This is a genomic window from Actinomadura sp. NPDC048955 (assembly GCF_040649435.1).
Classification (GTDB): domain Bacteria; phylum Actinomycetota; class Actinomycetes; order Streptosporangiales; family Streptosporangiaceae; genus Spirillospora; species Spirillospora luteofluorescens.
The window spans coordinates 1-44,285 of sequence record NZ_JBEZJI010000072.1 but is presented as its reverse complement, the minus strand read 5'-3'; the positions used below and the strand labels follow the sequence as shown (position 1 = coordinate 44,285).

General features: G+C 75.0%; 39 protein-coding genes and 1 pseudogene. 18 read left to right on the top strand and 22 right to left on the bottom strand.

Going from position 1 to position 44,285, the window contains the following annotated elements; genetic code table 11:
- Nucleotides 1-254: 254 nt before the first annotated feature.
- The gene (locus tag AB0C84_RS39885; protein WP_361076456.1) at nucleotides 255-1,118 is read left to right on the top strand and encodes a serine protease; all 864 of its coding nucleotides are present in this window, start codon (nucleotides 255-257) and stop codon (nucleotides 1,116-1,118) included.
- Nucleotides 1,119-1,145: 27 nt separating this feature from the next.
- Here AB0C84_RS39885 and AB0C84_RS39880 read toward each other — a convergent pair whose 3' ends face one another.
- The gene (locus AB0C84_RS39880) at nucleotides 1,146-1,934 is read right to left on the bottom strand and encodes a SigB/SigF/SigG family RNA polymerase sigma factor (RefSeq protein ID WP_361076453.1); all 789 of its coding nucleotides are present in this window, start codon (nucleotides 1,932-1,934) and stop codon (nucleotides 1,146-1,148) included.
- A gap of 219 nt (nucleotides 1,935-2,153) precedes the next feature.
- Between AB0C84_RS39880 and AB0C84_RS39875 the strand changes: the two genes are divergently transcribed.
- A complete protein-coding gene (locus AB0C84_RS39875) occupies nucleotides 2,154-2,669 on the top strand; it encodes a CrcB family protein (RefSeq protein ID WP_361076450.1) in 516 nt (171 codons plus the stop codon).
- Nucleotides 2,666-3,028, top strand: a complete 363-nt coding sequence (gene crcB / locus AB0C84_RS39870; protein ID WP_258942295.1) for a fluoride efflux transporter CrcB — start codon at nucleotides 2,666-2,668, stop codon at nucleotides 3,026-3,028. The genes AB0C84_RS39875 and crcB overlap by 4 nt, the downstream gene beginning before the upstream one ends.
- A gap of 206 nt (nucleotides 3,029-3,234) precedes the next feature.
- On the opposite strand, the gene AB0C84_RS39865 is transcribed toward crcB, so the two are convergent.
- The 3 genes from AB0C84_RS39865 to AB0C84_RS39855 all read right to left on the bottom strand — a co-directional run bounded on the left by AB0C84_RS39865 (nucleotide 3,235) and on the right by AB0C84_RS39855 (nucleotide 6,645).
- A complete protein-coding gene (locus tag AB0C84_RS39865) occupies nucleotides 3,235-3,912 on the bottom strand; it encodes an SDR family oxidoreductase (RefSeq protein ID WP_258942296.1) in 678 nt (225 codons plus the stop codon).
- Between the two features lie 53 nt (nucleotides 3,913-3,965).
- Nucleotides 3,966-4,973 carry a glycosyltransferase family 9 protein gene (locus AB0C84_RS39860; RefSeq protein ID WP_361076447.1) on the bottom strand — a complete coding sequence of 336 codons (1,008 nt, stop codon included), beginning with the start codon at nucleotides 4,971-4,973 and terminating at the stop codon, nucleotides 3,966-3,968.
- Between the two features lie 232 nt (nucleotides 4,974-5,205).
- The gene (locus AB0C84_RS39855; RefSeq protein ID WP_361076444.1) at nucleotides 5,206-6,645 is read right to left on the bottom strand and encodes an MFS transporter; all 1,440 of its coding nucleotides are present in this window, start codon (nucleotides 6,643-6,645) and stop codon (nucleotides 5,206-5,208) included.
- A gap of 108 nt (nucleotides 6,646-6,753) precedes the next feature.
- Between AB0C84_RS39855 and AB0C84_RS39850 the strand changes: the two genes are divergently transcribed.
- The gene (locus AB0C84_RS39850; protein ID WP_179848807.1) at nucleotides 6,754-7,620 is read left to right on the top strand and encodes a helix-turn-helix transcriptional regulator; all 867 of its coding nucleotides are present in this window, start codon (nucleotides 6,754-6,756) and stop codon (nucleotides 7,618-7,620) included.
- A gap of 28 nt (nucleotides 7,621-7,648) precedes the next feature.
- On the opposite strand, the gene AB0C84_RS39845 is transcribed toward AB0C84_RS39850, so the two are convergent.
- The 3 genes from AB0C84_RS39845 to mgrA are packed head-to-tail and all read right to left on the bottom strand — an operon-like array spanning nucleotide 7,649 to nucleotide 9,580.
- Nucleotides 7,649-8,038 (bottom strand): DUF6343 family protein, encoded by a 390-nt coding sequence (locus AB0C84_RS39845; protein ID WP_361076440.1) that lies wholly within the window; start codon nucleotides 8,036-8,038, stop codon nucleotides 7,649-7,651.
- Nucleotides 8,039-8,041: 3 nt separating this feature from the next.
- Entirely contained in the window at nucleotides 8,042-8,494 is a 453-nt protein-coding gene (locus AB0C84_RS39840; RefSeq protein WP_179848808.1) for a YbhB/YbcL family Raf kinase inhibitor-like protein, read from the bottom strand.
- 60 nt (nucleotides 8,495-8,554) lie between these two features.
- Nucleotides 8,555-9,580 (bottom strand): L-glyceraldehyde 3-phosphate reductase, encoded by a 1,026-nt coding sequence (gene mgrA / locus AB0C84_RS39835; protein WP_338743178.1) that lies wholly within the window; start codon nucleotides 9,578-9,580, stop codon nucleotides 8,555-8,557.
- Nucleotides 9,581-9,738: 158 nt separating this feature from the next.
- Here mgrA and AB0C84_RS39830 point away from each other — a divergent pair, with 158 nt between their 5' ends.
- From AB0C84_RS39830 to AB0C84_RS39820, 3 genes are all read left to right on the top strand, one after another.
- Nucleotides 9,739-12,954 carry a hypothetical protein gene (locus AB0C84_RS39830; RefSeq protein ID WP_361076436.1) on the top strand — a complete coding sequence of 1,072 codons (3,216 nt, stop codon included), beginning with the start codon at nucleotides 9,739-9,741 and terminating at the stop codon, nucleotides 12,952-12,954.
- Between the two features lie 120 nt (nucleotides 12,955-13,074).
- Nucleotides 13,075-15,132 (top strand): phenylacetic acid degradation bifunctional protein PaaZ, encoded by a 2,058-nt coding sequence (paaZ, locus tag AB0C84_RS39825; protein ID WP_361076433.1) that lies wholly within the window; start codon nucleotides 13,075-13,077, stop codon nucleotides 15,130-15,132.
- A gap of 96 nt (nucleotides 15,133-15,228) precedes the next feature.
- Complete coding sequence (locus tag AB0C84_RS39820) at nucleotides 15,229-16,155, top strand: LysR family transcriptional regulator (RefSeq protein WP_361076430.1); 927 nt, start codon at nucleotides 15,229-15,231, stop codon at nucleotides 16,153-16,155.
- Here the strand turns inward: AB0C84_RS39820 and AB0C84_RS39815 are convergent.
- From AB0C84_RS39815 to AB0C84_RS39805, 3 genes are read right to left on the bottom strand one after another with little or no spacing between them, the layout of a single operon-like run.
- Entirely contained in the window at nucleotides 16,133-17,275 is a 1,143-nt protein-coding gene (locus tag AB0C84_RS39815) for a Glu/Leu/Phe/Val dehydrogenase (RefSeq protein ID WP_361076427.1), read from the bottom strand. The genes AB0C84_RS39820 and AB0C84_RS39815 overlap by 23 nt on opposite strands.
- Entirely contained in the window at nucleotides 17,268-18,437 is a 1,170-nt protein-coding gene (locus tag AB0C84_RS39810; RefSeq protein ID WP_361076424.1) for an FAD-binding oxidoreductase, read from the bottom strand. The genes AB0C84_RS39815 and AB0C84_RS39810 overlap by 8 nt, the downstream gene beginning before the upstream one ends.
- Before the next feature lie 8 nt (nucleotides 18,438-18,445).
- The gene (locus tag AB0C84_RS39805) at nucleotides 18,446-19,984 is read right to left on the bottom strand and encodes an aldehyde dehydrogenase family protein (protein WP_361076421.1); all 1,539 of its coding nucleotides are present in this window, start codon (nucleotides 19,982-19,984) and stop codon (nucleotides 18,446-18,448) included.
- A gap of 214 nt (nucleotides 19,985-20,198) precedes the next feature.
- Between AB0C84_RS39805 and AB0C84_RS39800 the strand changes: the two genes are divergently transcribed.
- Nucleotides 20,199-22,325, top strand: a complete 2,127-nt coding sequence (locus AB0C84_RS39800; protein WP_361076418.1) for a thiamine pyrophosphate-dependent enzyme — start codon at nucleotides 20,199-20,201, stop codon at nucleotides 22,323-22,325.
- Here the strand turns inward: AB0C84_RS39800 and AB0C84_RS39795 are convergent.
- The 4 genes from AB0C84_RS39795 to AB0C84_RS39780 are packed head-to-tail and all read right to left on the bottom strand — an operon-like array spanning nucleotide 22,309 to nucleotide 26,916.
- The gene (locus AB0C84_RS39795; protein WP_361076415.1) at nucleotides 22,309-23,043 is read right to left on the bottom strand and encodes an ABC transporter ATP-binding protein; all 735 of its coding nucleotides are present in this window, start codon (nucleotides 23,041-23,043) and stop codon (nucleotides 22,309-22,311) included. The genes AB0C84_RS39800 and AB0C84_RS39795 overlap by 17 nt on opposite strands.
- Nucleotides 23,040-24,803 (bottom strand): branched-chain amino acid ABC transporter ATP-binding protein/permease, encoded by a 1,764-nt coding sequence (locus tag AB0C84_RS39790; RefSeq protein ID WP_361076412.1) that lies wholly within the window; start codon nucleotides 24,801-24,803, stop codon nucleotides 23,040-23,042. The genes AB0C84_RS39795 and AB0C84_RS39790 overlap by 4 nt, the downstream gene beginning before the upstream one ends.
- Nucleotides 24,800-25,699 carry a branched-chain amino acid ABC transporter permease gene (locus AB0C84_RS39785; RefSeq protein ID WP_361076409.1) on the bottom strand — a complete coding sequence of 300 codons (900 nt, stop codon included), beginning with the start codon at nucleotides 25,697-25,699 and terminating at the stop codon, nucleotides 24,800-24,802. The genes AB0C84_RS39790 and AB0C84_RS39785 overlap by 4 nt, the downstream gene beginning before the upstream one ends.
- Before the next feature lie 11 nt (nucleotides 25,700-25,710).
- On the bottom strand, nucleotides 25,711-26,916 hold the full coding sequence (locus AB0C84_RS39780) for a branched-chain amino acid ABC transporter substrate-binding protein (RefSeq protein ID WP_361076406.1): 1,206 nt from the start codon (nucleotides 26,914-26,916) through the stop codon (nucleotides 25,711-25,713).
- Between the two features lie 94 nt (nucleotides 26,917-27,010).
- Here AB0C84_RS39780 and AB0C84_RS39775 point away from each other — a divergent pair.
- The 9 genes and pseudogenes from AB0C84_RS39775 (at nucleotide 27,011) to AB0C84_RS39735 (ending at nucleotide 36,656) form a co-directional block, all read left to right on the top strand.
- Nucleotides 27,011-28,071, top strand: a pseudogene (locus AB0C84_RS39775) (ornithine cyclodeaminase family protein).
- 75 nt (nucleotides 28,072-28,146) lie between these two features.
- Nucleotides 28,147-28,758: a helix-turn-helix domain-containing protein gene (locus AB0C84_RS39770; RefSeq protein WP_179848821.1), complete on the top strand. Its 612-nt coding sequence runs from the start codon at nucleotides 28,147-28,149 to the stop codon at nucleotides 28,756-28,758.
- Between the two features lie 89 nt (nucleotides 28,759-28,847).
- Nucleotides 28,848-30,008: an FAD-binding oxidoreductase gene (locus tag AB0C84_RS39765; protein WP_361076403.1), complete on the top strand. Its 1,161-nt coding sequence runs from the start codon at nucleotides 28,848-28,850 to the stop codon at nucleotides 30,006-30,008.
- Nucleotides 30,005-30,313, top strand: coding sequence for a (2Fe-2S)-binding protein (locus tag AB0C84_RS39760; RefSeq protein ID WP_179848823.1), 309 nt, complete (start codon nucleotides 30,005-30,007; stop codon nucleotides 30,311-30,313). The genes AB0C84_RS39765 and AB0C84_RS39760 overlap by 4 nt, the downstream gene beginning before the upstream one ends.
- On the top strand, nucleotides 30,310-31,734 hold the full coding sequence (locus tag AB0C84_RS39755) for an FAD-dependent oxidoreductase (RefSeq protein WP_361076400.1): 1,425 nt from the start codon (nucleotides 30,310-30,312) through the stop codon (nucleotides 31,732-31,734). The genes AB0C84_RS39760 and AB0C84_RS39755 overlap by 4 nt, the downstream gene beginning before the upstream one ends.
- Nucleotides 31,731-32,660 carry a dihydrodipicolinate synthase family protein gene (locus AB0C84_RS39750; RefSeq protein ID WP_338743191.1) on the top strand — a complete coding sequence of 310 codons (930 nt, stop codon included), beginning with the start codon at nucleotides 31,731-31,733 and terminating at the stop codon, nucleotides 32,658-32,660. The genes AB0C84_RS39755 and AB0C84_RS39750 overlap by 4 nt, the downstream gene beginning before the upstream one ends.
- Nucleotides 32,660-33,661, top strand: coding sequence for a proline racemase family protein (locus AB0C84_RS39745; protein ID WP_361076396.1), 1,002 nt, complete (start codon nucleotides 32,660-32,662; stop codon nucleotides 33,659-33,661). The genes AB0C84_RS39750 and AB0C84_RS39745 overlap by 1 nt, the downstream gene beginning before the upstream one ends.
- Nucleotides 33,662-33,759: 98 nt before the next feature.
- Nucleotides 33,760-35,259: an amino acid permease gene (locus tag AB0C84_RS39740; RefSeq protein ID WP_361076393.1), complete on the top strand. Its 1,500-nt coding sequence runs from the start codon at nucleotides 33,760-33,762 to the stop codon at nucleotides 35,257-35,259.
- Nucleotides 35,256-36,656: an aldehyde dehydrogenase (NADP(+)) gene (locus tag AB0C84_RS39735; RefSeq protein WP_361076390.1), complete on the top strand. Its 1,401-nt coding sequence runs from the start codon at nucleotides 35,256-35,258 to the stop codon at nucleotides 36,654-36,656. The genes AB0C84_RS39740 and AB0C84_RS39735 overlap by 4 nt, the downstream gene beginning before the upstream one ends.
- A 51-nt stretch (nucleotides 36,657-36,707) precedes the next feature.
- Here the strand turns inward: AB0C84_RS39735 and AB0C84_RS39730 are convergent, their stop codons facing one another.
- The 4 genes from AB0C84_RS39730 to AB0C84_RS39715 form a co-directional block, all read right to left on the bottom strand.
- Complete coding sequence (locus AB0C84_RS39730; RefSeq protein ID WP_361076387.1) at nucleotides 36,708-38,087, bottom strand: NADP-dependent succinic semialdehyde dehydrogenase; 1,380 nt, start codon at nucleotides 38,085-38,087, stop codon at nucleotides 36,708-36,710.
- A gap of 83 nt (nucleotides 38,088-38,170) precedes the next feature.
- On the bottom strand, nucleotides 38,171-39,190 hold the full coding sequence (locus tag AB0C84_RS39725) for a lactonase family protein (protein ID WP_361076384.1): 1,020 nt from the start codon (nucleotides 39,188-39,190) through the stop codon (nucleotides 38,171-38,173).
- Between the two features lie 54 nt (nucleotides 39,191-39,244).
- A complete protein-coding gene (locus AB0C84_RS39720) occupies nucleotides 39,245-40,273 on the bottom strand; it encodes a hypothetical protein (RefSeq protein WP_361076381.1) in 1,029 nt (342 codons plus the stop codon).
- Between the two features lie 55 nt (nucleotides 40,274-40,328).
- Nucleotides 40,329-40,559 carry a hypothetical protein gene (locus AB0C84_RS39715; protein WP_361076378.1) on the bottom strand — a complete coding sequence of 77 codons (231 nt, stop codon included), beginning with the start codon at nucleotides 40,557-40,559 and terminating at the stop codon, nucleotides 40,329-40,331.
- Between the two features lie 18 nt (nucleotides 40,560-40,577).
- Between AB0C84_RS39715 and pgi the strand changes: the two genes are divergently transcribed.
- A complete protein-coding gene (gene pgi, locus AB0C84_RS39710) occupies nucleotides 40,578-42,206 on the top strand; it encodes a glucose-6-phosphate isomerase (RefSeq protein ID WP_361076376.1) in 1,629 nt (542 codons plus the stop codon).
- A gap of 93 nt (nucleotides 42,207-42,299) precedes the next feature.
- On the opposite strand, the gene AB0C84_RS39705 is transcribed toward pgi, so the two are convergent.
- The 4 genes from AB0C84_RS39705 to AB0C84_RS39690 all read right to left on the bottom strand — a co-directional run.
- The gene (locus AB0C84_RS39705) at nucleotides 42,300-42,557 is read right to left on the bottom strand and encodes an EF-hand domain-containing protein (RefSeq protein ID WP_258942326.1); all 258 of its coding nucleotides are present in this window, start codon (nucleotides 42,555-42,557) and stop codon (nucleotides 42,300-42,302) included.
- A 98-nt stretch (nucleotides 42,558-42,655) separates the two neighbouring features.
- Nucleotides 42,656-43,399, bottom strand: a complete 744-nt coding sequence (locus AB0C84_RS39700; protein ID WP_361076372.1) for a sugar isomerase domain-containing protein — start codon at nucleotides 43,397-43,399, stop codon at nucleotides 42,656-42,658.
- The gene (locus AB0C84_RS39695) at nucleotides 43,392-43,874 is read right to left on the bottom strand and encodes a PTS sugar transporter subunit IIA (protein WP_361076370.1); all 483 of its coding nucleotides are present in this window, start codon (nucleotides 43,872-43,874) and stop codon (nucleotides 43,392-43,394) included. Before AB0C84_RS39695 ends, AB0C84_RS39700 begins: the two co-directional genes overlap by 8 nt.
- Nucleotides 43,871-44,285, bottom strand: a 415-nt coding sequence (locus AB0C84_RS39690) for a PTS sugar transporter subunit IIB (RefSeq protein WP_361076367.1), incomplete at its 5' end; no start/stop codon positions are given. The genes AB0C84_RS39690 and AB0C84_RS39695, both read right to left, overlap by 4 nt.

Genomic DNA, 44,285 nt, shown 5'->3' with positions numbered 1-44,285 from the left:
GAACTCCGCCAGAACTGGAACGAAGACAAACGCTGGCACCCCACCTGGAACGACGACCAGCGCCAACAGGGCTACGCAGGCTGGAAGAAAGCCGTCGAGCGCACGTACGGCTGGGTGGAGGTCGACTGAGAAAGGTGCCTCGCGGGGAAGGGCGGCGGTGCTTCTCCGCGGGAATCAAATGATCTAGCATCCGCCGAGACAGCGTCGTCCCGGCCGGGGCGGTTCCCGCCGCCGGCCCGCCCGAGAGGATCCGCATGCCCAGCCGCATCGCCGCAGCCGCCCTCACCGCCGCCGGGACGCTCGCCCTCGCGGGCGCCGCGGCGTTCACCGCCGGTACCGCGCAGGCCGCGCCCGCGCGGCCCGAGGCGCCGCCCGCCCAGCGGGCCGCGGTCGACTTCACCGGCACCGTCGCGCTGAGCAACTGCTCGGGCTCCCTCGTGCGCGGGCCCCGGTCGCGCGACACCGACGCCGCGCTGGTGCTGACCAACGGCCACTGCCTGGAATCCGGCATGCCGGAGGCCGGCGAGGTGATCGTGGACCAGAGGTCGTCCCGGACGTTCACGCTCCTCGACCGGACGGGCGGCCGGAACCTCGGCACCCTCCAGGCCACCAGGGTCGAGTACGCCACGATGAGCGACACCGATGTGACGGTGTACCGGCTCAACACGTCGTACGCGGCGATCCAGAAGCGCTACGGGATCCCCGCGCTGCGCCTGTCGACGGCCAGGCCGCACGACGGGACGCCGATCCGGGTCGTGTCCGGCTACTGGCGCAAGATCTACGGCTGCGACATCGACGCGACCGTCTACCGGCTGCGCGAGGCGGACTGGACGTGGAAGGACTCCATCCGCTACAAGCCGGAATGCCAGACCATCCACGGGACGTCCGGGTCGCCGGTCATCGACGCCCGGACGCGCCAGGTCGTCGGCATCAACAACACCGGCAACGACGACGGGGAGCGCTGTACGCTCAACAACCCCTGCGAGATCGACCGAGCCGGGAAGGTCACCGTCCGGCGGGGCATCCACTACGGGCAGCAGACGTACCTGCTCGCCCGTTGCCTGGGCCCGGGCAGCGACGTCGTACTGAGCAAGGCCTGCGCGCTGCCCAGGCCCTGACGGGCCGGGCGGGCGGTCACCGTTCGGTCACCGCTCGGTCAGCAGTCCGGAGCGCAGCCGGTCGAGGGTCGCCCGGATCAGCCGGGAGACATGCATCTGGGACAGGCCGATCTGCTCGGCGATCTGCGTCTGCGTTCTGTTGCCGAAGAACCGCAGCAGCAGGATCGTGCGCTCGCGTTCGGGCAGGTCGTCGATCAGGGGCCTGAGGGCGTGGCCGTCGATGAAGGCCTCCAGCGCCGGGTCCTCCGAGCCGAGGTACTCGCCGACGGTGCCGGCCTCGCCGTCCGGGGTCCCGTCGGCCGGCGCCTCCAGCGACAGCGGGCGGTAGGCGTCGCAGGCGATGATGACCTCGACCGTCTCGTCCTCGGTGATGCCCATGAGCACGGCGGTCTCCGCGGTGGTGGGGGAGCGGCCGTGCTCGCGGGTGTAGTCCTGGACCGTGCTGTGCAGGATCGGCCGCAGCTCCTGGATGCGGCGCGACACCCGGACGCCCCACGTCTTGTCGCGGAAGTGCCGCTTCACCTCGCCGGTGACCACCGGGTAGGCGTAGGTGACGAACCGGTCCCCGACCGCGGGATCGAACCGGTTGATGGCTTTGACGAGGCCCAGGTAGGCGACCTGCTGCAGGTCGTCCTGCGGTTCCCCCCGGTTGGCGTAGCGGCGCGCCACGCTGCGGACCAGGGGCCTGTGCAGATCGACGATGCGCTCGCGCAACCGTTCCCGCCGCGGGTCGGTCACCTGGAGCCGGTTCATTTCCTTGAGAAGCGTCTCGGTCTGTCCGTCGTCGAACCGGCCGGTGGACTCCGCCCACGGCATACGCGCTCCCTTCCAGCGAGGCTGGTGGGGGTAGGAGGATCTTCGGTGCCGTCCCACTACCCGGAGAATTTCCGCTCACACGGTGCCGGTAGGCTCGAAGCGCCCCGGAAACGGGAAACGGCGGTGGGGCCCGCCGTGCCTGGACGGCGAACCGCGGAAGCTTCCGCCAACGGTCCCTACCGGTGAGTGCGTCGTGGCTACTGGTAGGAGTGAGCGCCCGTGACCGGCCGTCCCGTAGATCCCGATATCGACCTGCATGTTCCGAGGCAGCGGTCCGAGCTGCGCGAAGGGCCGTGGGGGGTCCTGGCGGCGATCGCGGCCGGCGGGGCACTGGGGGCGCTGGCGCGGCACGGGCTCGGCAGCGTGTTCCCGCACCGGCCGGGGGAGTTCACTTGGGCCGTCTTCTGGGTGAACGTCTCGGGGTGCCTCCTGATCGGAGTGCTGATGGTCCTCGTCACCGAGACGTGGACGGCGCACCGGCTCGTGCGGCCGTTCCTCGGGGTGGGGGTGCTCGGCGGCTTCACCACGTTCTCGACCTATGTCGTTGACGCCCAGGAGCTGGTAAACCACGGGGCGCCGCTCGTCGGGCTGGCCTACCTCGCCGGGACGCTCGCGTCGGCGCTCGCGGCCGTCTACACGGGCGTCCGGGTGACCCGGCTGCTGGCCCGCCCGCGCCGCGGGGAGGCGGCCCCGCGGATCCGGTGCGGCGAGCGGAGCGAGGCGAGCGGCGAGTGACCATCGTGCTGATCGTGCTGGGCGCCGCGCTCGGCGCTCCGCTGCGCTACCTCACCGACCGTGCCGTCCAGGCCCGGCATGACTCGGTGTTCCCGTGGGGGACGTTCACCGTCAACGTCTCAGGGTCGTTCATCCTGGGGCTGCTGGCGGCGCTTCCCGCGCACGAGGGCGTGATGGCCTTCGCCGGGACGGGCTTCTGCGGTGCTCTGAGCACGTACTCCACGTTCGGCTACGAGACCCTGCGCCTTGCCGAGGACGGGACCCGCTTCTACGCCGTGGCCAACGCGGCGGCGAGCATCGTCGCGGGGCTCGGCGCGGCCTACTGCGGGATGGCGATCGCCCAGGCCGTCACCGGCTGAGAAACCTGGCGCGGCCCATGCTCGCAGCTCGGGGCACTTGGCTCCGAGCTCGCGAGTGGGCCGCGAGGAGACTCTGCCCAAGAGGGCTTCTCGGTAAACCGGCGGGTGTTTGGACTGTCACCGTGTGGGCACGGCCTCCTTCCGCCCCGGGCAGGCCGCCCGGGCGGAGGCGATCCCGGCCCGCCCGCCGCGCCGGCGGGAGGCCGTCACGGCCACGACGGCTCCTCGGAGGGGCACACGACCAGCTCGCGCACCTCGCAGCCGGACGGCTGGGCCAGGGCGAACGCGATGGTGGCGGCCACGTCCTCGGGACGGCTCAGCCTGGTCTCCGGGCCGGGCTTGTACTTGTCGGCGCGGTCGTCGAAGAACGCGGTGTCCATCCCGCCGGGCACGACCAGGGTGACCGCGACCTTCCCTGCGGTCTCCGCGGCGAGCGCCCGCGTGAAGCCGACGACGCCGGACGTGGACGCGCAGTAGGCGGTCGCGTCGCCCGCGGCGCGCAACCCCAGGGTGGAGGCGACGGTGACGATCCGCCCGTGCGGCTCGTTCTCCAGGTAGGGCAGCGCGGCGCGCGCGACGGCGGCGGTGCCGAGCAGGTTCACCTGGACGACCCGCTCCCAGTCCTCGGCGGGGACCTCGCACAGCGCCCCCCGGGCGTCGATCCCGGCGGCGGTGACCACGGCGTTGAGCCCGCCCGCGGCGCGCGCCAGGCAGTGCACGGCGCGCTCGGCGCACCGGCGGTCGGCGAGGTCGGCCTGCATGTGCTCGAAGTCCTGCTTCGGAGGGTGCCGGTCGAGGATGAGAGGCCGCCCGCCGTCGTCGGCGACCTTGCGCGCGACGGCCGCGCCGAGTCCGGAAGCGCCGCCGGTGATGAGGACGTTCATGACGCGTCTCCTTTCGTGGTCGACAGCAGGCGCGGGGTGGAGCGCCTCGGCTCTCATCGGGGGCCCGCCTCGTCGGAGGCCACGATCTCCACCGCGGCGGCGACCTCGTCGGGGCCGACCGACGACAGGCAGGGGTGGCCGTCCACCGGGCATTCGCGGGCGCGGCTGTCCTTGCACGGCGCCTGCTGGTCGCCGAGCAGCGCGAGCGGGACCCCGAAGGGCGCCCACCGGGCGGCCGGGACGGTCGGGGCGAACAGCGACACGACCGGCGTCCCGACGGCCGCCGCGAGATGCGCGGGGCCGGTGTTGGCGGCGACGACGGCGCAGGCGCTCCGCAGCACCGACGCCAGCTCGGGCAGGCTGGTGCGCCCGCCGAGGTCCAGGCCGTCCTCCCCGGCGACCCGGGCCGTCAGCTCCTTCTCGTCCGCGTGGCCGGTGACGACCACCCGGCGCCCCGCCGCGGCGAGCAGCCGCACCGCCTCGGCGCAGTGCCCGGGCGGCCAGGCGCGCGCGGGCACCGACGTCCCCGGATGCACCACCACGTAGCCGGGCCCGCCGGTGAGGTGGTCGATGTCGGGCAGCGGGCCGCGGACGGCCAGGCGGGTGTCGGCCGGAGCCGCGAACCCGGCGTCCTCCACCAGGGCGAGCATGCGCAGCGGTTCGGGCAGGCCGGGATCGGGCCGGTGCCGCAGGTCCAGCAGCGACCCCGGGTCGTCCTCGCTGATGCCGCCGATCCAGGGCGTCCCGGCGAGGCGCAGCAGCAGCGCGAGCGGGAGCGGCGACTGGTGCGGCGAGGTCAGGATCAGCGCCCGGTCGAACCCTCGCAGCTCCCGGACGAGGCGGTCGACGTCGGCCTGCTCGACGGGCACGTGGTCCGGGTCGACCCAGGGGGCGCGCCACTCGACGACCCGGTCGACGCCGGGCAGCATGGCGGCCGCGGCGCGCCCGCGCGGCCCGCACAGCAGCACGACCTCGCCGGCGCGCTCGGCGACCGCCCGCACGGCGGGCCCGGCGAGCAGGACGTCGCCCATGTCGTCCTGTCGTGCCACGAGCACCCGCATGAGCCCCCCGTTCCGGTGCTTCGTTCGGCGAGGCGGGGGAGTGCCTTCGTCCCGGGCGCCCGGCTCCGGACGGCCGGGACGGAAGAAATCCCCTATACGTAATTCCGGACATAGCCGGGAACCGCGCCGTTAAACGCCGGTGCCAGAAGAGCCGCAGGTAAGACGAGTGACGGGTGATGCGGCATCCGCCCGCCCCGAGGGGAAGACGGGCCCACCGTCCGGTTCGTGCGGTTCATCGGCGAGCGGGGGCCCGGTCACGGGTGAGGGAGAGCGCGCACAGGGCGCCGAACAGCACCGTGCCGGCGAGCGCCCACCCGGTGCCGTACTCGGCGTGCCGGGTCGACCCGCCGGACTCGGCCAGCGTGAGGAACAGCGTGCCGACGGTGGCGATGCCGATCACCTGCGCGAGCTGCATCAGCGTGAGCAGCAGCCCGCTGGCGTCGGCCGCGTCGCCCGGCGGGACGTGCCGCAGCGCGGTCGTCATGACGATCGGCATCACCCCGAGCCCGAACCCGATGACCACGGTGAGCGCCTCGTAGGCGAGGCCGCCTCCGGCGAGGGGCCCGACGAAGAGGTAGCCCGCCCCCGCCAGGGCGAACCCGGCCGGGACGGCGCGCCGGTGCCAGCGGGCCGGCAGCCGCTGCCAGTTCAGCCCGACCAGCCCGAACGCGGTGACGCACGGCACGAACGCCAGCCCCGACTCCAGCGGGGACATCCGCAGGTCGCCCTGCAGGTGCAGGGTCGTGGTGAACAGGAACGTCCCCCAGCTCGCCGGCGCGATCACGATCGCCACGCAGGCCGGGGCCAGCAGCGGGGCGCGCAGCACCCGCGCCGAGATCAGCGGCCGTCCGCCGGCCGCCGCCGCGCGCCGCTCCACGGCGGCGAACGCGGCCGCGAACGCGGCGCTGGCGGCCAGCGCGGCCCAGCCCCACAGCGGCCAGCCCAGCTCGTGCCCCATGATCAGCGGGACGACGAGCAGCAGCACCGCGGGGGCCAGCGTGAGCAGCCCCGGCAGGTCCAGCTCGGTTCGCAGCGGCCGCGTCCGCGGCGCGGCCTCGTCGCGGGGCAGCACGCGCGGCCCGGCGAGCAGCAGCGCCGCGCCGATCGGCACGTTGACGAGGAAGACCGTCCGCCAGCCGGCGCCGAACAGGTCCGTGCCGACCAGCAGGCCCCCGGCCGCCTGCCCCACGACGGTGCCGCCCGCGATGACGGCCGAGTAGAAGCCGAGCGCCCGCGCCCTGGCCGCCCCGGCGAAGTCCCGCTGGATCATCGACATCACCTGCGGCGTCAGCATCGCCGCGCCCGCCCCCTGCAGGAAGCGGAACAGCACCAGCGTCCCGGTGGAGGGCGCCAGCCCGCACGCCAGGGACGCCGCGGTGAACGACGCGAGGCCGAGGTGGTACAGGCGGCGGTGGCCCGCGACGCCGCCGAGGCGCGCGCCCGTGATCAGCAGCACCGCGTAGGAGATGACGTAGCCCGCCACGATGAGCTGGAGCCCCGCGCCCGAGGCGTGCAGGTCCGCGCGCATCGTCGGGAGGGCCACGTTGACGATGTTCACGTCGAGGATGGCCATGAACTGGCCGAGCAGGATGACCGCGAGCACGGCCCCGCTGGATCCGTTCCGCGACCCCCGTTCGGGAATGGTCCCGCGCAGATCGGTTGTCTGAGTCATGAGGGAGATCGTGGGGGCGGCCCGGTACCGGTAACGAGAGCCTGCCGATACTGGTACTGACAGCACCTGGAAGACGGCGCCGGGCTGGGCCAGTCTGGGGGAGTGACGATGACGAGTGCGCCCGCGGCGCCGCGCCGCCGCACGGAGCTGGCGGCGTTCCTGCGCAGCCGGCGCGAGCGGATCGGCCCCGAGGACGTGGGGATGCCGCCCGGCCTGCGGCGCCGCACGCCGGGCCTGCGCCGCGAGGAGGTCGCCCAGCTCGCCGGGGTCGGCGTCACCTGGTACACGTGGCTGGAGCAGGGCCGCCCGATCAACGCCAGCACCCAGGTGCTGGACGCGGTGGCGCGCACCCTGCGGCTGGACGGCGCCGAGCGCGAGCACCTCTACCGGCTGGCCGACGTCCCCGACGCGGCGGTCGAGGAGGAGGCCGAAAGCCTGCCCGAGGACGTCCAGGGCATCCTGGACGCGCTCGTGCCGCTGCCCGCCGCCGTGGTCACGGCCCGCTCCGACATCCTGGCCTGGAACGCCGCCTACGCGGCGATCTTCCCGCACCTCGTGAACGCGCGGCCGTGCGAGCGCAACACGCTGTGGAAGATGTTCACGCTGCCGCCGTGCTGCAACCCGGTCGTGAACCTGGAGGAGACGGCGCCCGACCACGTCGCCGTCTTCCGGCACCGGTACAGCAGGCATCTGGACGAACCGGGCTGGAAGGACCTCGTCCGGCGCCTGCAGGCGGCCAGTCCCTTGTTCGCCCAGCTGTGGGCGTCCCACGACGTGGCGCTGCCGGGGCCGAGCGCCAAGGTCTTCCGGCACGCCGCCGTCGGCGAGATCCGCACCCGCACCACGAGCATGGACATCACCGCGTCCCCGAACGCGCGGCTCGTCGCCTACACGCCGGCCGACGAGGAGAGCCGGGACCGGATCGGCCGGCTGCTCGCCGACCCCGGGGCCGCGGCCACCGACCACCGGCACTGAGCGGCGCCCGTCATGAGCGGCACGGGGCTCAGTGCCGGGCGCGCCGCGCGATCACCACGAGGTCGACGGCGGCGATGACGGCGACCGCCGCGCAGATGCCCGCCGCGGTCCAGGGGCCGCCGCCCGACGCGTTCAGGGTGAACACGATCGCGGCGGCCACCGCGCCGACCAGCGCGACCGCGGACAGGACCGCCCGTAGCAGCAGGGGGCTGCGCGCGGTCAGCGGCTCGTCCCCGCGCGGCTGCTCGTGCGGGTAGGGCCCGTGCGACCCGGGGCCGTGCCAGCCGGGGTCCTCCCGGCCGATGTCGTGCCGGTCGGGCTCGTGCCGGCCGGGTTCGCGCCGGCCGGGTTCGCGCCGGCCGGGTTCGCGCCGGTCAGGCTCGTTCCGGTCGGGCTCGTCCGGTCCGGTGCCGCCCACGGCTCACCTGGCGTAGGTGCCGACGAGCGTCGCCGACGCGACGATCTTGTCCTCGACGGCGGTGCGCAGGTCCTCGGCGGTGAAGCCGTCGCGCAGCCCCGACGGTTCCGCCAGCCCGTACAGCCGGAAGAAGTACCGGTGCGGGTCGTCGCCCACCGGGGGCTTCGGCCCGCCGTAGCCCGCGGAGCCGTAGTCGTTGCGCCCGAGGACGGCGCCGGTCGGCCGCTCCCCGGCGTCCAGCCCGGTGGTCACCGGGTCGATGCCGGCGAGCAGCCAGTGCGCGAACGTGCCGGACGGGGCGTCGGGGTCCTCGCACGCCAGGGCCAGCTCCACCACCCGCTCGGGGACGGGCGACCACTCCAGCGGCGGCGAGAGGTCCCCGCTGTCGTGGGAGTAGTCCGACGGCATGAGCGTGTGGTCGCCGAACGCGGCGCTCCTCAGCGTCATCTCTTCCATGGGGTGCTCGTGCCCCGTGACGCCCGGTCGATGCACGCGCCGTCCCGGTCCCCGCGCTGGTCAGCCCGCGCTGGAGGCCGCCCAGATGTTGATCCCCGCCTCGACGGCGTCCCGGTCGATCGCGGCGAGCTCGTCGGGGGTGAAGTCGAGCCGGTCGAGGGCGGCGAGGTTCTCCTCCAGCTGCGCGACGCTGCTCGCGCCGATCAGCGCCGAGGTGACCCGGCCGTCCCGCAGCGACCAGGCCAGCGCCATCTGGGCGAGCGACTGCCCGCGCGATCCGGCGATCTCGTGGAGCGTGCGGACGTGCCGCAGGTTCTCCTCGGTGAGCAGGTCCGTGGACAGCGACGTGCCCCTGCTCGCCCGGGACCCCTCCGGGACGCCGTCGAGGTACTTGCCGGTCAGCATGCCCTGCGCCAGCGGCGAGAACGCGATGCAGCCGGCGCCCTCCCGGTCGAGCGTGTCGAGCAGCCCGCCCTCGATCCAGCGGTTGAGCATCGAGTAGGACGGCTGGTGGATCAGCAGCGGGGTCCCCATCTCGCGCAGGATCGCCGCCGCCTCGGCGGTGCGCTCGGGGGAGTAGGACGAGATCCCCGCGTACAGCGCCTTCCCGGACCGGACGGCCCGGTCCAGCGCCCCCATCGTCTCCTCCAGCGGCGTCTCCGGGTCGAAGCGGTGGCTGTAGAAGATGTCCACGTAGTCGACGCCCATCCGGCGCAGCGACTGGTCCAGGCTCGCGAGCAGGTACTTGCGCGATCCCCACTCGCCGTACGGGCCCGGCCACATGTCGTAGCCCGCCTTGGTCGAGATGATGATCTCGTCACGGTACGGGGCAAGGTCCTCGCGCAGGATCCGGCCGAAGTTGATCTCCGCGGACCCGTACGGGGGGCCGTAGTTGTTGGCGAGGTCGAAGTGGGTCACGCCGAGGTCGAACGCGCGCCGCAGGATGGCCCGCTGGACGTCCAGCGGCCGGTCGTCGCCGAAGTTGTGCCACAGCCCCAGCGAGATCGCCGGCAGCCGCAGCCCGCTCCGCCCGCACCGCCGGTAGGGGATCCGCTCGTATCGCTCACTGTCTGCCACAAAGGTCATGGCCAGGAGTATTTCAGGACAAGTGACTTGCCGAGCGCGCCGCCGGTCCGCCATCATCGGCACATGATCTTCAGGAAGGGCGGTCGCCGCCCGGGCCGTTGAGCCCCGCCGAGCCGGTCTGGGAACCGGCCCTCGAAGCCCTGCCGTACCCGCGCCGCATGCGGGAGCTCGCCCTGCGGGCCCGCCGCGCCGCCGGGACCCCCGAACTCCGCGAGACCCTCGCCGACCTTTCGGCTCGCGGGCCCTGCGAACGCCGGACCGCCCTGCACATCGCCTTGGCGGCGCGCGATCTCCCGTACCTGGAACGCGTCCTCGCGGGCCCCGACATGGCGCTGCGCCGCGCCGCCCTGCGGGCCGTCCGCACGCTGCCCGTCTCCGACGACGCCGCGGCGGCGGTGCTGGACGACGCGCCCGCCGACCTGCGCCGCGCGCTCTACCGGACGCTCCACCACTCCCGTCGCGCGGTGCTCGCCGACCGGCTCCTGCCGGACGTTCGCGCCCGCTGGGGCGACCGCGAAGCCGCGGCCCTCCTGCCGGCCTGCACGAGCGAGACGGTCGCGCGGCTCCTGCCCGACCTGGAGCACGCGGTCACCGCGTGGCGCACTCTGGCCGGACGGCATCCCGGGGCCCTCCTCGCCCGCGGCCGCGACCAGGCGGCGGAATGGTCCTGGTGGAGGCGGTGCAGGGCCGGTCTCCCGGCGCTGGCCCGCCACGATCCGGCGGGGCTCCTGGAACTGCTGGAGGCCAACGGCTCCCGCCTGGCGCTGACGCAGCTGCCGAGCACCATCGTCCCGGCGCTGTTCAGAGTGGACGCGGTCAGGGCCGCCCGGGTGGTGCGGCGGGCGGGACGCCGGAACCGGTTCCCGGCCGCGTACTACGAGCACATGGGCCGCCTGCCCGTTCCGGAGCTCCGGGAGTTCGTCCCGGCCGACCCTTACTCGCTGCGCGAACTCCTCGTCAACGTCCCGCCGGGCCGCCGGGCCGAGGTCTACGACCTCGCGCGAGGCGACGGGCACCCGGGTCTGGCGGCGCTGCCGCTGCTCCCCCTCCTGCCGCCGGACCGGGCCGCGGGCGAGGCGCGCCGGATGCTCGAATGGCACGGATCGGTGTGGCACTCGGCGAGATCCCGGCTCGACGACCCCGGGATACCGCTGAGGCTCACCGCCCACCTCCCGTACGAGGAGGCGGCCGGGCCGCTGAGAGAGGCGGCGCTCGGCGGGGACCCCCGGCTGCGCGGGCTCGCCCGCACCCTCCTGGTCGAGGCGACCGCCCGCACCGGCGACGCCGCGCGCCTGCGCGATCTGGTGGCCGAACTGGCGCGACGCACGCGCAACGAACGGGATCCGCTGCGGGCGGAGCTCGTGGCCGCCCTGGCCTCCGTCCAGGTCCACCTCCTCGACGACGCGTTCGCCGAGCCCCTGGAGGAGATCGCCGCCGCCGCCGTCGGCGCGCGGGACTCCTCCCCGGCCACCCGGCGGGGGCTGCGCGATCTGGCGGACCGCGTCCTCGCCCACTCGGCGAAGCCCGCGCTCCTGCGGTGGGCGCTCGGCGCCTACGCCCTCCTCGTGGCCCGGCGGGGGACGGAGGCGCTCGACGGCCACCGCCTCGACCGCGTGCTTCCCCGCGGCCGTGAGCGCGAGCTGTTCGCCGTCCTGCGCCCCGAGCCGGATGACCACGAGGTGGTCGTCGCGCTTGCCAGGGCCCTCGGACGGCGGGCGTTCGCGCTGGCGGACCTCCAGGACCGGCTGCGGACGGCGGTCCGCGAGGCGCCCGAGCCGCTCGCCCGAGCGGCCGCGGCGCTGTGGCTGGCCGACCCGGCGCGGCGCGAGCGGCGCGCCGCGGAGCTGGCGGCCGCCGACGCCTCCGCGATCGCCCTGCCCGAGGTCTGGCGCGTCGTCGCCAGCCGCCGCACCGATCTGCTCCTGCCCGCGCTGGAGCGCGCGCGGCCGGGCCGGTTCGGGGACCCGGGCGGGATCCCGGCGATCCAGCCGCAGCACCCCGGCCGCTGGACACCGGGCCAGGTCGGGCGCGTGCGGGAACTCCTGGCCTCCGCGCCGGGACCGGTCGGCGCCAGGATCACCGCCGTCGCCTCGCTCGGACGGCTCCCCGGCGGCCTCGACGACCTCGCCGCCCGGGCCGACGGGGACGAGCCCGGCCTCGCCGAGGCCGCTCTGGAGGCGATGGCGGCCTCGGACCGCCCGGCCGAGACCCTCGCGGTGCTCCTGCGCCACGCCAGGGGACGGCGATCGGCGGTCGCGGTGGCGGCGCTGGCACGGGTGGCCGCCTCGGTCCCGCCGTCCGGCCTCGGTCCCGTCCTGGCGGAGGCCCTGACCGGCCCGGACGGCACGGTGGCCGTCCGCAAGCAGGCGGCCCGGCTCATCGAACGGGTGCGCGTCCCCGGCGCGGCGGAGGCCCTGCTGCGCGCGTGGGACGACCCCCGCCTCCACCGGGACGTCCGCGTCGCGGTCGCGGCGGCGCTCCGCCGGATGCCGGAGGACCCCCGCGCGCTCGCCGCGCTGGACGCCGCCGCCGGGCCGTACTCCTCGGAGCCGCTGCTGCGCACGCTCCTCCAGGCCAAGCCCGCGGAGTACGCGCCCGCGCACCGCCCCGCCTACGCCGCGCTGGTCCGCAGGCTCGGTGCGGCGGCGGACGGCCCCGGCGTCCGGTTCCGTGCGTCCAAGGCGTTCGCGGCCTGGGTGCGCTGGTACACCGGCGACCACGAGGCCGTCCTCGCGGCCGTCGCCGATCCCGCCGACCCTGCCGGGGACGACGAGCTGCCCGTCCTCAACGCCCTGGTGCGGGCGGGCTCGGTGGCGGAGGAGGCGCTCGAAGTGCTGTCGGCCCTGCTGGCCGCGGAGCCGGGCGAGCGCGCGCGGTCGCGGATCGCGGCCGTGGCCCATGTGATCGGCGGCCTGCCCGCCGGGCACCCGAACGCGCCGCTCGCCCGCCGCGTGGTGGGAATGCTCGCCGAGCATCCCCTCCACCTGGCCGGCGCCGTGGACGTCGCGCTCCTGTCGGCCCGCCTGAACGTCGACGACGCCTCCGCCGAGCGGATCGCCGAAGAGCTCGCGGACCTGGCCGCCCTGCTCCGCGGCCGCCCCGTCCTGGCCTCCAGGGTCGCCGACCGGCGGCTGGACCACGCGCTGGGCGGCCCGGGGAGGCGGGGGATCGGCGCCCCGGACCGGCTCCTGCCCGCCGCCCGCGCCCTCACCGGACGCGACGACGTGGCCTCGCACCTGCTCGCCGTCGGTGTCGTCCGTAGGGGCGGCCTGGCCGCCGGATGGACCGGCGAATGGCGCGACCTCCTGGACGGGCTGCGCCGGTCCCCCCACGTGGAGGTCCGCCAGGACGCATGGGGCGTCGTCGCCGCATGACCTGCGTCACAGTTCGTGGCGGCGTGCGGCGGCGGTGCGGGAGTACACAAAGGACCGGGGTCCCGACTGTCATGTCTGCGAGGGTGAAGGGGGCTGTGAAGTGGCAAGAATGGTCTGAGTATGGACAAGGAGGTCCCAGTGGTCGTGCTGCGCAGTTACGTGTCGGGTTCCTGGCGTGCCCCGGAGGACGAGGGGGCGCCGTTGCACGACGCCGTCACCGGCGAGGAGGTCGCCAGGATCTCCTCGGCGGGGGTGGACATGGGCGCCGCCCTGGAGTACGGGCGTTCGGTCGGCGGCCCGGTGCTGAGGGAGCTGACGTTCCACCAGCGCGCGGCCCTGCTGAAGGCGCTCGCGTCCCACCTGCGGGAGCACCGCGAGGAGTTGTACGCCCTGTCGGCCCGGACGGGCGCGACGCTGAACGATTCGAAGTTCGACGTGGACGGCGGCATCGGCGTCCTGTTCGCCTACGCGAGCAAGGGCAAGCGGGAGCTGCCGAACGACACTGTGCTGGTCGAGGGCGACGTCGAGCCGCTCGGCAAGGGCGGGACGTTCGTCGGGCAGCACCTGTGCACGCCGTCGCGCGGCGTCGCGGTGCAGATCAACGCGTTCAACTTCCCGGTGTGGGGTCCGCTGGAGAAGCTCGCGCCCGCGTTCCTCGCGGGGATGCCGAGCCTGATCAAGCCGGCGAGCCAGACCGCCTACCTGACCGCCCGGCTGGTCGAACTGGTCGTCGAGGCCGGGATCCTGCCCGAGGGCTCGGTGCAGATGGTCTGCGGCGAGCCGCGCGACCTGCTCGACCACCTCACCGAGCAGGACATCGTCGGGTTCACCGGGTCGGCGTCCACGGCCCGGCTGCTGCGCACCCACCCCGTCATCGTGGGGAACGCGGTGCGGTTCAACGCCGAGGCCGACTCGCTGAACTGCTCCGTCCTCGGGCCGGACGCGACGCCCGGCACGAAGGAGTTCGACCTGTACGTCCGGCAGCTCGCCACGGAGATGACCGTGAAGGCGGGCCAGAAGTGCACGGCGATCCGCCGGGCGCTCGTCCCCGCCGGGCTGATGGACGACGTCGCCGAGGCCGTCCGGGAGCGGCTCGCGAAGGTCACGGTCGGGAACCCGTCCGACCCGTCGGTGCGGATGGGCGCCCTCGCCACGCTCGACCAGCGCGAGGAGGTGCGGCGCTCGCTGAAGGCCCTCACGGACGCCGGCCGCGTCGTGTTCGGCGACCCCGAGCGGGTCGAGGTCGTGGGCGCCGACGCCGAGCGCGGCGCGTTCATCTCCCCGGTGCTGCTGCGCGCCGACGACGCAGGCCGCGCCGAGCCGCACGAGGTCGAGGCGTTCGGCCCGGTCAGCACCCTGATGCCGTACGAGGGCGCCGAGCAGGCGGTCGAGCTGGCCGCGCGCGGGCGCGGCAGCCTCGCCGGGTCGGTCGTGACCGGCGACGCGGAGTTCGCCCGGACCGTGGTGCTCGGCGCCGCGCCGTGGCACGGCCGGCTGCTCGTGCTGAACGCCGAGGACGCCAAGGAGTCGACCGGGCACGGCTCGCCGCTGCCCGCGCTCGTCCACGGCGGCCCCGGGCGCGCCGGCGGCGGGGAGGAGATGGGCGGGATCCGCGGGGTGGTGCACCACATGCGGCGCACCGCCGTCCAGGCCGGGCCCGCGATGCTCACCTCCATCACCGGGCGCTGGGTCCCCGGCACCGACCGGACCGTCACCGACGTGCACCCGTTCCGCAAGCACCTGGAGGAGCTGAGCGTCGGCGACACCGCCGTCGGCGGCCCGCGCGTCGTCACCCTCGCCGACGTGGAGCACTTCGCCGAGTTCACCGGCGACACCTTCTACGCCCACACGGACGAGGACGCCGCCAGGGCGAACCCGTTCTTCGGCGGGCGCGTCGCGCACGGCTACCTCGTCGTGTCGTTCGCGGCCGGGCTGTTCGTGGAGCCGTCGCCGGGGCCCGTCCTGGCGAACTACGGCCTGGAGAACCTCCGGTTCCTCACGCCCGTCAAGCCGGGCGACGAGCTGACCGTCACCCTCACGGCCAAGCAGATCACGCCGCGCGAGGGCGCCGACTACGGCGAGGTCCGCTGGGACACCGACGTCACGAACCAGGAGGGCGCCTCGGTCGCCAAGTACGACGTCCTGACGCTGGTGGCCAAGCGCCCGCGGCACGACTGATCTTCGGGCCTGGGGAGCCGGCCCGCCGGATGATACGCATGGAGGGAGGCGTCTGCGGGGGAGACGGTCACGTTCACCGCCGAACGGGGTGCGCCCATGATCAGTCCCCTGCACATCCAGACGGTGCGCGAGGTCGTCCGCACCGGCTCGTTCGCGGACGCCGCCCGCAACCTCGGGTACACCGCGTCCGCCGTCTCCCAGCAGATCGCCGCGCTGGAGCGCGCCTGCGGCCTGGTGCTGTTCGAGCGTCGGGCGCGCAGCGTGCGCCCCACGAGCGCCGCGTTCCTGATGGTCAGCAAGGGCAACGACGTGCTGTCGGCCCTCGACACCCTGGAGCGGGAACTGCGCACGGTCGCCAGCGGCGAGCGCGGCGCCCTGCAACTCGGCAGCTTCCCGACCGCCAGCGCCCGCATCCTGCCGCGGGTGCTGGCGGAGCTGTCGCGGGTGCGGCCCGGCATCGACATCACGCTGGCGGAGGGGGAGCCGGACGAGCTGCTGCCCGAACTGCTCGACGGCGACCTCGACCTCCAGCTCGCCTACCGGTACGACCTGTTCCCGCGCACCTGGCCCGACCAGATCGTGGAGACGCCGGTGATGGACGAGAACCTGGTGCTGTGCGTCCCCCGGGACCACCCGCTCCCCGCGGGGCGCACCGTGAGGCTGCGGGACCTGCGGTCGGAGACGTGGATCGCGAGCCGCCCCGAGAGCGCGGGCGCGCAGGCGCTGCTGCGGCTGTGCGGCACCGCCGGGTTCGTCCCCGACATCGCGTTCCGCAGCAACGACTACGCCGTGGTGTGCGGGCTGGTCGGATGCGGGCTCGGCATCGCGCTCGTCCCGGCGCTCGGCTGCGTGCCGGCGCCGGGGCTGAGGACGCTGCGGCTCAGCCGCCGCAGCCCGCGGCGGCACGTCACCGTGCTGCGCCGCGCCACCAACACCAACCCGCTCGTCAAGGACGCCATGCGCGGCCTCATCGAGGTCGCCCGGGGCGTCCAGAGCGAGGTCAGCGGCGCCACCGGCCCTTGAGCTCCATCGCGGCGCGGACGCGTTCCTGCGCGAGCGCGACGGCGGCCTCGTGCGTCGTCGTGCCCTGCGCCCGGGCGGCGTCGAGGACCCGGGCGGTGTTGTCGCGCATCTTCGCCGAGACCGCCGCGAACACCGCGCCGGTGTCGGGGCGGAACGCCGAGTAGCGGGCGTCCATCGCGAACCCCGCCGCGACGACTCCGCCCGCGTTGGCGACGAAGTCCGGCACGACCGTCACGCCGCGCTCGGCGAGGACGCGCTGCGCCGCCCGGCCGGTGGGCAGGTTCGCGCCCTCCACCACGATCGCCGCCCGGACGTTCGCGGCCGCCTCCTCGTCGATGACGTCCTGCAGCGCGGCCGGGACCAGGACGTCGGCCGGGACCGACAGCTCGGCGCCGGGCGCCAGGAGCCGCCCGCCGTACTCCCGCACGGCCGCGTCGCCCGCCTCCGCGCGCAGGGCGAGGAGCCGCGCGACGTCCAGGCCGTCCGGGTCGTGCAGCGCGCCGTGCACGGTCGAGACCGCGACGACGGCCGCGCCCAGCTCGTGCAGGCGCCGCGCGGCCGCGTGCCCGACCGCGCCGAACCCCTGCACCGCGACACGCGCGCCCCGCAGGGACGTCCCGGCGTGCTGGGCGGCGGCGTCGGCGGCCTCCGCGACCCCGAAGCCGGTCACGCCCAGCTCGTCGTAGGGCATGCCGCCGAGGACGTGCGGGGTGCCGACGGCCGCGCCCCGGTCGTCCAGCTCGTCCTGGACGATCGCCGCGTCCCGCTCCGACAGGCCCATGTCGAGGCCCGCCACGTACCGCTGGGGGATCTCCTGCGACAGCGCCCGCACGAACGCGCGCAGGACCGCCTCCCGGTCCGGTGACGCCGGGTCCGCCGCGATCCCGGCCTTGGCGCCGCCGAAGAACAGGTCGACGCCCGCCCACTTGTAGGTCATGACCCGGGCGAGCCGCGCCACCTCCGCGACCGTCACCGACGGGCTCATCCGCATGCCGCCCTTGCCCATGCCGCGGGCGGTGTTGTCGATGACGAGCACGCCCCGCATCCCGGTCCGGGCGTCGGAGACGCACACGACCCGCTCGGGGCCCCACTCGTCCATCAGCTCGAGCACGTCAGACACGGTTGATCTCCGGGCGGAGGGCGTCGCCGGCGAACCGCGCGGCGTGCAGGGGGGCGACGTCGGTGAAGGGGGCGCGGCCGAGGTACAGGTCGCGGACGACCTCGCCGACCGCCGGGCCCTGCAGGAAGCCGTGCCCGGAGAAGCCGGTCGCGTAGAGGAACCGCGGCACCGACGCGTCCTCACCGATGAGCGCGTTGTGGTCGGGCGTCACCTCGTAGAGGCCCGCCCAGCCGCCCGTCAGCCCCACGTTGAGCAGGCTCGGCGCGCGGGCGCCGATCGCCTCGGTGAGCCGGGGGAGCCACGCGTCGGACCGGTTCAGCAGGAACCCGGGCCGCTCGTCGGGATCGGACATGCCGAGCATCAGGCCCTCGCCCTCGGCGTGGAAGTAGAACGACGTCGTGAAGTCGATCGTCATCGGCACCGGGCGCGGCAGGTCCGGGAGCGGCTCGGTGAAGACGATCTGCCGGCGCAGCGGCTCGACCGGCAGGTCGACGCCCGCCATCCGCCCGACCGCCGCCGACCAGGCCCCGGCCGCGCAGACGACGGCGGGCGTGCGGATGCGCCCCCGCGAGGTCCGGACGGCCCTGATCCCGCCGCCGCCGGTCTCGATGCCGACGACCTCGCAGCCGGTGAGGATCCGCGCACCGTGCCGGCGGGCGCCCGTCGCGTACCCGAGGACGACCGACTCGGGCGTGCAGTGCCCGTCGTCGGGGGAGAACGCGGCGGCCAGCAGCCCGTCGGGGACGATCAGCGGCGACAGCCGGCGGGCCTCCGCGACCGAGACCATCCGGCTCGGGACGCCCAGGTCGTTCTGCAGGGCGACGCCCGCCTCGAACGCCGCGACGTCCTCGGGCCGCGACAGCAGGAACAGGTACCCGACCCGGCGCAGGTCGATCTCCTGGCCGGGACGGCGGCCGAACCGGGTGAACGCCTCCAGGCTGCGGGCGCCGAGCCGGATGTTGACCTCGTCGGAGAACTGGGCGCGCACGCCGCCCGCCGCCTTGCACGTCGAGCCCGATCCGAGCGCGTCCCGCTCGACGAGCACCACGCGCGGCACGCCCGCCTCCGCGAGGTGGAACGCGATGCTCGTGCCCATCACGCCGCCGCCGATGACGACGACGTCGGCCTCGGTCTCCGCTCCGCTCCCCGTGTCGCTCCCCACGCCGGCCCCTACAGCCGGAAGCCGAGGTCGGGGGCGATCTCCAGGACGTCCATCTGCGCCTTCTGCAGCCGTCCCGAGGTGTCCCAGTTCATGGACTGCCAGCGGGTGAACTGGTCCAGCACCCACATGCCCGACTGGCGGCTGCCGTTGCCCGAACGCCCGTTCCCGCCGAACGGCAGGTGCGCCTCCGCCCCCGAGGTGGAGTTGTTGACGCTCACCATCCCGGCGGAGATCCGCCGCCGGAACGCGAAGACCTTCGCCGGGTCGGCGGTGTAGATCGACGCGGACAGGCCGTAGCCGGGGGCGTTGGCGAGGGCGATGGCCTCGTCCAGGGTTCGGTAGCGGACCACGCCGATGATCGGCCCGAACGTCTCGTTCATGAACAGCTCGTCGCCGGGCCCCACCCCGTCGACGATCACCGGATGGTAGAACAGCCCCGCCTCGGGGTCTCCGGCGAAGCCCTCCCGCGGCGCGGCCGCCGTGATCCGCCCGGTGGCGGACGACCCGTGCACGGTGTGGCCCGGCCCGATCCAGCCGAGGACCTTCTCGAAGCCGTCCGCGAACCGCTCGCTGATCAGCGGCCCGAACAGCACGTCGCCCGCCGGGTCGCCGACGGCCGCGGCCCGCGTCGCCTCGTCCAGCAGCCGCACGAACTCGGCGTGCACCGACTCGTGGACGATCGCGGTCCCGAGGGAGGTGCAGCGCTGCCCGGCCGTCCCGAACCCCGAGAACAGGGCGCCCTCGACGGCGAGCGGGAGGTCGGCGTCCTCGGCGACGACCATCGGGTTCTTGCCGCCGAGTTCCAGGCACGGCGTCTGGAGGTGGCGGCCGCACAGCTCCCCGATCCGCGACCCGACCTCCGTGGAGCCGGTGAAGCCGACCTTGTCGACCAGTCCCTCGTCCAGCGCCCGTTCGAGGCCGCGGAAGGTCTCGGGGCCGTCGGCGTGGACGACGTTGAGGACGCCGTCCGGCAGTCCCGCGTGCGCGAACAGCTCGTAGAACGCGTCGGCGCAGGCCGCCGCGTACTCGGCGGGCTTCCACACGACCGCGTTCCCGCACAGCAGCGCCGGGACGATGTACCAGGACGGCACCGCGACCGGGAAGTTCCCCGCCGTGACGACGGTGACGACGCCGACCGGGTCCCGGAAGGTGAACAGCTGCTTGTCGGGCATCTCGGACGGGACGGTCTGCCCGTACAGCCGCCGTCCCTCCCCGAGGAAGAACGCGCAGGTGTCGGCGATCTCCTGGACCTCGCCGAGCGCCTCGGCGCGGGGCTTGCCGACCTCGCGGGTGACGATCGCCGCGAGGGCCGCCTTGTTGGCCTCGACGAGCCGGCCGACCGCGGCGACCACCTGGCCGCGGACGGGCGCCGGCACGTCCCGCCAGGCGTCCTGCGCCTCGCGGGCGGCCCGGCAGGCGCGCACGAGGTCGCCGGCCTCCGCGAGGGACACCTCGGCGACCGTCTCGGACGTGCGGGACGGGTCGGTGGAACGGTACGAGCGCGGCCCCGCCGGGATCCGGGCGCCGCCGATGACGGAGGAGAGCACGTTCCCAGCCTGAACGGGCCGCCCTCCCGCGCCAAGATCGGGCAGAGCGCGGCCTCCTTACCGCGAGGCCAAGCCGGGCTGAGCCTCTAACTGGGGGCGTCGTTAAGCGATCCTTGGCCAACTCCCCACCGGTTCGCGGCCTCGCCCGGCTTGGCCGCGCCCGGGGGCGCGGACGATGCTCGACACGCGTCCCGATCCGCACGCAGGAGCCCGCATGCCCGAGCCCGCCGACGTCCACTTCCTCGAGACGGCCGCGACCCTGGTGCCGTCCGGTGCGCCCGCCCCGCCGGGCGCGCCCACCGCCGAGCGCTGCCTGGAGCTGTTCGACGCGCAGCTCGGCAGCCGGCACCTCGACCTCGCCGCCCGACGCCTCCAGGCGCAGGGCCACGGCTTCTACACGATCGGCTCCTCGGGGCACGAGGGGAACGCGGCCGTCGCGGGCGTGCTCCGCCCGGACGATCCGGCGCTCCTGCACTACCGGTCGGGGGCGTTCTTCCTGGAGCGGGCGCGCCAGGTACCTGGCGGGAACCCGCTCCGCGACGTCCTCCTCGGGCTGGTCGCCGCCGCCGAGGAACCGATCGCGGGCGGACGCCACAAGGTGTTCGGCAGCCGTCCGCTCAACGTGATCCCGCAGACGTCCACCATCGCCTCGCACCTGCCGCGCGCGCTCGGCGTGGCCTTCGCGATCGAACGCGCCGCCCGGCTGGGTCTGGACTCGCCGTGGCCGCGCGACGCCGTCACCGTGTGCAGCTTCGGAGACGCCTCCGCCAACCACTCCACCGCTGCGGGCGCCGTCAACGCGGCCGTCAACTGCGGCCACCAGGGCCTTCCCCTGCCGCTCCTGCTCGTCTGCGAGGACAACGGGATCGGGATCAGCGTCCCCACCGCGCCCGGCTGGATCGAGGCCGCCTACGGCTCGCGGCCCGGCCTCGCCTACTTCCGCGCGGACGGCTGCGACCTCGCCGACGCGCACGCCGCGGCGGCGCGGGCGGCCAGCTGGGTCCGCGAACGCCGCCGTCCCGCGTTCCTGCACCTGCGGACCGTCCGCCTGATGGGCCACGCCGGCTCCGACGTCGAGTCGGCGTACCGGACCCCCGCCGAGATGGCGTCCGACCTGGAGCGGGACCCGCTCCTGCGGACCGCGCGGCTCCTCGTCGACCGCGGCGCCGCGACCGCGCGGGACATCGCCGGCCTCTACGAGGCCAAACGCGCGGAGGTCACGGCGCTGGCCGAGAAGGTCGCGGGGGCCCCGCGCCTGGCGTCCGCCGCGCAGGTCATGGCGCCGCTCCGGTACCCCCGCCCCGGGGGGAGGGGGCGGCGCGCGGACGGGGAGCCGGTCACGGTGGCGCAGGCGATCAACCGGACGCTCGGCGAGATGCTGGACGAGCGGCCCGGCATGCTCGTCTTCGGCGAGGACGTGGCGCGCAAGGGCGGCGTCTACGGGGTCACGCGCGGGCTGGTGAAGCGGGCCGGGGCGGCGCGGGTGTTCGACACGATCCTGGACGAGCAGTCGATCCTCGGCCTCGCGCTCGGCTTCGGGATCTCCGGGATGCTGCCGGTCCCGGAGATCCAGTACCTCGCCTACCTGCACAACGCCGCCGACCAGCTCCGGGGCGAGGCGGCGACGCTGCCGTTCTTCTCCTCCGGGCGGTACCGCAACCCGATGGTCGTGCGGATCGCGGGCTACGCCTACCAGAAGGGGTTCGGCGGCCACTTCCACAACGACAACGCCGTCGCCGCGCTGCGCGACATCCCGGGGCTCGTCATCGCGTCACCGTCCCGGCCCGACGACGCCGCGGGGATGCTGCGCGCGTGCGCGGACGCCGCCGAGCGCGAGGGACGCGTGTGCGCGATGCTGGAGCCGATCGCGCTCTACCACGCCCGCGACCTGCACGAGGACGGCGACGGCGGGTGGCTGGCCCCGGCCGGCGGCACGGTCCCGATCGGGCGCGCCCGCACCTACGGTGACGGCGGCGACCTCACCGTCGTCACCTTCGCCAACGGCCTGCGTATGAGCCTGCGGGCGGCCCGCCGCCTGGAGGCCGGGGGCGTCCGGTGCCGGGTGCTCGACCTGCGCTGGCTGGCCCCGCTCCCGGTCGAGGATCTGCTGCGCGAGGCCCGCGCCACCGGCGCGGTCCTGGTCGCGGACGAGACGCGCCGCACCGGGGGCGTCTCCGAGGGCGTCCTGACCGCGCTCGCCGACGCCGGCTTCCAGGGGCGCGCTGCCAGGGTCACGAGCGAGGACAGCTTCGTCCCCCTGGGAGACGCCGCCTACCACGTCCTGCTGTCGGAGGCCGCGATCGAGGAGGCGGCGCGGAGGCTTCTCACGTCGCCTCGATGACCGGGTCGCCGCCCAGGTAGGCGGCCTTCACCCGGTCGTCCCGGGCGAGCGCGGACGCCGGGCCGTCCAGCACGATCCGGCCGGTCTCCAGGACGTAGGCGCGGTCGGCGAGGCGGAGCGTCTGGTGGGCGTTCTGCTCGACGATCAGGATCGTGGCGCCCTGGTCGCGGATCTCCCGCACGACCCGCAGCACCTGCTGCGCCGTCCGCGGCGCCAGGCCCATCGTCGGCTCGTCCAGGGCGAGCAGGCGCGGCCGCAGCATCAGCGCCCGGCCGATGGCGAGCATCTGCTGCTCGCCGCCCGACAGCAGCCCCGCGGGCTGCCCGCGGCGCTCGCCGAGGCGCGGGAACATGGCGTAGACCTCCTCCCGGCGGGCGGCGACGAGGGCCCGGTCGCGGCGCCGCAGGTACCCGCCGAGCAGCAGGTTCTCGGCGACGCTCAGGGCGGGGAACACGCGCCGCCCCTCCGGGACGTGCCCGAGCCCCGCCGCGACGACCTGGTGCGCGGCGAGCCGGGTGATGTCGCGGCCGTCGAACTCGACCCGCCCGGACCGGGCCCGGTGCAGGCCCGTGACGGTCCGCAGCGCGGTGGTCTTGCCTGCGCCGTTACTGCCGAGCAGCGCGACGATCTCGCCCTCGCCGACCTCGAAGGAGATCCCGGACAGCGCCTCGACCTGGCCGTACCTGCTGCGCAGGTCGCTCACCCGCAGGAGCGTCACCGCAGCACCTCCGAGACGAGGTCGGTCTCCGGGTCGTCCGGCACGCCGAGGTAGGCGGCGACGACCCGCTGGTCCTCCTGGATCTCCGCCGGCGGCCCCACCGCGATCGTCCGCCCGTGCTCCAGCACCGTCACCCGGTCGGAGATCGACATGACCAGCGCCACGTCGTGCTCGATCAGCACCACGGCGGCGCCGAGCGCGCCGATGCGGGAGATCAGCCCCATCAGCGCCCGCTTCTCGGTCGGGTTCGCGCCCGCGGCGGGCTCGTCCAGCAGCAGCACGCGGGGGTCGCCCGCGAGCGCCCGCGCGATCTCCAGCCGGCGCCGGTCGCCGTAGGCGAGCCCGCCCGCCGGGCGGTCGGCGGCCTCCAGCAGCCCGACGAAGTCCAGGCAGCGGCGCACCGCGTCGAGGTCGGCGCGCGACAGCGGCCGCAGCAGGGCCCGGTCGCGGGCGAACCGGCCGATCAGCACGTTCTCGGCGACGGTCATCTCCTCGAACAGCCGGATGCTCTGGAACGTGCGCGCGAGGCCGGCGGCGGCGACCCGGTGCGGGGGGAGGCCGCGCACGTCCCGCCCGGCGAGCACGACCGTCCCGGCCGACGGCGCGATCATCCCGGTGACGCAGTTGAACGCGGTCGTCTTGCCGGCGCCGTTCGGGCCGATCACGCTGACGACCTGGCCGGCATCGGCGCGCAGGGCGAGCCCGTCCACGGCCGTGACGCCGCCGAAGCGGCGGGTCAGGCCGTCCACCTCCAGCACCGTGCCCCGCGCGGCCGGCGGCTCGGGCGCGGGGCCCGGCCGCGCCGGGAGCCGCAGGCGGCGCGGCCGGTACGGCCACACGCCCTGCGGCCGCAGGAGCACGATCGCGATGAGCACCAGGGCGAAGAACAGCCCCCGGTACTCCTGAACGGTCCGCAGCACCTCCGGCAGCCCGACGATCACCACGGCGCCGACCATGACGCCGGGCCGGCTGCCCATCCCCCCGATGATCACCACGAGCAGGATCATCAGCGAGGTCAGGAACGTGAAGCTGGAGGGGTCCACGGTGCCGAGCTGCGCGGCGTTGAGCGGGCCCGCGACGGCCCCGGTCATCGCGCCGAGCACGTACGCCAGCAGCTTCACCCGCCGCGCCGGGACGCCGACCGCCTCGGCGGCGGTGTCGTCGGCCCGGACGGCGCGCCACGCGAAGGCGAGCCGCGACCGGGCCAGCAGCGCCGTCGCCGCCAGCACGACGGCGAAGAACGCGAGCGCGAGGTGGAAGAAGGCCCCCGGCGTGACGATCTCCCGCCCGCCGACCGTCACCGGGGGGATCCCGGTCAGCCCGTTCGGGCCTCCGGTGACCTCCAGGTTGACCACCGTGATCCGGATGATCTCCCCGAAGCCGAGCGTGACGATCGCGAGGTAGTCGCTGCGCAGCCGCAGCGTCGGGTACCCGATGACCACCCCGGCCACCGCCGCGGCGGCGACCGCGACCGGCAGCGTCGCCCAGAAGTCCCACCCCAGCTTCAGCGTCAGCAGCCCGGAGGCGTACGCGCCGATCGCGAAGAACGCCGCGAACCCGAGGTCGAGCAGGCCCGCGTACCCGACGACGATGTTGATCCCGAGTCCGAGGATCGCGTAGACCAGGATCGTCCCGGCGACGGTGAGCGCGTAGTCGTCGAGGGTCTGCCCGGCGACCAGCGCCAGCGCGATGAGCAGCGGCCAGCCGCCGTACCGGACGGCCGTCCCACCGCCCGAGGGCAGCGCCGCCCGCGCCCTCACGCGCGCTCCACGACGCGCTCGCCGAACAGGCCGGTGGGTCTCAGCGCCAGCACCGCGATCAGCAGCCCGAAGATGATGACGTCCGTCCAGCGGGAGGAGACGTACCCGGCGGAGAACGACTGGACGAGGCCGATGCACACGCCCGCGGCCATCGTCCCCGGCAGGTTGCCGATGCCGCCGAGCACCGCGGCGGTGAACGCGCGCAGGCCGATGAGGAAACCCATGCCGAAGCTGATCTGCACGTAGTACAGCCCGTACATGACGCCGGCCGCGCCCGCCAGCAGCGACCCGATGAAGAACGTCGTCAGGATCAGCCGCTCCACGTTGATCCCCTGGAGCCGCGCCGCGTCGCGGTCCATCGCCAGCGCGCGCATCGCGGTCCCCGTCACGGTGCGGGTGACGAACAGCCACAGTGCCGCCATCAGCGCCACCGACAGCACGACCAGGACGAGCTGCCCCCAGGTGACGTGGACGGTGCCACTGAGGATCCGGCCGCCGTCCAGCGCGTGCGGGTAGGACTTGAACCGGGCGTCGGTGAGCACCTTGACCCCCTCCTCCAGCGCCAGCGACACCCCGATCGCGGCGATCAGCAGTGCCAGCCGCGGCGACGACAGCAGCGGCACGTAGGCGGCCCTGGCGATGCCGGTGCCGACGACGCCGGTGGTCAGGGCGCCGACCACGACGGCGGCGAGGATGGCGGGCAGCGCCATCCCGCCGGTCGCGCCGAGCGCGGTCAGCGTCCCGAACCCGGCGAACGCGCCGATCATGAACACGTCGCCGTGCGCGAAGTTGATCAGCCGGACGACCCCGTAGATCATCGAGTAGCCCAGCGCGATCAGCGCGAGGAACGCCCCGATCGTCAGGCCGTTCACGAGGTACTGGACGAATTCGCTCATCGGGCCCCTGATCAGAAGGTCTTGGCGTCCACCCAGGTGGCGCCGCTCTCGTCGAGCTTCTTGTAGGCGGTGAACGCGCCGCCCTGGACCTGGACGGTGATGTAGAGCGGGTCGGTCCGGTCGCCCTTGGCGTCGAACGTGATGGGCCCGGTGATGCCCGGGAAGCCCTTGATCTTGTGGAGGGCCTCGGTGATCGCGGCGCCCCGGGTGGACCCCGCGTCGTCGATGGCCTTCGCGACGACCTTCACCGCGTCGTACTCGTACACCGAGAACGGCCCGGGGTCGGCGTGGTTCGCGGCCTTGTACGCGGAGACGAACGCCGCGGCGGCGGGCAGGTCCTTGGCCAGCGGCGCGGTGGTCGCGATGTAGCCGCCCGCCGCCGTGCCGGCCGTCTTCAGCACGGTGGAGTCGGTGGTCGCGTCCCCGCCCATGAGCGTGAATTTCAGCCCGAGCTGCTTGCGCTGCTTCATCAGCAGGCCCGCCTCGGCGAAGTAGCCGGTGAAGTACAGCACGTCCGGCCGCGTCGAGGCGATCTTGGTCAGGACGGGGCCGTAGTCGGACTGGCCGGGTTGCAGCGCGTTCTCGTAGACGACCTGGCCGCCCGCCTGGCGCGCCGAGTTCGCCGCCGCGTCCGCGAGGCCCTTGGCGTAGGTGGTGTTGTCGTGCAGCAGCGCGATCCGCTTGGCGCCGAGCGGCCCGGTCATGAACTTGGCGGCGACGAGGCCCTGGTTGTCGTCGCGCCCGCAGGTGCGGAACACCTTGCCCTTGCCGCTGTCGGTGAGGGAGGGGTTGGTGGAGGCGTCCATCACGAACGGGACGCCGCGCCTGCCGTAGATCGGGATCGCGGGCACCGCCGCGCCCGAGCAGTAACCGCCGGCGACCGCCACGACCCCGCTGTTGAGCAGCTTCTGCGCGGCCTGCGCGCCCTGCTGGGCGCTGCACTGGTCGTCGGCCTCCACGATCTGGATCTTGCGGCCGTCCACCCCGCCGGCCTTGTTGATCTCGTCGGCGGCGACCTTGGCCGCGGCGAGGATGTCCTGCCCCGCCGAGGCCGAGTCGCCGCTCAGCGGCGCCGGGACGCCGATCTTGATGGCGCCCGAGCCGCCGGAGCCGCCCGACCCGCAGGCCGCGGCGAGCGGGACGAGCAGCAGGCCGGCGCCCGCCGCGGTGAGCATCCGGAACCGGCGTCCGCGGTCCCGCGGGGTCAGTGGGGTCATCGGCGGCTCTCCGTCGCTCGTGGCCGGCAGGTCCTCGTGGTCCGGGATGGTGAAAGCGTGAAACGCCGCGGCACGGGCGTCGAGACGGGCAAGCATGCGATCTCATGCACTGATCGGTAAGCACCGCTTGCCCTTTCGCCACTCGACAGCGCGGCGGCGGCCTGGAAAGGATCTCCCCATGGCCGGTGTCCTGCTGCTGTCCGCGGCCGACGTGCGCGCGGTGTTCGACCTGCCCGCCGCGATCGCCTCGCAGCGGGAGGCGTTCGGCGCGCTCGGCCGCGGGCGGGCGCTGCTCGCGCCGCGGGTGCTGCTGGACGGCCCGGACGGCGACGTCGCCTTCGGCTACGTCTCCCGCCTGCCCGGCGCCGGCGCCGTCGCCAAGTTCGGGAGCGTCAACCCGGGCAACGCCGCGCGCGGCCTGCCGACCGTGGCGGCGCTGGTGACCGTCCAGGACCCGGTGGACGGGCGGCCCGTCGCGATCATCGAGGGCGAGGCCGTGACGACGCTGCGCACGTCGGCGGCGAGCGCGGTGGCGGCCGACCATCTCGCGCCGCGGGAGGCCTCCCGCCTCGCGGTCGTCGGCTGCGGCGTCCAGGGCCGCGCGCACGTGCGCGCGATGGCCGCGGTGCGTCCCTCGCCGAGGTGGCGGTGGCCTGCCGCCATCCCGGCACCTGCACCGTCGCCGCCGGGCTCGCGCGGGAGCTGGAGCTGCCGGTCGCGGCGGCGGCGTCCGCCCGCGAGGCGGTCCGGGGCGCGCAGATCGTCGTCACCGCCACCACCAGTGCCGAGCCGGTCGTCCTCGGCGCCTGGCTCGACGCCGGGTGCACGGTCGTGAGCGTCGGATCGTTCGCGCCGGACCGGGCCGAGGTGGACGGCGAGGTCCTCGCCCGCGCCGCCTCGGTGGTGGTGGACGACGTGGCGACCGCCCTGGAGCACGCGGGCCCCGTCGTCGCCGCCGTGCGCGCGGGCGAGCTGGACCCCGGCCGGGTCCGGCCCCTGGGCCCGGTCGTCGCCGGCCTCGCCGCCGGGCGCCGCTCCGGAGCCGACATCGTCTTCTACAACAGCGTCGGCCTCGGCGTGCAGGACGCGGCGGCGGCGTCCGTCATCGTCGACCGGGCCCGCGCGGCCGGCGCCGGTACGCGCGTGGAGCTCTGACCCCTCCGAGCCGCCGAGTACACTGGCCGTTCGATAGAGCGAACGTGAGCGAGCGAGCGGACGAGGGGCGGGAGCGTGGGGGCGTCAGGGGAATCGGTGCGGGACGTGCTGGCCGGCAACCTGCGCCGGGCGCGGCTGGAGCTCGGCCTGTCGCTGTCGGAGCTGTCCCGCCGCTCGAAGATCGGCAAGGCGACGCTGTCCCAGCTGGAGGCGGGCGCCGGCAACCCCACGATCGAGACCGTGTTCAGCCTGTCGCGCGCGCTGGAGGTCCCCATCTCCGACCTGCTCGACCGCCAGGAGCCGTCCGGGCTCACGGTGGTGCGGGCGGCGGAGGTGGAGGTGCTGAGCGGGGAGGGCGTCGACCTGCGGCCGCTGCGCGGCATCGAGTCCGGCGGCGCCATGTTCGAGGTGTACGACCAGCAGGTCAGGGCCGGCCGCCGGCAGGACTCGCTCGGCCATGTGGGGATGGAGCACACGATCGTCCAGTCCGGGCGGCTCGCCGTTCGGGTGGACGACCGGCACGTCGAGCTCGGGCCGGGCGACTACGTCGGCTTCGACGCGCGCCTGCCGCACAGCTACACCGCCGTCGAGGGGCCCGTCCGGTCCGTCCTGCTGCTCCAGTACAGCGCTGACCAGCGGCTCCATGCCTCGCCGGGAACTCCGTCCCATCTGGTCGAAACCCCCTGAATCCGGTTCCGTCCGCGCGTTGACAGCGCGCGCGGGACGCGCCTACTCTCGGAATCGTTCGGTTTAACGAACGGCAAACGGGAGGGTCGATGACGCGGGTCGTGGTGCTGGGCGCCGGGATCATCGGCGCGGCCTGCGCCCGCGAGCTGGCCCTGGCGGGCTGCGCGGTCACCGTCGCCGACCGCGGCGGGCCCGCCGCCGGGACCACCGCCCACGGCGAGGGCAACGTCCTCGTCTCCGACAAGGGGCCGGGCCCGGAGCTCGAACTGGCGCGGCTCTCGCGCGAGCTGTGGCCCGCGATCCTGGACGGCGACCCGAACGCCGGCGGCGTGGAATGGGACGCCAAGGGCGGCATCGTCGTCGCCACGACTTCGGCGGGCGCCGAGGCGCTGACGGAGTTCGCCACCGCCCAGCGCGAAGCCGGGGTCGCCGCCGAGGACCTGGACGCCGCCGCTCTCTTCGCCGCCGAACCCCACCTGACGCGCGACTTCGCCAAGGCCGTCCACTACCCCGAGGACGCGCAGGTCCAGCCCGCCGGGGCGGCCGTCGCCCTGCTGGCCGCCGCCGTGCGCGCCGGCGCGGTCCTGCGCACCGGGTGCGAGGTCCTCGGCGCGGTCCGGCGCGGTGGCCGCATCACCGGCGTCCGCACCTCCGGCGGGACGATCGAGGCCGACGCGGTCGTGAACGCGGCCGGCCCCTGGTCGGGGGAGGTCGCCGCGCGGCTCGGCGTCCGGCTCGGCGTCCGGCCCCGCCGCGGCGAGGTCCTGGTGACCGCGCCGATGCCGCCGACCGTCTTCCACAAGGTCTACGACGCCGACTACGTCGGCGCGGTCGGCAGCGGCGCCGGCGAGCTGCAGGCGTCCGCCGTCGTCGAGTCCACCCGGGCCGGGACGATCCTCCTCGGCTCCTCGCGCCGCCGGGTCGGGTTCGACGACCGGATCCGCCCCGAGGTGCTGTCGGTCATCGCGGCCAAGGCGCTGCGGCTCTTCCCGTCCCTGGCCGGGGCACCGGTGATGCGCGCCTACGGCGGGTTCCGCCCGTACGTCGACGACCACCTGCCCGTCATCGGCGCCGACCCGCACCTGGAGGGCCTCTGGCACGCCACGGGGCACGAGGGCGCCGGGATCGGCCTGTCCGCCGGGACCGCCGCCGTCCTGCGCGACCTCATGCTCGGCCGCGCCCCCGCGATCGACGCGGCGCCGTTCCGCGCGGACCGGCCCGCCGCCCAGTGCGAAGGAGAGAACCGATGAGCGCGCGACTCGTTCCCGCCGCCGGCGACCGCACGGGGCGCCGCCCCGACGTCCCGCTGCGGATCACCGTGGACGGCGAGCCCGTGGACGGCGTCGCCGGCCAGACCCTCGCCGGAGTGCTGCTGGCGGCCGGCCGGCGCACCTGGCGGCGGGGCCCCTCCGGCGCCCCGCGCGGCGTGTTCTGCGGGATCGGCGCCTGCTTCGACTGCCTCCTCACCGTCAACGGCGTCCGCGACGTGCGCGCCTGCCGCCGCCGCGCCCGCGACGGCGACGCCGTCGCGACCCAGTCCCGGGACGCCCGGTGAGCCGGCACGTCGTGGTCGTCGGCGCCGGGCCCGCGGGGCTCGGCGCGGCGGCGGGCGCGCTGCGCGCCGGGGCCCGGGTCACGCTTCTCGACGCGGCCGAGGACCCCGGCGGCCAGTACCACCGGATGCCGCCCGCCGCGTTCGGCGCCGCCCGCCCCGGCCGCCTGCACCACGGGTGGCGCGGCTTCGAGCGGCTGCGCGACCGCGTGCTCGGCCACCCGCGCTGCGCCTGGTGGCCCGAGAGCGCCGTCTGGTCCGTCGACCGCACCGAACAGGGGCCGCCGCACGTCCACGTGCTGCGAGGTGAGGCCGACGGCGCCGGACGGGAACGGCACGTCCTGCGCCCGGACGCGCTGGTGCTCGCGCCGGGCGCCCACGACCGCGTCCTGCCGTTCCCCGGCTGGCAGCTGCCCGGCGTCTACACCGCCGGGGCGGCGCAGGCGCTGGCCAAGGGGGAGCGCCTGGTGATCGGCGACCCCGTCCTGATCGCCGGCTCTGGACCGTTCCTGCTCCCGGTCGCGGCGTCGCTGATCGAGGCCGGCGCCACCGTCCTGGAGGTGCTGGAGGCCAACCCCGCCGCCACCGTCGCCCGCGGCTGGGCCGCGCGCCCGTGGGAGCTGGCGGCGCAGGCGGGCAAGGCGGGGGAGCTCGCGGGGTACGCGGGGCTCCTGGCCCGGCACCGCGTCCCGTACCGGACGGGCCGCGCCGTGATCGAGGCCCGGGGCGACGGGCGCGTCGAAGAGGCGGTCACGGCGCGGCTCCACCACGACTGGTCGGTCGTGGCCGGCACCGAGCGCACCGTCCCGGTGGACGCGCTCTGCGTCACCCACGGCTTCAGCCCGCAACTCGAACTGCCCGTCGCCGCGGGCTGCCGGCTGCGCGGCGGCGCCTTCACCGACGTCGACGACGACCAGCGCACCAGCGTCCCCGGCGTCTACGCGGCCGGGGAGATCACCGGCATCGCCGGGGCGCCCGCCGCCCGCACCGAGGGGCTGCTCGCCGGCTGGGCCGCCGGGGGAGGGGACCCCGGCGACCGCGCGGCCGCCGTCCTGCGCCGGCGCCGCGACCGGGGGCGCGCGTTCGCCGGACGGCTCGCCGCCGCGCACCCCGTCGGCGCGGCGTGGCCCGGCTGGCTGCGCCCCGACACGATCGTCTGCCGCTGCGAGGAGACCGACTACGGGACCCTCCTGCACGCCGCGGACGGCGCGGCCGCCGGCTCCGCGCGCGCCGTCAGGCTCGGTACCCGCGCCGGCCTCGGCCCCTGCCAGGCCCGCGTCTGCGGCCCCACGGTCGCCGAACTGCTCCGCGGCCGGGCGGGCGGAGGCGATCCCCACCGCCGGCCCGTCGCCCAGCCCATACGGCTCGGCGAGCTCGCGAACCCTCCAGTTGACACACCCGACAAGAAAGAGAGCGCCCGATGAGCGACAGCAAGCCCCTGAGCCTCGGCGGCGTCATCGTGGCGACGGCCCTGCCCTACCGCGAGGACGCCGCCGCCCCCGCCGGGCTCGCCGTCGACCACGACCGGTACGCCGAGCACTGCCGCTGGCTCGTCGGCAACGGCTGCCGCGGCGTCGGCCCGAACGGGTCCCTCGGCGAGTACTCCTCGCTGACCGACGAGGAGCGCCGCCGCGTCGCCCGCACCGCCGTCGAGGCGGTCGGACGGGACGGCGTCGTCGTGGTCGGCGTGCACGGCCCCGGCTCCCACCAGGCCCGGCACTGGGCGCAGATCGCGGCGGAGGACGGCGCCGACGGCGTGCTGTGCCTGCCGCCGACGATGTACCGGGCCAACCGCGGCGAGATCATCGCGCACTTCGAGGCCGTCGCGTCCGTGGGCCTGCCGGTCATGGTCTACAACAACCCCATCGACACCAAGGTCGACCTCACCCCGGACCTGCTCGCCGAGATCGCCCAGATCGACGGGGTCGTCGCGGTCAAGGAGTTCTCCGGCGACGTCCGCCGCGTCCTGGAGATCCGGGAGCGGGCCCCGGGCCTGGAGGTCGTCGCCGGCGCCGACGACGTCACCCTGGAGGCGCTGCTCATGGGCGCGACCGGCTGGTTCGCGGGGTTCCCCAACGTCTTCCCCGCCGAGTCGGCGCTGCTGTTCGAGCTGGCCACGGCCGGGAAGCTGGAGGAGGCCCGCGCCCTGTACGAGCCGCTGGTCGCGGCGTTCCGCTGGGACTCGCGCACCGAGTTCGTCCAGGCGATCAAGCTCGGCATGGAGCAGGTCGGCCGGTACGGCGGCCCCTGCCGCCCGCCGCGCGGCCCCCTCGTGCCCGAGCACCGCGCCGCCGTCACCGCCGACATGGACCGCGCGATCGAGGCCCTCGCGCGGCGGCGGGCCGCCTGATGCGCTCGGCCCGGTCGATCAGCGCGGTCGACTCCCACACCGAGGGGATGCCGACGCGCGTCGTCACCGGCGGCGTCGCGCCCATCCCGGGCGCCACGATGGCCGAGCGGCGCCGCCACGCCGTGGAGCACCTGGACGGGCTGCGCCGCTTCCTGGTGGACGAGCCGCGCGGCCACCCCGCGATGAGCGGCGCCCTGCTCCAGCCGGCCACCCGCCCGGACGCCGACTGGGGCGTCGTCTACGTCGAGGTCAGCGGGTTCCTGCCGATGTGCGGGCACGGCACCATCGGCGTGGCGACCGTCCTGGTCGAGACCGGGATGGTGGAGGTGACCGAGCCGGAGACGATCGTGCGGCTGGACACCCCGGCCGGTCTCGTCGAGGCCCGCGTCGCGGTCCGCGACGGCGTCGCCGAGCACGTGACGCTCCGCAACGTCGCCTCGTTCGCGCTCCGTCAGGACGCCGTGGTGACGGTGCCCGGTCTCGGGGACGTCCGCTACGACCTGGCCTACGGCGGCAACTTCTACGCCATCACCGACCTGGAGCCGCTCGGCCTGCCGTTCGACCGGGCCCGCAAGGAGGACATCCTCCGGGCCGGGCTCGCGATCATGGAGGCGATCAACGGGACCGACCGCCCCGTCCATCCCGCCGACCCGCTGATCGGAGGCTGCAAGCACGTCCAGTTCCTCGCGCCAGGGTCGGACGCCAAGCGCTCTCGCAACGCGATGGCCATCCATCCGGGCTGGTTCGACCGGTCCCCGTGCGGCACCGGCACGTCCGCCCGCATGGCGCAGCTGCACGCCCGCGGCGAGCTGCCGCTGCACACCGAGTTCGTCAACGAGTCGTTCATCGGCACCCGCTTCACCGGGCGCCTGGTCGGCACCGCCGAGGCCGGCGGCCTGCCCGCGGTGATCCCCGAGTTCACCGGGCGGGCCTGGATCACCGGCACCGCCACCTACCTGCTCGACCCCGCCGACCCCTTCCCCGAGGGCTTCGTCCTCTAGGAGGGGCCGGCCGGCTCTTCCCGAGCCCTGCACGGCGGCCCTGACCGCCGCTCCACACCCACCTTGGTATTCCCCTGCACCAGTCGGGAGGGACCTCCATGTCCCAAGCCATGCCGAAAACACGACCACCGCGGGGCCCGGCCGGGTCCGCGCTGTTCACCCGGGCCGGCGTCTTCCGCCTGAAACCCGTCGACTCCTCGGAGGAGGAGACCCCCGGCGGCCTCCGCCGCACCATGGGGCTGTGGCAGCTCGTCGCGCTCAGCCTCGGCGGGCTCGTCGGCGCGGGCGTGTTCTCGCTCGCCGGCGTCGTCGCCCACGACGACGCCGGGCCCGGCGTGATGATCTCCTTCCTGATCGCCATCATCGCCAGCGCCGCCGCCGCGCTCTGCTACGCCGAGTTCGCCGGCACCATCCCGAAGGCCGGCTCCGCCTACACCTACTCCTACGCCGCGCTCGGCGAGGCGATCGGTTGGGCGATCGGTTGGGACCTGCTGCTGGAGTACACCGCGATCGTCGCCGTCGTCGCGATCGCCATCTCCGGCTACCTGTCCTACATCCTCGACCAGATCGGCCTGGACATCCCGGACTGGGCGCTCGGCGCGCCCGGCACCGGCGCCGGTCACAAGGTCGACCTCTTCGCGGCGCTGCTGTGCCTGCTGCTGGCGTTCGTGCTGTCGCGCGGGACGAAGGAGTCCGCGCGGTTCGAGACGATCCTCGTCGTGGTCAAGCTCGCCATCGTCGCGCTGGTCATCGTCGCGGGAGCGTTCCACGTCTCCGCCGGCAACTTCAGCCCGTTCCTGCCGTTCGGCATCGGCGGGGCCGTCGCCGGGGCCGCCACCACCTTCTTCGCCGTGTACGGCTACGACGCCATGAGCGCGGCCGCGGAGGAGAGCGCCGAGGCCAAGAAGGTGCTCCCGAAGGCGATCGTCATCTCGCTGGCCATCGCCGCGGTCATCTACCTGCTGGTCTGCATCGTCCTGCTCGGCATGCAGGACTACCGGCAGATCGACGTCAAGAGCCCGTTCTCCAGCGCGCTCGCCTCGGTCGGCCTGACCGGCCTCGGCACGATCGTCGCGGTCGGCGCCGTCGTCGGCATCACCACCTCCGCGCTCGCGAACATGCTGGCGGTCACCCGCGTCTGGTTCTCGATGAGCCGGGACGGCCTGCTGCCCGCCTACTTCGCCCGCAACCACCCGCGCCGGCAGGTGCCGACCCGCGTCATCTGGCTCGTCGGGATCGGCTCGGCGGTCATCGCGGGCCTGCTGCCCATCAAGGAGGCGGCCGACCTCACCAACATCGGCATCCTGATGGCGTTCATCGTCGTCGCGATCGCCGTCATGGTGATGCGCCGCACCCGCCCCGACCTGCCGCGCTCGTTCCGCACCCCCTGGGTGCCGGTGGTGCCGCTCGTCGGCATCGCCTTCTCGATCTGGCTGATCGCCAACCTCGACTGGATCACCTGGGTCCGGTTCGCGGTGTGGATGGTGCTCGGCCTGGTCGTCTACGCGCTGTACGGGTACCGCAACTCGGTGGAGAACCGGGCGCCGCGGTCCGCCCGCACCGCCCCGAACACCGAGGACGAAGGGAGCACCCCATGACACCGGACCAGGCCGTGTCCGCGGCGGTCGCCGCCGCGCCAGGCTGGGCCGCCTCGCCGCCGGCCGAACGCGCCGCCCACCTGACGGCGGTCGCGGACGCGCTGGAGGCCGCCCGCGGCGAACTGGTCGCCCTCGCCGACGAGGAGAGCCGCCTCGGCGAGGCGCGCCTGAACGGCGAGCTGACCCGCACCGCGTTCCAGCTGAGGCTGTTCGCCGAGCAGGTCCTGGAGGGCGCCTTCCACGACGCCCGCATCGACCGGCCCGACCCGGACTGGCCGACCGGCCCGCGCCCGGACCTGCGCCGCCACCGGACGGCCGTCGGCCCGGTGCTGGTGTTCGCGGCGAGCAACTTCCCGTTCGCCTTCAGCGTCGCCGGCGGCGACACCGCGTCGGCGTGGGCGGCGGGGTGCCCCGTCGTGGTCAAGGCGCACCCCGGCCACCCCCGGCTGTCGCGCCGGACCGCCGAGGTGATCGCGGGCGCCGGGCTCCCGGACGGCGTGTTCGCCCTGATCGAGGGCGAGGACGCCGGAGTCGAGGCCCTGCGGCATCCCGGCGTGGCCGCCGCCGCGTTCACCGGATCCCAGCGGGGCGGCCTCGCCCTCGCGAGGATCGCGGCGGAGCGGCCCGTCCCCATCCCGTTCTACGGCGAGATGGGCAGCGTGAACCCGTCCGTGGTGACGCCCGGCGCGGCGGCGGCCCGCGCCGAGGAGGTCGCCGGGGGGTACGCGGCGTCCCTCACGCTGGGAGCCGGCCAGTTCTGCACGAACCCCGGCCTGCTGTTCGCACCGGCCGTTCTGCTGGACGGCATCGCGGCGCGGCTCGGCGAGATCGCCGGCGCGCCGATGCTCAACGACCGGATCAGCTCCGGGTACCTGGACGCGGCGGGCACGCTGGGCGCCAGGCCCGGCGTGCGGCGCCTCCTCTGGCCGGACCAGGGGGACGCGCTGACCCCGCGCCTGCTCGCCATGGACCTGGCGGCGTTCAAGGCCGACATCGACGCCGCGTCGCAGGAGTGCTTCGGCCCCCTCGGCCTCGTCGTCACCTACGAGCGCCTCGCCGACCTCACCCGCGTCGTGGCGGCCCTTCCCGGCCAGCTCACCGCCTCGCTGCACGCCGAACCGGAGGAGACCGGAGACCTCGCGGCGCTCGCCGCCGTGCTCGCCGGCCGCAGCGGCCGCGTGCTGTGGAACCAGTGGCCGACCGGCGTGTCCGTGACGCACGCGATGCAGCACGGCGGGCCGTACCCGGCCACGACCGCGCCCTCCACCACCTCGGTCGGCACGGCCGCGATGGAGCGGTTCCTGCGGCCCGTCGCCTACCAGGGCTGGCCGCAGGACCTGCTCCCGCCGCCGCTCCGCGACGACAACCCGTGGAAGGTCCCGCAGACCGTCCGCTGAGTCCGTCCTCGGTCCGCCGCGCGCGGCGGACCGAGGACGCGGGGCGGGCGGTCAGCCCACCCAGACGGTCTTGGCGTTGCAGAACGCGCGCATGCCGTCCGCCGACAGCTCGCGCCCGTACCCGGAGCGCTTCACCCCGCCGAACGGCAGCTCGGGGAAGGACGTCGTCATCCCGTTGATGAAGACCTGCCCGGCGTCCAGCTCCCGCACGAACCGCTCCCGCTCGCCGTCGTCGCGCGTCCAGGCGTTGGAGCCGAGCCCGAAGCCCGTCGCGTTCGCGACCTCGACGGCCTCCGACACCCCGCGCACGCGCAGCAGCGTCGCGACCGGCGCGAAGACCTCCTCGTGGTACATCCGCATCTCGGGCGTCACCCCGGAGACCACCGTCGGCGGGTAGTACCAGCCGGGCCCGTCCGGGCGCTCGCCGCCGCACAGCACGCTCGCGCCCTTGCCGACCGCGTCGGCCACGAGCTCCTCCGTCTCGGCGCGGCCCTGCTCGTTGACGAGCGGGCCGACGTCGGTGGCCTCGTCCATCGGGTCGCCGACCCTCTTCTCCCGCATCCGCTCGACGAACAGCCGCTCGAACTCCTCGGCGCAGCCGGTGTCGACGATGAACCGCTTCGCCGAGATGCAGCTCTGCCCGTTGTTGAGGCACCGGGACTCCGCCGCCGTGCGCGCCGCGGCCTCGAGGTCGGCGGACGGCATCACCACGAACGGGTCGCTGCCGCCCAGCTCCAGCACGGTCGGCTTGATCTCGTCCCCGGCGATGGCGGCGACGGACCGCCCCGCGGGCTCGCTGCCGGTGAGCGTCGCGGCCTTGACCCGCGGGTCGCGCAGCACCCGCTCGACCTTCGCCGAGCCGATCAGCAGCGTCTGGAACGCGCCCTCGGGGAACCCGGCGCGGCGGAACAGGTCCTCCAGGAACAGCGCGGTCTGCGGGACGTTCGAGGAGTGCTTCAGCAGCCCCACGTTCCCCGCCATCAGGCCCGGCGCCGCGAAGCGGATCACCTGCCACAGCGGGAAGTTCCACGGCATGACCGCCAGCACGGGCCCGAGCGGCTGGTAGCGGACGTAGGCGTCCCGCGCGTTCACGTCCGCCGGGTCGGCGGGGCGCCGGTCGGCCAGGAACTCCGCCGCGTGCTCGGCGTAGTACCGGCACGCCTTCGCGCACTTGTGCGCCTCCGCCATGGCCGCCTTGAGCGTCTTGCCCATCTCGGTGGTCAGCATGGCGCCGATCTGGCCGGCCTCCCCGTCCAGGACGTCCGCCGCGGCGTTCATCCACTCCGCCCGCCGCTCCAGGGGGACCGTGCGGTAGGAGGCGAAGGTGTCCGCCGCCCGCGCGATGCGCCGGTCGACCTCCTCGTCGGTCAGCGCGTCGAAGGTCTTCTCGACCTCACCCGTGGCGGGGTTGGTCGTGGCGATCGTCGTCATGTCCGGATGCTCCCTGAGTGTCGGGCTCGTTCACCCGGGACGTGCCCGAGGTGGCCCGCAGGAAACGCTGCCCGGAGCGGTGGTCAGCCGGGGATCACGCACACCGGCGAGGGGATCTCCAGGGGCGGCCCCGCCGGCGCCGGGACGCCGTCCGGCCCGATCCGGAAGGTCGCGATCGCGTCGCTCCGCTCGTTCGCCACGTGCATCCACTCGCCGTCCACGTGCAGGTCGCGCGGCCAGTGCCCGCCGGAGGGAACGTCCGCGACCGGCGCCAGCGCCGCGCCGCCGTCCAGCACCCGGTGGGCCGTCACCACGTCCGTGCCGCGCATGGAGGTGTAGACGAACCGGCCGCCGTCGCCGAGCCTGATCGCCGCGCCCTGGGCCGCGTCGCCCGCCGGACCGGCCGTCGCCGGCGACTCGGCCACGACCTCCAGGCCCGCGTACCCCTCGGCCGGCCTCAGGACGAGGACGGACGCGGCCAGCTCCGCCAGCACGTGCACGTGCCCGCTCGGATGGACGACCAGGTGCCGCGGCCCGCACCCGGCCGGAAGGGCCGTCTCCCCGGCGAGCCGCAGGGCGCCGCCCTCGATCCGGAAGGACCGCACGAGGTCCGCTCCCAGGTCGGTGGTCAGGACCGTCCCGTCCGGGGCGTGGACGGCCATGTGGGCGTGCGGGCCCTCCTGGCGGTCGGCCCTCGGCCCGCCGCCGTGCCCGTCCACCACGTCCGCATCCCCGGCGAGGTCGCCGCCGGGACCCAGCGGGTAGGCCCGGACCGTCCCGGACCCGTAGTCGGCGACGACGAGGCGCGTACCGTCCGGTGAGACGGACAGATGGCAGGGCAGCGCCCCCGCCTCCCGCGCCCCGATCTCCTTCAGCCGCCCTCCGGCCGCCTCGTAGGCCATGACCCCGCCTCGGTCCTCCTCGCGGACCGCGTACAGGACGTCTCGCGTGGGATGGACGGCCAGGTAGGAGGGGCACACCGCCTCGGCTGCGAGCCCGTCCGCGTGCAGCGCGCCGTCCGCCCCTCGCACGACCCGGTAGATCCCGGCGCCGCCGCCCGCCGCGCCGGTGTACGTGCCCACCCAGAACGTCCGCTCGCCCACCCGGGACTCCCCTCGAAACGCGATCCGCCCGCCCTCCGGCGGCCGAGGGCGAGCCTAGTCCCGGCCGTGATCGGCGGCACCGGGAGCCGTCTCCCCGGGCCCCGCCGCGAGGCGGGCGCGCAGCCGCGCGGCGGCGTCCAGGACCGCCTCCCATTCCGCGTCGGTGGCGTCCACCTGCCGGTGCGCGGTGAAGTAGGGGTTCAGCTCGACCTGCCGGTCCTCGGCGTGCCGCCGGACGACGTCGAGCATCCCCGGCACCGGGTCGTGCCCGCGCTCGCGGTCGATCCCGGCGACCAACTCGTCGAGTGCGGCGGCGGGGTCCGCGTCCGGCACGGTGACCGCGCCGCCGCAGCGGGCGATCTGCTCCTCGTACCGGTCCTCCCAGAACTCCACCCGCCATCCGGGCCACAGCCCGTCCAGCTCCGGGACGAGGCCCGCGCTGTGGTCGCCCAGCCAGGCGCCCGCCGTCCGGGTGGCGAGGTCGACGTGCAGGCCGCTCGCGGGAACCGTCCCGAGCTCCAGCCGCGGCCGTCCGCCGGAGGGCGGCCGCTCCAGCAGGCCCGGGCCCTGCCAGGCGGTGTGGACCTCCCACGGCAGCGGGTAGGCGGTGATCCCATCGTCCGCGCGGACGGTGAGCAGGTGGACCTGCCACTCCAGGTCGGTCTCCGCCTCGGCCGGCAGGACGCGCTCGTCCTCGTCCGGACGGCGGACGAGCGCGCGGTCGACCCCCGCGGCCGCGGCGAGGTCACCGATGCCGTCGTAGGCCCACCGCACCGTCCAGCCCGGCCAGGTCAGGGAGAGCAGCGCGAGGAAGGCCCGCCGGAGGGGCACCTCCAACAGCAGCTGGCCGCCGAAGAACACCAGGCGCCGGGCCGTGCTGTCGACGACCGCGCCGCCCTCCGCCCAGGCGTCGTCCAGCCAGTCGCGGGCGGGGTCGTCGTGGCGGTGCTGCGCGGAGACGAACCGCGCGGCCGCCTCGGGTCCCGCGACCAGCGCCGAGCACACCCTGTCGGCGCCCCAGTGGGAGTAGTGCAACCGCAGGCCGTCCTCGTCGATCAGGGCGAAGTTCGCGCGAGCTCCCATGGACGGGGACCTTAGCGGCGGGCAGGGACAGAGCCCCAGGGGTTTTCCGGCGCGCTCAGGGGGAGGCGGGGCGCAGGAGCGCCTCCTGGGCGACGGAGGCCACCAGCGCGCCGTCCGCCGCGTGCAGCGTGCCGCGGGCGAGGCCGCGCGCGCCGTGGTCCGCGACGGGATCCGCGGAGTACCTGATACGGTCTCGCGCGGTCGAACCTATGATCGCCGGTGGGGAGCGGCGTGGCGCCCGGGGGACGTTCGGCGCCCGCCCGTGGGGGTACGCCCTCGCCCCCACGAGGAGATGAGAGAGGCAATGGCTGATATCACCGAGTCGCCCGAATGGACCGCGCTCGCCGAGCACCACGCGGCGATCGCCGGGCGGCACCTGCGCGAGCTGTTCGCGGAGGACCCGGACCGCGCCGACCGGATGACCGTGACCGCGGGCGACCTCTACTTGGACTACTCCAAGCACCGCGTCACCGGCGAGACCCTGACGCTGCTCGCCGCGCTCGCCGAGCGGGCCGGGCTGCGCGCCAGGATCGAGGCGATGTTCGGCGGGGAGCACATCAACGTGAGCGAGGACCGCGCCGTCCTCCACACCGCGTTGCGGCTGCCTCCCGGCGAGGCCCTGACCGTGGACGGGCAGGATGTCGCGGCCGATGTGCACGCCGTCCTGGACAAGATGGCCGGCTTCGCCGGCCGCGTCCGGTCGGGGGAGTGGACGGGGTCCACCGGCAAGCGCATCACGACCGTCGTCAACATCGGCATCGGCGGTTCCGACCTCGGCCCCGCCATGGCCTACGAGGCGCTGCACGACTTCGCCGACGCGGGCGTGTCCTGCCGGTTCGTGTCGAACATCGACCCGGCCGACATCCTCGGCAAGCTCGCCGGGCTCGACCCCGAGCAGACGCTGTTCGTCGTCGCCTCCAAGACGTTCGGGACGCTGGAGACCCTCACCAACGCCAAGGTCGCGCGGCGGTGGCTGACCGAGCGGCTCGGCGACGACGCCGTCGCCCGCCACTTCGTCGCCGTGTCGACCAACGCCGAGCGGGTCGCCGAGTTCGGCATCGACACCGCCAACATGTTCGGTTTCTGGGACTGGGTGGGCGGGCGCTACTCCTTCGACGGCGCCATCGGCCTGTCGCTGATGATCGCGATCGGCGGCGAGGCGTTCCGCGAGATGCTCGCCGGGTTCCGGGAGGTCGACGAGCACTTCCGGAACGCGCCGTTCGAGGCGAACATGCCGGTGCTGATGGGGCTGCTCGGCGTCTGGTACACCGACTTCTTCGGCGCGCAGACCCGGGCCGTCCTGCCCTACAGCCAGCGGCTGTCGCGGTTCCCCGCCTACCTCCAGCAGCTCACGATGGAGTCCAACGGCAAGTCGGTGCGGGCCGACGGCGCGCCGGTCATCGCGCAGACCGGCGCGATCTTCTGGGGCGAGCCCGGCACGAACGGCCAGCACGCCTTCTACCAGCTGCTGCACCAGGGCACCCGGCTCGTGCCCGCGGACTTCATCGGCTTCGCCGAGCCGTTCGAGGACCGCGAGGGGATGCACGACCTGCTCACCGCGAACATGCTCGCGCAGACCTCGGCGCTCGCGTTCGGCAAGACCGCCGAGGAGATCGCCGCCGACGGCACGCCCGCGGCGGTCGTCCCGCACAAGGTCATGCCGGGCAACCGGCCGAGCAGCACGCTCCTCGCGCCGAAGCTCACCCCGAAGACCCTCGGCTCCCTCGTCGCGCTCTACGAGCACATCGTCTTCGTCGAGGGGACGATCTGGGGCATCGACTCCTTCGACCAGTGGGGCGTCGAGCTCGGCAAGGTCATGGCGATGGACCTCGCTCCGGCGCTCACCTCGCCGGAGCCGCCGTCCGAGGCGCCCGACCCGTCCACCGGCGCGCTCGTGCGCAGGTACCGCGAGCTGCGCGGCCGCGGCGTCTGACGTCTCCCGGGCCTGGGACGCACAGGCCCGGGACGTGCCGAAGGGCCCGCCGGTCGTCCGGCGGGCCCTTCTCTCGTCTTCCTCGCTTCGCCGTCAGGCGCGCGCGCCGGGCAGCGGCCCCTCGACCCAGCCCTGGGACTCCAGGACGGCGCGGAACTCGCCGTGGGAGATGTACCCGTCGAGGTTGCTGTCCGCCTTCTCGAACCTGTCCTGCGTCTCGGCCCGCGTCCAGGACAGTCCCAGCTCCTCCAGCGCGAGCGTGAACTCCATCAGGTCGAGCTTCTCGTCGCCGCCGAGGTCCGCGCGCGTGAACACGGCAAGCAGGTCGTCCCCGGTCGGTCTCGTCGTCATCTCGCTCCTCGTTCCGGTCCGAATTTAGCCCCGCATCATGTCATAGCGGCTTGGCCCGGCCATATGAGAAACGCCGCGGGACGACCCGTGGTTCCGCGTCAGCCCTCGCCCGTCAGCTCGGGGACGCGGTGGCGGTAGCGCTCCAGCAGCGCGGCGTTCACCTCGTCGCCGCCGGGGACGTTCGCGCTCGTCCAGCGCGGCGGCTCCACGCCGCGCGCCGCCGCGAGGTCGTCGAGGTCGGCGAGCACCCGCGCCCACGCGTACGCGGCGAGGACGGTCGAGACCGCCGCGGTGCGCGGCGCGCCCGCCGGATGCAGCACGTCCCCGGGCGGGACGCACGTGTCGAGCACGATGGCCGCGTGGTCGGCGAGGGTCGTGTCGGCCCGCGCCGCCGCGCCCCGCGACGCCCGCGCCGACGTCACCGCGACGACGGGCACGCCCCGCGCCGCGCACTCCCGCGCGACCTCCACGGGATAGGGGTTGCGGCCGCTGGTGGAGAACACCACCGCCACGTCGGGCGGGGCGGGGGCCGCCTTCTCGACCACGGCGCGCCCCACCCCGTCCCGCCGCTCGGCGCGGGTGCTGCGCAGCGCGTGGTCGAGCGGGAACACGGCGGGGTCCCAGATCGGGCGGACGGCGGCGAGCCCGCCGGCCCGGTAGAACGTCTCGCACACCATCGCCAGGGAATGCCCGGCGCCGGCGACGTGCACGATCCCGCCGGCCTCGATCGCGTCGAGCAGCAGGGCGGCGGCGTCGCCGGCCGCCCCGCCCGAGGCCGCGTCGAGGTCGTCGAGCAGGGCCCGCACCCGGGCGGGGAACCCCGAGGACGCCGCGTCAGGCATTCGGCAGAGCCTCCTTCAGGATGCGGGCGAGGTCGTCCTCGCCGGACGCGGCGCGCAGCCGGTCGGCGAGCCCGCCGGACAGCGCGCGCGCCAGCCCGGACAGGGTGCCGACGTGCGCGTCGGGGTCGGGTGTGCAGAACGCCAGCAGCAGGTCGACCGGGTCGTTGTCAGGATGACCGAACTCGACGGGCGCGGCCAGCCGGGTCACGCCGACGCCGACGGCCAGGCCGCCCTCCTCGGGGCGGGCGTGGACGAGGGCGAGCCCCTTGGTCAGCACGATGTACGGGCCGTTCTCCTCCACCACCCGGACGCACGCCTCGGGGTAGCCCTCGCCCGCCGCGCCCGCGTCGACCAGCGCGCGGGCCGCTCGCCGGACGGCCTCCCGCCAGCCGGCGGCGGTCGCCCCGTCGGTCGCGGCGACCACCGGACCCGGCGCGGCGGACCCGGTGGCCGCCCCCTCCGAGGGGGCCGTCACGCGAGCCAGCCCTGCTCGGTGAGGCGCTCCCTGAGCTGGGCCTCCAGGCCCTCCTTGTCCAGGAAGTCGCTGACGGTGATCACCACGGGCGCCAGGTCGGCGATCTCGCCGGTGTGCATGCCCTGGCCGATCACCACGTCGGGCGACATCCCGCGCGCCGTGGACACGTCGGTGTTCTCCACCCGGGCGTCCACGCCGAGCGAGCGCAGCGCGTCCTCGGCGGTCATCTTGAGCATCAGGCTGGAGCCCATGCCGACGCCGCAGACCGCGAGGATCTCCAGTTGCCGGTCCAGTGCCATGTCGTCCCTCTCTCCTCGTTGGGGCGGCGGGCCCCCGCGGGCGGCCGCGCCGGCCCCCCCCCGCCCGCCGGCCGCCCCGGGCGCCCCGCGCGCGGGCGCGGGCGCCACCAGA

Bases quoted from the DNA above. Each gene is read 5' to 3' on its own strand.
- AB0C84_RS39885 (WP_361076456.1), top strand. From the start codon at position 255: ATGCCCAGCCGCATCGCCGCAGCCGCCCTCACCGCCGCCGGGACGCTC.
- AB0C84_RS39880 (WP_361076453.1), bottom strand. From the start codon at position 1,934: ATGCCGTGGGCGGAGTCCACCGGCCGGTTCGACGACGGACAGACCGAG.
- AB0C84_RS39865 (WP_258942296.1), bottom strand. From the start codon at position 3,912: ATGAACGTCCTCATCACCGGCGGCGCTTCCGGACTCGGCGCGGCCGTC.
- AB0C84_RS39860 (WP_361076447.1), bottom strand. From the start codon at position 4,973: ATGCGGGTGCTCGTGGCACGACAGGACGACATGGGCGACGTCCTGCTC.
- AB0C84_RS39855 (WP_361076444.1), bottom strand. From the start codon at position 6,645: ATGACTCAGACAACCGATCTGCGCGGGACCATTCCCGAACGGGGGTCG.
- AB0C84_RS39850 (WP_179848807.1), top strand. From the start codon at position 6,754: ATGACGAGTGCGCCCGCGGCGCCGCGCCGCCGCACGGAGCTGGCGGCG.
- AB0C84_RS39840 (WP_179848808.1), bottom strand. From the start codon at position 8,494: ATGGAAGAGATGACGCTGAGGAGCGCCGCGTTCGGCGACCACACGCTC.
- mgrA (WP_338743178.1), bottom strand. From the start codon at position 9,580: ATGACCTTTGTGGCAGACAGTGAGCGATACGAGCGGATCCCCTACCGG.
- AB0C84_RS39830 (WP_361076436.1), top strand. From the start codon at position 9,739: ATGCGGGAGCTCGCCCTGCGGGCCCGCCGCGCCGCCGGGACCCCCGAA.
- paaZ (WP_361076433.1), top strand. From the start codon at position 13,075: ATGGACAAGGAGGTCCCAGTGGTCGTGCTGCGCAGTTACGTGTCGGGT.
- AB0C84_RS39820 (WP_361076430.1), top strand. From the start codon at position 15,229: ATGATCAGTCCCCTGCACATCCAGACGGTGCGCGAGGTCGTCCGCACC.
- AB0C84_RS39800 (WP_361076418.1), top strand. From the start codon at position 20,199: ATGCCCGAGCCCGCCGACGTCCACTTCCTCGAGACGGCCGCGACCCTG.
- AB0C84_RS39785 (WP_361076409.1), bottom strand. From the start codon at position 25,699: ATGAGCGAATTCGTCCAGTACCTCGTGAACGGCCTGACGATCGGGGCG.
- AB0C84_RS39780 (WP_361076406.1), bottom strand. From the start codon at position 26,916: ATGACCCCACTGACCCCGCGGGACCGCGGACGCCGGTTCCGGATGCTC.
- AB0C84_RS39765 (WP_361076403.1), top strand. From the start codon at position 28,848: ATGACGCGGGTCGTGGTGCTGGGCGCCGGGATCATCGGCGCGGCCTGC.
- AB0C84_RS39760 (WP_179848823.1), top strand. From the start codon at position 30,005: ATGAGCGCGCGACTCGTTCCCGCCGCCGGCGACCGCACGGGGCGCCGC.
- AB0C84_RS39750 (WP_338743191.1), top strand. From the start codon at position 31,731: ATGAGCGACAGCAAGCCCCTGAGCCTCGGCGGCGTCATCGTGGCGACG.
- AB0C84_RS39745 (WP_361076396.1), top strand. From the start codon at position 32,660: ATGCGCTCGGCCCGGTCGATCAGCGCGGTCGACTCCCACACCGAGGGG.
- AB0C84_RS39740 (WP_361076393.1), top strand. From the start codon at position 33,760: ATGTCCCAAGCCATGCCGAAAACACGACCACCGCGGGGCCCGGCCGGG.
- AB0C84_RS39735 (WP_361076390.1), top strand. From the start codon at position 35,256: ATGACACCGGACCAGGCCGTGTCCGCGGCGGTCGCCGCCGCGCCAGGC.
- AB0C84_RS39730 (WP_361076387.1), bottom strand. From the start codon at position 38,087: ATGACGACGATCGCCACGACCAACCCCGCCACGGGTGAGGTCGAGAAG.
- AB0C84_RS39720 (WP_361076381.1), bottom strand. From the start codon at position 40,273: ATGGGAGCTCGCGCGAACTTCGCCCTGATCGACGAGGACGGCCTGCGG.
- pgi (WP_361076376.1), top strand. From the start codon at position 40,578: ATGGCTGATATCACCGAGTCGCCCGAATGGACCGCGCTCGCCGAGCAC.
- AB0C84_RS39705 (WP_258942326.1), bottom strand. From the start codon at position 42,557: ATGACGACGAGACCGACCGGGGACGACCTGCTTGCCGTGTTCACGCGC.
- AB0C84_RS39700 (WP_361076372.1), bottom strand. From the start codon at position 43,399: ATGCCTGACGCGGCGTCCTCGGGGTTCCCCGCCCGGGTGCGGGCCCTG.